Here is a 49,856-nt window from a genome sequence, read left to right as displayed (position 1 = left end):
TGGCAAGACGGTATCTACATAATCGCGCATGAACATCCAATTGCGATCCCACAAACCGGTCGTAGGGTCGCCATTTATGGCGACCTGATGCACCTCTTCTCCATTATGTGAATGCAGAAAGTGGGATTTTTCTTGCTTTCGGGCAACGACTGCGCATAATCGCAAACCGCAATAATAATGATTATCACTTCGTTTGCATTAGGGGATCCCATGCGCGCTATGCCTTTCAATCCCGGACTGAAACCGACGCTGTTGGCCGTAATGGTCAGCGCCGGTTGTTTGCCAGTGATGGCTGCTACCACCAATACCACAACCTCCACTGATGCGAAAAACGAGCAGCAGACGCTGACCGTGACCGCGACACCTCAAACCGATTTCAAACCAGGCGGCGACGATCTGGTACCGGCTTTCCTTGATGGTCAGGTTGCACACGGCGGCCGTCTCGGCATGCTGGGTGAGCAGAACGCCATGGACGTGCCGTTCAACGTCATCGGTTTTACCTCGAAAATGATTCAGGACCAGCAGGCGAAAACCATCGGTGACGTGGTGCGCAACGATGCTGGCGTGCAGAATCTGAAAGGCTACGGCAACTTTGCTGAGAGCTATCGCATTCGTGGCTTCAAGCTGGATGGCGATGCCATGACTTACGGCGGCCTGGCCGGTATCGTGCCGCGTCAGGTGATGGATGCCTCGCTGATTGATCGCGTGGAGATCTTCAAAGGGGCTAATGCCTTGCTGAACGGTTCGGCGGAGAGCGGCGTCGGTGGCATGATTAATCTCGAGCCGAAGCACGCTGATGATACGCCGCTGACGCGCATCGGCGTGGATTACACGTCTGGTTCGCAAGTGGGCGGCACCGCCGATATTGGTCGTCGTTTTGGCGACAATAACCAATTTGGCGTGCGTCTGAATGCGGTCAACCGTGAAGGCGGCACGGAGGTGGATGGCGAGAAGAAACGTACCACCGCTGCGTCACTCGGCCTGGATTATCGTGGCGATCGTCTGCGTACGTCGCTCGACGTTGGCTACCAGAAAAAGACCTTCCACGACGCGCGTAACGGTATCAACATCAGCGGCATCGACTTCATTCCTGATGTGCCGTCCAACTCGAAAAACTACAGCCAGAAGTGGGTGTTCAGCGATATCGAGTCGGAGTTTGGTCTGGCGAAAGCCGAATACGATCTGACCGAACAGTGGACCGCCTATGCGGGCCTCGGCGCGCAACACACGCATGAAGTGGGCAACTACGGCATTCCGAAGATCCTCGATAGCGCCGGTAACGCTACCATTGGTCGCTTCCGTACCAATCGCGTGCAGGACAACATGAGCGGCATGGTTGGCCTGCGTGGTGATTTCACCACCGGTCCGGTGACGCATAAAGTGAACTTCGGCTATTCGGCGATGACCGCGAATGCGAAAAACAGCTATCGCATGTCGTCGGGTAACGATGCCAACGTAAACATTTATCACCCGCAGGATGTGGCTGAACCGGACAGCGTGTTCGCCGGTGGCGCTAAGTTCAGCGATCCGCTGACCACTTACCGTTCACGTTCGCAGGGCTACCTGCTGAGCGATACGCTGGGCTTCTTCGATGACACCTTGCTGGCGACCGTCGGCGCGCGTCATCAAAAAGTGGTGGTGCGTAACTACGGTTATGACGGTGCGGAAGATAGCGCGACACGTTTCGACAGCAGCCGTTGGTTGCCGGCGTACGGTTTGCTGTATAAAGCCACGCAAAATATCTCGCTGTATGCCAACCATACCGAATCGCTGACGCCGGGCACCGCCGCGCCGTTTACCGCCACCAACTACGGTAGCGTGACCGGCATCGTGCATGCCAAACAGAACGAAGTGGGTGTCAAAGCCGATTTTGGTCGCGTCGGCGGATCGCTGGCGCTGTTTGAAATCAAACAGCCGGTTGGCGTGCTGAACAATTCGGTCTACCAGCTGAATGGCGAGCAGCGCAACCGTGGCGTGGAGCTGAACGTATTCGGTGAGCCGGTGCTGGGCCTGCGTCTCAACAGCAGCGCCACCTGGATCGATCCGAATATGACCAAAACCGGGGATAGCGATCAGGATGGCAAAAACGCCATCGGCGTACCGCGCTTCACTGCGGCGCTGGGTGCGGAGTATGACATCAAGCCGGTGGACGGTTTGACCGCCACAGCATTGCTGAACTACACCGGTTCGCAATATGCCGACCTGGCAAACAACATGAAGCTGGATGATTACACCACGCTGGATTTGGGTCTGCGTTACCGCATGAAGGTTAACCAGAACGATATGGTGTGGCGCGTGGGCGTGGATAACGTCACGAATGAGAAATATTGGGCCAACGTGGATGACAGCGGCACCTATTTGTCTCAGGGTGAACCACGCACGGTGAAGGTTTCACTGAGCTACGATTTCTAATCTGTTCTCCACGGGGCGCGCTTGCGCCCCGTTATTTCTCCGCCAGAAATTTTCCTGTAACTTAGGGCGCATTGCATTACACTCTGTGCGGCAATCCTGCGCGAAAACTCGCCTTTATTTTTGAGTCATCATGAGTTCACCTGCACCACCAGACGACCACGACGAACCTTATCGGCAGCCGCTCGACGATGCGCTCTTCGCCATTGTGGTACTTGCAGTCACTTCGGTTACGCTTATAATCTTCGTCCTGATGATTACGCTGTGGATGAGTTAAGGTCAGCACCGGGAAAAGGAAGCCTGCAAGGAGATGTCGATGGAATCCAGAGATGACAAACTGATCGCCATAATTGGCCTGCTCTCCGCCTGTTTAATTGGCGTGGTGTTTCTCTTCACCATGACCTGGCTCACCGACGTGCGTCACCCCGCGGATCCTTCACTCGATGTGCAAACCTGCCCGCAAAAACCCGCCATTACGCAACAGTCTTAGCTTTTTGTCTGCCAGTTCTGCCATTTAATTTGTTGACTGCGCAACTCCAGCGCCAGCGCCTCATGCAGGGTGCGATTGCCATTGGGATCGCCGAGGCCAAACAGCGCGCCCGGTGAGCGTCGATCGTCGGCCCACGCCGGATACTCCACCACCGGATAGAGCGAAATCCCTTCCAGCGCCACGCCGTGATCCAGCGCCAGACGCGCTTCTTCACTGATCTGCCGCAGCCAGGGCGCACGCGCATCACCTTCGGCGCCGGTTTCGGCCAGAATCATCGGGCGCTGATAACGTTGCCAGCACTGCATTAACAAACGGTGCAGCGGTAGCCGCGTCGGATGGTCGAACGGAATGGTTTCGCCTGAGAAAAACCAGTGATTGTCGGGATAGTAATTGAGACCCAGAATGTCGAGGAAATCCGCGCGGCCACCCAGTTCCGGCGCATCGCGTCCGCCAATCCAATCCCAGGCTTCAAACTGCGCCTGATGCTGCGCGTCGGCGTAGGGTTTGCTGTCAGGATTATCGGGATGCGTCGCCACCTGCACCAGCGGATCGGTCAGCACAAAGCGGGCATCGGGATAAACCTCGCGAATGGCGTGCATCGCCGCCAGCGAGGCGCGCACCAGCTGGCGCTTCAGCTCGCGACCGCGATCGCTGGCGTAGGGATCGAGCCAGGAAACGTCCGCGCCGGCCCACGACCAGAATGAGATCTGATTGATCGGCGTGAAAAAGGGCTTTTCGATACCTTCATCGTGCATCAGCTGCGCCATTGCGCGGGCGAAGCGTTCGAAGTGATCGACAAAGCTGGCTTTCCAGATATCTAAGTGATCGGGATAGCCAAAGTGCGCCAGCTCCCAGATAATCTGCATATCGTGACGCGCCGCGGCGTGCACCATCGGCAGAAAGGTGCGCCAGTCATATTCATTGGGCACGGCTTCAATCAGATGCCAGCGAGCGCCATCGCGCGCGGTGTGCAAACCTTCCTGCGCCAGTGCGGCATAATCTTTCTCCAGCAGCATGTCGTGGCCGCTGCTGATCACCATATCGAGCCGACGTCCGCCTGCACGACGGGCGGTTGAACAGGGAAAACTGCCCTGAAAGAAACTGCGGAACAGCTGAGGGTGATGGCGCAGGGATTGCTGAGTCATAATCCTCTCCTCTCGGTGAACGCCGGATGCAGAACGCCTGGCTAAGTCTAGACTAAATTGACGGTGCGCCATCGGGCAGAAAAGGAAGCCTCCGATTGCTTCTTAGCGCATTGATACCAACAATAATAGGTCCACAGCTTTCAGGGATTCACTATGAGTGAAGCAGCAACCTCTTTGCCGCCTGAGGAACATTCGGGCAACCGGCTGAAACCGAGTGTTGAGGCGCGTTGCGCGCGACATCCGGGCATGAGCGGCATTCATCCGCTTAACGATGGATTGGACGCTTTTGCTGCGCGCTATCAGATGATGAGCATGGCGCAGCACACCATTGATGTGCAGTACTACATTTGGCACAACGACATGTCCGGCCGCTTGCTGTTTAGCGCGCTGCTGGATGCCGCCGAGCGCGGGGTGAAAGTGCGATTGCTGCTGGATGACAACAACACGCCGGGTTTGGATGAGACGCTGGCGGAACTCGATCGCCACGCCAATATCGCTGTGCGCCTGTTTAATCCGTTCTCGTTCCGCACGCTGCGTGCGCTCGGTTATCTCACCGATTTTTCCCGCCTTAATCGGCGTATGCACAACAAGAGCCTGACGGTGGATGGCGCGGCGACGCTGGTGGGCGGCCGTAATATCGGTGACGAGTATTTTGGTACCGGCGATGAACCGCTGTTTACCGATCTCGATGTGCTGGCGATTGGTCCGGTGGTCGACGAAGTGACGCAGGATTTCGAGCGCTACTGGCGCAGTAAAGCGGTATCGCCGCTGCGCAAGGTGGTTGATGTGAGCGGCGATGCGCATCAGGCGGTGCGCTTGCCGCAAGAGTGGCAGCAGAGTGAAGCGGTGGAGCGCTATCTGGCGCGGCTGGAGCACTCGTCGTTTATCAGCCAGATGGAGCAGGGCGAGCTGGAGATGACGTGGGCGGAATCGCGCCTGCTGAGCGACGATCCGCGTAAAGGGCTCGGCAAAGCAAAACGCCGCAGTTTGCTGCCGCAGCGCATGCTGGAGGTCATCGGCACGCCGCAGCAGCAGTTCGATATTATCTCGGCCTATTTTGTCCCGACGCGATCTGGCGTGGCGCAGCTGCTGGCGTTGAAGCGGCGCGGGGTGAAGATTGCTATCCTTACCAATTCGCTGGCGGCCAATGACGTCACGGTGGTGCACGCCGGTTATGCGCGCTGGCGCAAAAAATTGCTGCGCCACGGCATCGCGCTGTATGAGTTGAAGCCGCAGGACAATCCACAAAGCGCGCCACACGATCGCGGTATCACCGGTAATTCGGGTTCCAGTTTGCATGCCAAAACCTTCACCGTGGATAATCGTAAAGTGTTTATCGGCTCGTTTAATTTCGATCCGCGTTCCGCGATGCTGAACACCGAAATGGGTTTGGTGATTGAGAGTGAAACCCTGGCGCAGCAAACGCATCAGCGCTTTATTGCCGGGATGCGCGATCGCGCCTGGACGCTGCGTCTGGATAAGTGGGGACGCGTCAATTGGGTGGAGTTTGCTAACGAGCAGGGCGAAGTGGTGCACAAACACGAACCGCAATGCACGCTGCTGCAGCGCTTGCTGGTACGACTGGTATGGCGCTTGCCGGTTGAGTGGTTGTTATAATTTCGGTCACCATAAATGGTGACCCTACAAAAATTTGGTACGGTTTTCGTAGGGTGCGCATTCATGCGCACCTGAAAAACCTGGCATTTATGGCTTAAGTCAGCGGCGTTAACCGATTATTTCTTTTGCTGCGGCTTACCGGAGAACAGGAAGCGCAGCAGCGGAATGCGCAGATGGATTTCATACAGCGTAAACGCCACGCCAAACACCATCAGTAAGCCAACGAAGAAGCCGAGCGTGTTATTGCCGATGTGCGGCGTGATGTAGATGCCGTACAAAATGGTCAGCGGATGGTGCACCAGATAGATAAACAGCGAGGCATTCACCAGATACATGATGCGCGGCGAATGGCTGTTCAGCAGCTTATGGCCGAAGCTAAAACAGACGTTTAGCATGCACAAACCCATCAGCGTCGAAATGATCATATCAATCTCATACAGCCAACCTTCACCGCTGCTGTAACGCTGATTCAGGCTGTAGGCGATAAATACCGCGATAGCGCCAAAGCACATCACCGGATTAAACCGCACAAACAGCGCTTTCAGTGCCTGGTGCTTCCAGCTCAGCGCGCCCAGCATAAAGAACGGCAGGAACATCAACATTTGCATCACGGCAATGCTGAACAGCCCGTCGGCAAACACGCCCGGCACGAAATAAAACAGCACGCGGCGGAATGCACACCAAATCAGGGCGTAAATCAGCAGCGCCAGCGTCAATTTACCCCAGCCAACTTGCTGATAATTGATGCCGCGCTGCTGCTTATTCAGCCAGCGAAACGCCCACATACCAAAGGTGGTGAGGATCACCAGTACCAATAAAAACCACAGATGGGATATCAGCTCCCACGCCAGCGTGTTGTACTTTTCGTACAGAGAAAAACTGTTCCAGTCGCCAATTTTATCGGTGAGATTTTTGGTGATGAAAAACTGCGGCAAGGTAATCAGTGGAACGGCGGTTAACATCGGGATGCCGACACGCTCCAGACGCACTTTCAACCAGCGCTGCGGCTGGTAGCGTAAGTAGAGCATGTAGGAAAAATAGCCTGAAATAACAAAGAACACCTGCATGCGGAAGGCGTGAATAAAGTCGTTCAGCACCGTCAACCACATTGAGGCGTCATGGCTGTTCACCGCCCATTTTTGCGTGGAGTAAATCAGGGAGACGTGAAAAGGCACGCCTAATAACATTAAATACGCTCGAATCGAATCGAGGAAATATTCACGTTCGGGTTTAGCTGAACTCATAATCTTCCAATAGTCAGTTTACTTGCCGGTTTCGCCCTGAAACCGGATTATGCCGAAGGAAAATTCTACCGGCTGTAAACAGGGTATACTATCAGGTGAATCTGTATGTGATTTTGCGGGGTTTAATTATCCTAAAAGCACACTTTCAGCTTACAAATCAGCGGAACAATCTATTACATACGCTGTCGGAAAACCGAATAATCCTTTAAGATAATCGGGTTTGATCTAAGCACACGAAAGGGGGGGATGTGCTGAATAATGTGAATAATAAAGTGGGACTGGTAAAGATGCGCTGGGTAGGCGCGGCAGTTCTGCTGGCTATGTATGCCAACAATAGTTGGGCGTTTAACATTGATGATGTTGCAAAACAAGCCAAGGCGTTGGCAGGGAAAAGTTTCGAAGCGCCAAAAAGCAATTTACCCTCTCAGTTTCGTGAAATGAAGTTTGCTGACTATCAGCAGATCCAGTTTAACCACGACAAAGCTTATTGGGGCAAACTGCGCACGCCGTTTAAGCTTGAGTTCTATCATCAGGGCATGTATTTCGATACGCCGGTGAAAATTAACGAAGTGACGGCGTCTTCAGTACGTGAAATTAAATATAACCCTGACTACTTCAATTTCGGCAACGTAAAACACGATGCTGATTCAGTCAAAAACCTCGGCTTTGCTGGGTTTAAGGTGTTGTATCCTTTAAATAAAAAGGGCAAAGACGACGAGATCACCAGTTTCCTCGGCGCCAGCTATTTCCGTGTGATTGGCGAAGGCCAGGTGTACGGTCTTTCTGCGCGCGGTCTGGCGATTGATACTGCCTTGCCGTCGGGCGAAGAGTTCCCGCGCTTTAAAGAGTTCTGGATTGAACGTCCAAAACCGCAGGACAAACAGCTGGTGATTTATGCGCTGCTGGATTCGCCTCGTGCGTCCGGTGCCTATCGCTTCATCATCAAACCGGGCAAAGAATCGACGGTTGATGTGCAATCCAAAGTTTACCTGCGTGACAACGTCGGCAAACTGGGCGTGGCGCCGCTGACCAGTATGTTCCTGTTTGGTGCAAACCAGCCTTCGCCAGTGACCAACTTCCGTTCAGAGCTGCACGATTCGAATGGTCTTTCGATTCATGCCGGTAACGGTGAGTGGATTTGGCGTCCGCTGAATAACCCGAAACATCTGGCGGTCAGCACCTTTACCGTTGAGAGCCCGAAAGGCTTTGGTCTGCTGCAGCGCACGCGTGATTTCAGCCGTTTCCAGGATCTCGACGATCGCTACGATCTGCGCCCAAGTGGCTGGGTTGAGCCGCAGGGTGATTGGGGTAAAGGTCGCGTTGAACTGGTCGAGATTCCGACTGCGGATGAAACCAACGACAACATCGTTGCGTTCTGGACGCCGGAAAAACTGCCAGAGCCGGGCAAAGAGATGAACTTCCAGTATCGTCTGCACTTCACCCGTGACGAGAATCAGCTGCACTCAGACGATATCGCCTGGGTGAAAGACACGCTGCGCTCTGCCGGTGATGTGAAGCAGTCGAATCTGGTGCGTCAGCCGGATGGTTCTATCGCCTTCACCGTGGATTTCGTTGGCAAAGCGATGAGCAAGCTGCCGGAAGATACGCAAGTGGCACCGCAGGTGAGCGTGGGTAATAACGCTGACGTGGTTGAGCAGAGTGTGCGCTACAACCCGGTGACCAAAGGCTGGCGTCTGGTGTTGCGTCTGCGTGTGAAAGATAACAAGCAGCCGACTGAGATGCGTGCGGCGCTGGTGAGCGGCGACAAGACATTGACGGAAACCTGGAGCTATCAGCTACCTGCCAATGAATAAATCGATATTTCTACCTCAATCTTACGTGGAGGCTCTGCCGCTTGATGCGGCAGGGCGCGCCCGTCTGAGCGATTCGCTACAGAATGCGCAGGCGTTCCACGCTATTCATACGTCGCTGGGGCAGGATAACGCCGCCAGCGAGCGCCCGGATGATGCACCGCTGAAATCGGTGTCATCCCGTGTGCAAATGGCCTGGCCGGACTCACTGGCGGATGGTCAGCAGCTCAGCAAGGATTATCTCGATCGCACCACGCTGAAGGCGATGCCGAAAGTGAAGCGTTCGCTGATGTTCCCGGAGATCTGGCGCACCAACCCGATTGCGCGCGCCTGGGATTCCCTGCGCGGCCAGAAATCTAATCCACGTTATGCCACCGTTGAAGAGCAGAAAAATGAGGACAAGTGGCGCCACGTTGGCTCCATGCGTCGTTACGTGCTGCTGATTCTGACGATTCTGCAGACCGTGGTGGCAACCTGGTACATGAAAACCATTCTGCCGTATCAGGGCTGGACGCTGATCGATCCGATCGAGATGTTCAATCAGAACTGGTTGCAGTCGGTTGAGCTGATCCTGCCGTACATTTTGCAGACCGGGATTCTGTTCCTGTTTGCCATCTTGTTCTGCTGGGTTTCGGCCGGTTTCTGGACCGCGTTGATGGGCTTCCTGCAACTGCTGATTGGTCGCGATAAGTACAGTATTTCGTATTCAACCACCGGTGATGAACCGCTGAATCCGGAACATCGTACTGCGTTGATCATGCCAATCTGTAATGAAGACGTTGAGCGTGTTTTTGCGGGCCTGCGTGCGACCTGGGAATCGGTCAAACGCACCGGCAATGCTGAACACTTCGACGTTTACATTCTGAGTGACAGCTACGATGCCGATATCGCCATCGCTGAGCAGAAAGCCTGGATGGAACTGGTGCGTGATGTCGGTGGCGCGGGCAAAATTTTCTATCGCCGCCGTCGCCGTCGTGTGAAGCGTAAAAGCGGTAACATCGATGACTTCTGTCGTCGTTGGGGCAGCAATTACAGCTACATGGTGGTGCTGGATGCCGACAGCGTGATGAGCGGTGAGTGTCTCACCGGCTTGGTGCGCATGATGGATGCCAACCCGAACGCCGGTATTATTCAGTCTTCGCCAAAAGCGTCAGGCATGGATACGCTGTATGCCCGTTGCCAGCAGTTCGCTACGCGTGTGTACGGTCCGCTGTTCACCGCCGGTCTGCACTTCTGGCAGTTGGGTGAATCACACTATTGGGGCCATAACGCCATTATTCGTGTGCAGCCCTTCATTGAGCACTGTGCGCTGGCGCCATTGCCGGGTGAAGGTTCCTTTGCCGGTTCAATTCTGTCGCATGACTTCGTCGAAGCCGCGCTGATGCGTCGTGCTGGTTGGGGCGTGTGGATCGCTTACGATCTGCCGGGCTCATATGAAGAGCTTCCGCCGAACCTGCTGGATGAACTGAAGCGTGACCGTCGCTGGTGTCACGGTAACCTGATGAACTTCCGTCTGTTCCTGGTAAAAGGGATGCATCCGGTTCACCGTGCGGTGTTCCTGACGGGCGTGATGTCTTATCTCTCTGCGCCGTTGTGGTTCATGTTCCTCGCGCTGTCGACTGCCTTGCAGGTGGTGCACACGCTGATGGAACCGACCTACTTCCTGCAACCGCGCCAGCTGTTCCCGGTGTGGCCGCAGTGGCGTCCCGATCTGGCGATTGCCTTGTTCTCAACCACGTTGGTGCTGCTGTTCCTGCCGAAGCTGTTGAGCGTGGTGCTAATTTGGTTCAAGGGAGCGAAACCTTATGGTGGCGCCATCCGCTTGTTCTTCTCGCTGATTCTGGAAATGCTGTTCTCAGTGTTGCTGGCGCCGGTGCGCATGTTGTTCCACACCGTATTTGTGGTCAGCGCGTTCCTTGGCTGGGAAGTGGTGTGGAACTCGCCGCAGCGTGATGATGATGCCACGCCGTGGAGCGAAGCTTTCCGTCGTCATGGTTCACAGATGCTGTTGGGTCTGGTGTGGGCGGGCGGTATGGGCTTCCTCGATCTGAACTTCCTGTGGTGGCTGTCGCCGATCGTCTTCTCGCTGATCCTGTCGCCGTTTGTGTCGGTGATGTCGAGCCGTGCAACGGTAGGGCAGAAGAGTAAGAACGCCAAACTGTTCCTGATTCCGGAAGAGTATGAGCCACCCAAAGAGCTGGTCGATACCGATCACTACCTGCAGATCAACCGTCAACGCGCGCTGAAAAATGGCTTTATGCATGCGCTGTTTAACCCGGCGTTTAACGCGCTGGCGACGGCGATGGCAACATCGCGTCATAAGCAGAGCGATTTGCTGGACCATGCGCGCGACCGTCGTGTCGATCAGGCACTGAGCGATGCGCCAGAGAAACTGAATCGCGAGCAGCGTTTGCAGCTGATTAGCGATCCGGTGGTGCTGGCGCGTGTGCACTCACGCCTGTGGGAAAGCGCGGACAAATATCATCAGTGGGTGGAAAGCTATCAGAAGCTGAAGCTCAATCCAGAGGCGCTGCCACAGCGCTGAAGATGAGAAAGTAAAAAGCGGCAGAGATGCCGCTTTTTAATGGGGTATGAGTCTGAAATCTAATCAGTATTGCGCTAGCAGGTCTTGTGGTAACAGGTTTAAATCTTGAGAAGACTGCGGCATGACGCTGACAACCACGCCATATTGGCTCAACATATTGCTGCTGTAATTTTCCAGGTCCGCTATGGCTGCCGAATCAAATTTGTCATATGAATTTGGTTCATTGTTGAAAAGCAATTCTGTGCTCTTCGCCAGAATATCGCTGGTTGTAATGTCTGTGTTAACCGAAGTAATCTCCTCGATTTCAGGCTGAACTTCGACCAGTTTCAAAACAAATTTGCTGCTCCAGCCGCTCTTGCCGTTTTCATTTGAAGACATGACCCGGAAGCCCCAGTTACCCGTTTGCGTCAGCTCAGTAGTAGTAAATGACCATCTTTCGTTGCTTCCGACCACAGTAGAGCCAATGATTTCCCATTCTCCATTTGGAGATAAGGCCTGGATTGTCACAACACTCCCTTCTGCTCCCAGCCCATTAAGCGTAGGTGTGCTGTCTGAGGTTTTGCCTTTGTGATCGATAATTTCTACAACACTTGAGATATCATCCAATGCATTTATGATCACAGGCACGCCTGGTGCAGCTGCGGTAATGGTGAAATCGAAGGCTGCTGTAGGCTCACTAATTGCACCACCTGCATCTTCACCACGCAGTGTGATCTGATGCTTACCGCTGCCAAAAATATTTGCGTCACTTTCCCAAGACCATTTGCCTTTATTAGTTAAAACGGTGGCTATTTTGGTATTTCCATCATAAATGTGCACGAATTTTATGCTCGAGTCAGCTGTACCGCTGAAACGCGGATTGTGATCGTCTGTGTTGCTATTATTGGCAAGAGCCTTTTTAATCTGACCAAAATTATCCAATACTTCAGTCAGAACAGGTTGTGCAGTTGCTAATCCTTCGATTTGCAGGGTGAAACTGTCGCTCCAGGCACTTGCACCATGGCCATTTGCGGCTTTAGCTCTAAAGCTCCAGTCACCATTTTCAGACAATTGTGAGGACGTTAATTGCCATTTACCTTCGCTATCCACGGTGGCTGAACCCAGTTCCACCCATTTCCCACCGGGAGCCTTGGTTTGAAGTGTTATGATGCTCCCCGGTACGCCGCTACCACGTAAGGTTGGCGTATCGTCATCAGTTTTGCCGCCACGTTTAATAATTTCAGGCAGGCCACCCGCATCATCAATGGCGTCAAAAATCACAGGTACTCCAGGTTTACCTGCGACAATAATCAGAAATGGTTCTGAGGCATCACTTAATTGCCCCTGGCTGTTTTCACCGCGCACCACAATGTTGTTATAGCCCGTGCCAAACACATTTGCGCCACCTTCCCATGACCACTGACCATCAATCACAGCCACTTTCGCCACTTCGACACCGTTACGGTAAAGGTGGATATATTGAGTATCGCTTAACGCAGTACCGCCAATTTTTGGGTTACGATCATCGGTAGTTTCACCATGAGCAAGTAAACGTTGAACCGGCCCGAAATTATCGTAAACATCGCTAATAACAGGCTTGGATACAGTCTGAGCGGTGACCAAAGTGGAGAGTACGCCGTTTTCGACTTGAGGATTAATTGAAGAGAAACTATTTCGGTTTATTTTGGTATTTGTGGTGCTTTTCATGTGTACGCTCCTGCGTGTTGAAATAACAGCACGAGAAATTACGCTGAGCAGCAATGACTGGACACGGGAAGTGTCCCAAAAATTAATAAACGTATTTTTATCAAATGTTTGCAGTGAGAATTTTAATGTAGATTAACACTTATGGTTGATGGGCTGTGAGCAAGGGGAATATTCACTTATGACCTCATAGCATGTTTTTTACCATATTTAAGTAGTTAATCTGCCCCTCACACGGTTAAACTAACGCCAGTTCATTGTGAGTAAATGTTGTGAATTATTTCCTGAAAATAACCGCGCTCAGCGCCGCCATTCTTCTGCTCACCGGTTGTGGCAGTATTATCAGCCGCACCTTTCCCGGACAAGGTCACGGCAACCAATATTATCCCGGCGTGCAGTGGGACGTTCGTGACGGACCGTGGCGTGTGCTAACCATTATCGATTTGCCGCTGTCGCTGGTGATGGACACGCTGTTGCTGCCCGTGGATGCCAGTCACGGCCCGTACGAATAAACGTTACTACAGATTGTCAGAAGGGCTGTTGTCGTCTTCCCACTCTTGTGCCGCCGCTTCGCCCTCTTCAAGGTCACGCGGGGGTTCCAGCTGGAATTCGCCTTCATCCCATTCGTGCAGCGTATTTTCTGACTGCCACTCCTGACGCAGTTCGACTTCATCAAAATCGCCGTCAAAAATGGCTTGTGCGGCTTCTCCGCTGGAGATCGGCAGGCATTCACCCTGACCATCCTCTTCAGCGAAAAATTCGGCCTGCCACATAATGTCGCCATCCTGCATCACGTACTTCTGCAGGGCGAACTGGCTAACGCTGGCATCTTCTTCAGCGATATCAGGTTGGCTGGCGAGGAACTCTTCGCGAGCGGCTTCAATGGCTTCTTCAAGGGTGCTAAACAGGCTCATCATCAACTCCATGTCTGTAAAAAAGGGATTTCACAGAAGGATAGACGAAAAATCGTGAAGTGCAGGGCGGAGAGGAAATATCGGTTGGGCGGTTGAGTGAAATTCAACCGCCCAACCGGTCAGGCTATTTTCTGTGGGAAGTGTAATACCGGACGTACTGATTCATGAATAATTGGAGCAGAGTAACGAATGCAACATTTAATACAGGGCTTAACCTTTTTGAAATTAATACGCGCGGTTGATAATGCCTGATTTAAATTATATAGAGTGCCAATAAAAACCATATCCTCCTTTACGGGTAGTCGTTTGCACTCTTTCCGATGCAGAAGATGATAACCTTCCTGATCGGTACTGATCGTCACGTAGTAGTAGATGCCTTTATTCATTTTGTAGTTGTCCTGAGATATATTTGCTGTGTGTAATCTTTTTATATTTTTAAAAGTGAACTAATAGAGCTAAGTGCTGCAATCGAAATTAACTGGATTCGATTTTACGAACCAGTTCCATAAAGTTATAAGCGAGGCGATTATTTTAACCAAATGGAATATAGGGTTTTTTAATCAGACAATGCCTTGTTTAGTAAGTTAATTTTACTGCATTAATTAGTGACGCCGAAGGGTTTAGCAATATTAAATAGGAAAAGACCTGGAAGTCGTAGAAATCAGATCCGAAACGCTAAACTTTGATGAATAAATATTAATGAGGGACAAATCCTTGAATCAAGCATCAGCGCAGAATTTGGCTGCTGCGGCGTAAGGAAAGGTTAATTTTACGTCAAAATTGCGCGCTAAAAAGGAATGATGTCTGATTAAATTCGGCGCTAAGCAAACTATCAGACTAAGTTCAGGCTGGCACGACTCACTAATAAATAACCGCATATCATCGTGCCAAAAGGCAAATTAGTGCATATAAACAGCGGGGCATACATGTGCCCCGCCCGATACTAATAAACCGATGGCTCGCCTTGCGGACGCGTTTTAAAGCGGCGATGCAGCCACATATATTGCTCGGGAGCCAGCAGCACCGTCTCTTCCACCACTTTATTCATCACCACAGCGGTCTCGAGTTCTGATTCCAGCGTAAATTTGTCACGGATATCTGGCATCATTTTGAGCTCATAGCCGCGCGCGTTTGGCAGACGTCGCGCCAGGAACGGCACCACGCTTGGGTTTGCCAGACGAATCAACATGTGGGTGCCGGTGGTTGTCGCCGCGTCCTGAACCGCGAAGAACGGCGCAAACACGCTGCTGCGCGGGCCATAATCATGATCCGGTGCATACCAGATAATGTCGTTGTTCTTCATGGCGCGAATCATGCCTTTCAGATCTTTGCGGTCCAGCATGCTTTTATTGGAGCGCATCCGGCCCCAGGTTTGCAGCCAGTCGATCAGTTTATTGTCGTTGGGACGATACACGCCGATGCCTGGATTGTGCATACCAAACACGCGCGCACCCAATTCCAGAGTCAGGAAGTGCATACCAATTAATAATATGCCGCGTTTCTCAGCCAGTGCGTTGGTAACGTGCTCCAGGCCGCTGGTGGAGACCCATTTACGAATACGCCAGTCTGGCCAGAACCATGCCATGCCGGTTTCAATCAGCCCCATGCCCACAGATTCAAAATTATGCTTCACCATCGCGTCACGCTCATTGGTCGGCATAGTGGGAAAGCACACTTCCAGATTACGCTGCGCCACTTCTACCCGACGCTTCATAAAACGCATCGCAATACGTCCAAGACCGCAGCCTAGCGCATGCAGTACCGGATAGGGCAGCAGTACCAGCAGGTAAAGAAAACCGATGCCAAGCCAGGTGAGCCAATAGCGCGGATGAAGCAGTTCACGGGTGAGTTGGGGAAGTTGAGTCATGGAAATGTCAGTATCCTGCGTCTTATGCCAGAGAGTCCGGTTTCTGTAATTTTTTGTCATTATGCCATTTTTTCATTCTGGCTGAAATCAAGCATAGACCGTGGACGGCTATCAGGCAGCAGGTATGCGCACGAAAACGCAATTGGGGCGCAGGAATACACCTCTAATTGCACTCAAGAGGCTTATCAAACCAAAATTTTTGTATCGGGCAGAATTCGGGTATCATACGCGCGCTAAATTTCTCTGATTGCTAACAGGACGAACACCATGCCAGTGTTACATAACCTTGTTTCCAATAAAGAGCTGAAGGAACGTATGTTGGCGGAAACCGAACCACGTACCACAGTCTCTTTTTATAAATACTTCCAGATTGCCGATCCTAAAGCCTTCCGTGATGCCCTCTACGTTGAGTTAACCAAACTCAAGGTGTTTGGTCGCGTCTATGTTGCGCACGAAGGCATCAACGCGCAAATCAGCGTGCCTGCCAGCCGCTACGAAAAAATGAAGGCCGCTTTGTATGCCTTTGATGCGGCACTGAACAACCTACGCATGAACATTGCGCTGGATGATGACGGTAAATCTTTTTGGGTGCTGCGCCTGAAAGTGCGTGAGCGCATTGTGGCGGATGGGATTGAAGACAACAGCTTTGATGCCAGCGATGTCGGCGCTTATCTGAAAGCCGCAGACGTTAACGCGATGCTCGACGATCCGGATGCGCTGTTTGTGGATATGCGTAACCACTACGAATATGAAGTGGGGCGCTTCGATAACGCCATGGAAGTGCCGGCCGATACCTTCCGCGATCAGCTGCCGATGGCTGTTGATATGTTGCAGAATCAGAAAGACAAAAAGATAGTCATGTACTGCACCGGCGGCATTCGTTGTGAAAAGGCCAGCGCCTGGATGAAGCACAACGGCTTCAATGATGTTTATCACATTGAAGGCGGGATTATCGAATACACGCGTCGGGCACGTGAACAGGGCTTACCGGTGCGTTTCAAGGGCAAAAATTTTGTCTTTGATGAACGCATGGGCGAGCGTATTTCCGACGATATTCTTTCCAGCTGTCATCAGTGCGGCACGCCTTGCGATAGCCACACCAACTGCATCAATGATGGATGTCATCTGTTGTTTATCCAGTGCCCAAGCTGCTCTGAAAAGTACAACAACTGCTGCAGCCCAATCTGCATGGAAGAGTCAACGTTGTCGCCAGAAGAGCAGCGCGCACGCCGTGCGGGCCGTGAAAATGGCAATAAAGTGTTTAACAAATCGCGTGGTTTGCTGAACATGACGATGGCGATTCCAGCGCCAGATAAAAAATAAGCGCAAAACAGCCTGAAGTCAGCGGACTTCAGGCTGTATTTCATTTACTTACGCACGCCTTCCACCGAAATAATCAGTTCAGCTTTCTGCGATGCCGGGCCAAGATCTTTGCTGATGTTGAACTCTTTCAGCACGATCTCACCGCTGGCTTCAAATCCTGCACGATAGCCGCCCCATGGATCTTTGCCTTCACCGATCAGTTTTGCATCCAGCGTGACGGGCTTGGTCACGCCATTCAGCGTTAAATCGCCAGTGATCTTGTAATCTTTATCCTCTTTCTTCACGGCGGTAGAAGTAAAGGTTGCCTGCGGGAACTTACCGGTGTTAAGGAAATCCGCGCTGCGCAGGTGTTTATCACGCTCAGCATGGTTGGTATCGAGGCTGTTGGTGTTGATGGTCACGTTGACTTTATCTGCCGCAGGATTGGCTTCATCAAAAGTGAAGCTGCCATCAAAGTCTTTAAAGGTGCCGTACAACCAGCTGTAACCCAGATGCTGAATGCGGAACTGCACAAACGCGTGCTGGCCTTCCTTATCAAATTTATAGTCAGCCGCACTCGCCGTCAGGCTGGCGCTCAATAATCCGGCCGCTGCTACTGCCAATAATGTCTTCTTTAGCATGTTACTTTTCCTTTTCAGAGGTTAACGGGATGCGGTAACCCAACATCCTTTTCAGTGTCACATCACGGTCGATAAAATGGTGTTTCAGGGCTGCCAGCGCGTGCAGTGCAGAGATCAGTACCAAACCCCACGCCAGCCAAAGATGAATGTCACCCGCGACATCCGCTTGTTGCGCGGCACCGCTGAACAGGGCGGGAACCTCAAACCAACCAAATACGGAGATCGGTTTGCCATCGGCGGTGGAGATGAGATAACCGGTGAACAGCAGCACTAACAGCAAGCCGTATAACAGCCAGTGCGCGGCGGTGGCGCTGCGTCGTACGGCGGGCGAATAGCTCGACAACGGTTTAGGAGGCGGCGAGATAAAACGCCAGCCGAGGCGCAGCAGCAGCGCAGCGAACAGCAGAATACCGATGCCTTTATGAATTTCAGGCGCGTCGTGATACCAGCCATCGTAATAGCCCAATCCCACCATCCACAAACCCAGCGCGAACATACCGTAAATAGCCAGCGCCATAAGCCAATGCAATAAAATGGAGACAGCGCCGAAATGCTGTGTGGAATTACGCCACATATAAAGGTCCAGAAATGAAATAAGTGGTAATGAGCATCTACATTTTGCAATGAAAGATCAATTAACCTTACTTTTCTATAAAGTTGAAAATCATCTTCGGAATAAATGAGGAATTAATTAAAACTCAGTCAGGATAATTGAAGGGAGAGCTTAAAAGGCGAGGCTTATTGCGGAGTATTGCACATTCACTACACCAAATGCGGCATAGCGCTGCGCTGAATGTTGATATAGGTAATTAACTGTCAGTTTGTGTCAATTTCGCCGGCACAGGATTAGCACCGGCATTTGTGGATTAGTTAAATCGCGCGAGCGAGAAAGGCTTAATATCGAAAGAGAACGGTTTGTTCTGCGCAAATTCACTGGCAAGTTCACCCAGCACGCTGGCGAATTTGAAACCGTGTCCGCTTAATCCGGTGATGATCAGACGATTAGGCTCGCCCGGCAGCGTATCGATAATGAAATCTTCATCTGGCGTATTGTCGTAGCTGCAGGCTTCGCCATGCAAACAGACGCCCACGCCCGGCAGGAATTTACGCAGGAAGTTAAAGGATTCGTTACCGTCCACCGCGATGCTGCCAAAGGGTTTGCGATCGGCCGGCGTTTGCATCAGTTGGCCGCCATCGTGACGTCCCACTTTCAGCGCGTTATTATCCGCCGGGAAGCCATAGAAGTGGCTGCCATCGCTCATCTCCACGGTAAAGCCAGGGAATTTGTTGTTCTCGCTGTAGCGACCATCTGCCTGATACCAGGCAAAAACTTTACGCACGGGCGCAACCGGCAGATCGGCGACCAACTGGCTGACCCAGGTTCCGGCGCTGACCAGCAGTTTACGCGCGCGGAAAATGCCATCGCTGGTGGTAACCTGCTGCAGATCGCCGTCGCGACCCATCTCTGTCACCGGGCAGTTAAACAGCTGCGCGCAGCCAGCCTGTTCCGCCAGCTGCACCCAGCTGCGCACCGCTTGCTCGCATTTGAGGAAGCCGGAGTTAGGTTCGAACACGCCGATGTAGCCATCCGGCACCGTGAATTGCGGCCAGCGCGCACGCACTTCATCGGCTTGCAGGATTTTCACATCCAGCTGCCACGCTTTCGCACTATCGATGACATTTTGAATAAAGGACGAGGTGATGGGCGCTAAATTAAGGATGCCGCTGCGATGCATGATGCGCTCGCCGCTCTGGCGTTCCAGCTCATCCCACAGTGTCTGTGCGCGCAACACCAGCGGTACGTAGCGTTCACCTTCACCATATGCATGGCGAATCAGGCGGGTTTCCCCATGATGTGTGCCCTGGCTGTGCGGGGGATGGGCGCTATCAATCATCAGCACCGATAAGCCAGCCTGCGTGGCGTAAAACCCGGCTGCTGCGCCTACTGAACCGCTTCCCACCACAATCAGATCATAAACCATAACGACATCACTCCAGCAAAACGGCGAAATTTTTCAACAGCATATCAAAAGAGAGCGCCCATGAAAAAGGCACCCTGTTGGGTGCCCTTTCACGCGATAGTAGAAATTAATGCTTTTGATTGTCGCGTAGGTACTGCTCGGTAGACTCTATTTTTGCAATGCCAGCTTCGAGTAGAGAGATGAACTGTCTGGCTACGTCGGTAGTCAGCCAGTAGGTCGGGCCCACGTCAGCTTCTTCTTCTTTCTGCCCCTGCGAGGAGAGCGAGTGCAGGCGAATCATCATGGCGTCATAACTGTCTACGGTGCTGATGTCCCATCCTACCAACGGATGAGTCTGGATGACGTCTTTATTTCTGTCCATTATAACCTCCGTATTACTCGTTAAACGAAGTGCTTCTTGAGGTTCAATGCGGCTGTATCGTGCACTAGCGAAACAATTATAACATGAAATAGCGGGTGCAATAGTTAAAAGGTATGACGAACCTAAACAGAGTAAAAATAAACGCGTTTAAGATTGCTCTTTCATCGAATAATAAAATGCCCGCAGCGTCAGGCATTTTATTGGAATTATTACTGGCAGTACTGACGAAGTTATCGGCTTTTATAAGGGAAAACTTTAGACCGAAAAAGGGGGCACTTTTATGAGTGAGGCTCAACCGGCAGCAGGCCGTGACGTTTCTGAATCTCTTCCGCCAGCCGGGTAAAATGCTGCTGTAACTGCTCGTCATGGTTCTGGTTTTGCGCTTCCAGCGTCAGGTTGTGAACCAGCAACTGATTGGCGCGATCGTCGAGACAGAAGGTCAAGGTGGCAAACGCATTTTCTAATACGGTTAAGCGGCGCTGTTGCTCAGCAATAAAAGCCAGCAATTCTCCGAAGGTCATCGCCTCTTCTGGTTTTTCAGTAGTCATGTAAAACACCTCCTGTAAGCATGACGAGGCAAGAATAGGGGATCGTTTAACATGAGTCTAGATGCAGGAAGTTTTTCTGGCGAGAGGGAAATAAAAACAAAAAAGCCGGATAGCGATACCCGGCAAAAACGGCACAGTGGCAGTTAATCGTTATTAAACCAGTCGTCAGCGCTTTCCCAGGTTTCTTGTAACAGTTCGCTGATGCGTTCGCGTGACTCTTTGCAGCCACCAAACACGCTGAGTTGATTGCCGCCGGCATAACGCACTTTGACGTGATGATCGTCGTCAGGGAAATCCTGCGTAATGCGACGAACCAGTTCGATGCTGAGTGCATCCAGTGCACCCGCAGGAAGGGGCGAAGTTTTTGCTACGGTAATTTCAACACGCATAGAAGCCTCCGGGATAATATACTGTTTATTTGTACAGTATAACTTTCCCGAAGGCAAGCAGCAGATAATTATTCTTTGATGCGCCAGTTCAGCGTTTCACCGGCAAGGAAAGGCACCAGCGTGTCATCTGCCAGCGCAATGCTCTCTTCAACCTGCCAGGATTCACGCACCAGCGTCAGCGTGCCCTCATTCAGCGGCAGACCGTAGAAGTTCGCGCCGTTCTCCGAGCAGAAGGCTTCGAAATGTTCCAGCGCATTCAGCTCCTCAAACACCGTGGCGTACGCCGGCAATGAAGTTGGCGCATTGAACACACCGGCGCAGCCACAGCTGGCTTCCTTGAGGTGACGCAGATGTGGCGCGGTATCGGTACCGAGGAATACGCGACGATTCCCGCTGGCAACCAGTTTGCGCAGCGCTTCCTGATGGATATTGCGCTTCAGAATCGGCAGGCAGTAGAGATGCGGACGTACGCCGCCCACCAGCATATGGTTACGGTTGAACATCAGGTGCTGTGGCGTAATGGTGGCGCCCAGTAGTTCGTTACCGGCTGCCAGATACTCCGCAGCTTCTTTCGTGGTGATGTGCTCCATCACCACTTTCAGCGCCGGGAACTGTTTACGCAGCGGTTCCAGCACGGTTTCAATAAAGCGCGCTTCGCGATCAAAAATATCGATGTGAGAATCGGTCACTTCGCCGTGCACCAGCATCGGCATGCCGATCTGCTGCATGCGATCCAGCACCTTAGCGATGGCGGCGATATTGGTCACGCCGTGGCTGGAGTTGGTGGTGGCGTGCGCAGGATAGAGCTTGGCGGCGGTAAACGTGCCGTCACGGAAGCCGCGCTCGATCTCATCGGGATCGAGTGAGTCGGTGAGATAGCAGGTCATCAGCGGAGTAAAAGCATGCTCAGCAGGTAACGCAGCCACGATGCGCTCGCGATAAGCCACGGCAGCGGCCACGCTGATAACCGGTGGAACCAGGTTTGGCATGACAATCGCGCGACCATTTACTGCGCTGGTATAAGGCAGTACGGCGTTGAGCATCGCGCCATCGCGCAGATGGATGTGCCAGTCGTCAGGGCGGCGGATGGTAATGTGCTGAGGTTGGGCTGTCATTCAAAAAGGCTCCGGCTGAGAAGAAAACGAGAGGCACGTTTAGGCCGGGGAGTAATCATAAGGATGTGGGCAACCGTTTGCACGGGATTTTATTGTGACAAACAAAAACCGCACCCGAAAGTGCGGTTGCGCGGATTAATCAGTAAACGGAATCACCAATTGTCCCGGTTTCACTTCAATTCCTTTAGCGAGTTTCTTCGCCAGCGCTTCGCCTTTGCTGCGGTCTGCACTCAGCACATAAGCAGGTCTCTCATTGAAGTAGCGCTTCAGCGACTCATTGAGATACGGCGTGAGGGTTTTCATGATCGATGCCATTTTCTCCGGCTGCACCTGCGCATTGACAATCTCCATGTCATGCAGATAAATCGCACCTTCCTGCGCGTTATAAACCGGCTGCGCTTTCATCTTCAGCAGCATTTCGGCCTGCTGCGGACCAAACAGCGAGCTGACATTGATATTGGCTTTACCCGAGAGCGTGATTTTACCGGGTTCTTCACGGCCAATCTGGCTGTTGAGATCGCTCAGCACAATGTGCGCATTCACCAGCCCGGAAACGCCGATGTCTTTTTCGAAGTTATTGCGCTTTTGCAGCGCCTGATTCACTTCCTGTTCGCTGATGGTGTATTGCGTCAATTGGTTACAGCCGCTGAGTAGCACGGCAAAAAGCAGGGCGAAAAGCCCGGTAAACGCCTTTTTCATATTGTCCTCATCCTGATCGAAACGGCAAAACAGCGATAGCCTGCCTGAATCAGCGGCATGTGTCACCAGGAGAGAGATGAGAAGCGCCGCAGCGCCTCTCAGGGATGAGGATTATGCGGCGATAGAAGAGAGCAGATTAACCTGGGTTTGTTTCGCCATGTTGTCGCGATAATCGGCAACGCGACTTGGCCATTCGATGCCGTTGACCAGCGTTAAGGAGCGCAGCAGCGGGAACAGATGAATATCATCTTCCGACAGTTCGCCATTAACCGCGTTAGGTTTGACGATCAGCTTGTCGAGCTGACGCAAATCATCGCTGATGTTTTTGATCAAGCCCGGCGCGTGTTTACGCAACTCGCTGAAATCGCCCACGCTGGCCTGCTTCTTCTCGCTGAAGTAGCTGCGCGCTTCCGGCGTGGCGAATTCGGCGAAGGACGCATCGGCGATGCGCGGCAGCAGCAGCTTATTCACGTAGCCATTCACATGGCGCAGCCAGTCGCTGATCGCAGGATTACTTTTGCCATTGAGCAGCGGCTCGTGATCGTATTTATCAACCAGCCGCACAATATCCATACTTTCTGGTACGGCGCTGCCATCGGCCTTTTGCAGAATCGGCGCCATTTTCTGGCCGATCAGTTTTTTCGGCGTTTGCTCGTCGTCATTCAGCATAACGATGAGTTCTAACGGCAGATTTTTTAAGCCGAAAATCATGCGTGCTTTGACGCAGAAAGGGCAGTGATCGTAGATGTAGAGTTTCATCCCGTTTCTCCTGTGGTTCTAAGGGTGACGGAGGTCACCCTTTTTTCGGACGTGCGGGAAGTATGGAAGAGATCTGTGGCAGGGGCAAACTAGCTGCTGAAAATCGCTGGCGCCACCGAACGCGGCTGGAACTGCCACCAAAGCGCCAAAAGGGTGATCATGCCAACGCTGCTCAGCAGCATCCACGGCAGTTCCGGCAGCGCCCATTGCTGGCCCATATCGAACATCCAGCCGCCGCCGGAGTAACCGATCAAACCGCCAATCGCGAGGCCAAGACGGCTGAAGCCCATGTAACTGCCGCGCGCACGCGAACTGGCCAGCGAAGCGCTGAGCGTTTCACGTGCCGGTTCCGCAATGATTGAGCCCAGATAAAAGATAGCGATCAGCATAAACAGCGACGGCAGCGAATCGGTCATGCCAACCGGCAGCAGGCTGAAGGTCATCAGGAACAAACCGGCCATCAAACGCGTTTCGAGGCGGAAGCGTTTTTCGCTCCAGCGCGCCAGCGGATAGAGCAGGCTTAATGACAGCAGCGCTTCAATGGCGTACATCCACTTCACTGCGGCTGGCGCACCGGCCACCTGATTCACCATCACTGGCAGCATTAACATCACCTGCACGGCGAGAATGTAGTAGCCGGTCAAGGTCAGCACGTACAGGCGAAAACGCTTGTCCTGCCAGACGCGTTGCATCCCTTCACGCATCGCAATGCGTTCGGTCGAGATGCGCCACGCCGGTAACCAAATGGCGTTAAAAAGTGCAGCAGTGACAAACACCGCCGCGCCAACCCAACACACCAGACGGAAATCCCACGCCAGCAGCCAGCTACCAATCAGCGCACCCAGCACCGCACCGGCGCTGTCCTGCATCATCAGGAGGGAGAAGAAGCGGCCGCGATCGCGTGCGCGCACCAGTTTCATCACCAGCGCGCTGCGGGGCGGATCAAACAGCGTGCCGCCAAGACCGGAAAGCAAACAGGCAAACCACAGCAGCCAGGGTTCATGCGCCAGCGCCATGCAGGCAAAACCCGCCGCGCGCATCAGCATGCCGGTGACGATCAGCGGACGCGCACCAAAACGGTCGGCAATCGCACCGCCGAAGATGCCGAATCCCTGCTGAACGAACTGGCGCAAGCCAAGCGCAATACCGACCATCAACGCGGCCCAGCCCAGCTGTTCGACAAAATGGATGGAAATGAGGGGAAATACCACGAAAAATCCCATCACAACCAGCATGTTATCCACTAAAAGAAATGTTTTACCGAGGCGTCGTGCCCGCGCAACCCGAGACATGCTAATTCCTGAGCAAGTGAGAGGAGATAAGAGACCAATTGGTCTATTTTCCGCCTGCTCAGAGGCGAAAAACAGCTTTCTCAGGATGATATTTTTTCATCGAATCCGCAGAAATATTAATCCTAAATCAGGATGAATCCTGAGGAACGCGTTCAAGGGTTTTACCGCAAGCGGGGTGACGGTTATAGTGAGAAGTATCGCCGCTGGCGTACATCTTTCTTAAGTTATGGATTTCAGGAGTCATGATGTTTGGCTATCGTTCTGCTGGCCCACGCGTGCGCCTCACTACCGATCGCTTAGTGGTGCGTTTAGTACATGAACGCGATGCCTGGCGATTAGCGGATTATTACGCTGAAAATCGTGCGTTTCTTAAGCCGTGGGAACCGGTGCGCGACGAGAGCCATTGTTATCCTTCGGGCTGGCAAGCGCGCCTCGGACTGATCGCCGACATGCATAAACAGGGCTCAGCCTACTATTTTGTGCTGATGGACCCGGAAGAGACCGAAGTGCGTGGTGTGGCGAACTACAGCAACGTGCTGCGCGGATCGTTTCACGCCTGCTATCTCGGCTATTCGCTGGGCGAGAAGTGGCAAGGTCAGGGACTGATGTTTGAAGCGCTCAATACCACCATCCGCTATATGCAACGCCAGCAACGCATTCACCGCATTATGGCTAATTACATGCCGCACAATCAGCGCAGTGGCGATTTGCTGACGCGCCTTGGATTTGAAAAAGAGGGCTACGCCAAAGATTACTTGTTGATCGATGGGCGCTGGCAGGATCATGTACTCACCGCGTTGACCTGCCGGGAGTGGACCCCGGATCGCCGTGGACAATAAAAAAGGATGACCTCAATGAAAATGGCCTTATCCGCGCAGGCATTGCGCGTGATTGGATGCCTGCTGGAGAAGCAGGTCACCACGCCGGATCAATATCCGCTCTCCCTTAATGGCGTTGTCACCGCCTGTAATCAGAAATCCAACCGCGAACCGGTGCTGAATCTCAGCGAGATGGAGGTGCAAGCGCAGCTTGATGAGCTGGTGAAAAAGCATCTGGTGACCGCCAATAATGGCTTCGGTCAGCGCGTCAGCAAGTATGAACAGCGCTTCTGCAATTCCGCTTTCGGCAATCTGCAGTTGAATAGCGCTGAAGTGGCGGTGCTGACGCTGCTGTTCCTGCGCGGTGCACAGACGCCGGGCGAACTGCGCACCCGCAGTGGTCGTCTGCATGAATTCAGCGATATGAATGAAGTCGAGCAGACGCTTAACGGTTTAAGCACGCGCGAGGATGGCCCAATGGTGGTGCGGCTGGCGCGCGAACCGGGCAAACGTGAAAGCCGCTATATGCATCTGTTTGGTGGCGAAGTAGTGGAAGACGCGGCCAGCGCAGAAACCGTCAGTGACAACGGCGATTTAACCGCGCGTGTCGCGCAACTTGAAGAAACGGTTGCTGAGTTGCAGTCGCAACTGCAACAGCTGCTGCAAAAGGAGCACTGATATGACGCTGCGTATTGGCATTGTAGGATTGGGCGGTATCGCGCAGAAAGCGTGGCTGCCGGTGTTATCGCAAGCCAGCGGCTGGCAATTGGCTGGCGCGTTTTCGCCCAACCAGGCAAAGGCGCAACCGATCTGCGATAGCTATCGCATACCTTATTTTGGTCAACTGGATGCGCTGGCCGCCGCCAGCGATGCGGTGTTTGTTCACAGCAGCACCGCCAGCCATTACGAAGTGGTTAAAGCGCTGTTGCTGGCGGGCAAAGATGTGTGCGTCGATAAACCGTTAGCCGAAACGCTGCAACAGGCCGAAGCGCTGGTGGCGCTGGCGGACAAGCAGAAGCGCAAGCTGATGGTGGCATTTAACCGCCGCTTTGCGCCGCGTTATCAGCAGCTGAAAAGTGACATGCCACGCGCTGCCTCGCTGCGCATTGAGAAACATCGCGCGGATAGCGTGGGTCCACAGGATCTGCGCTTTACCCTGCTGGATGATTATCTGCACGTGGTGGACACCGCGCTGTGGCTGGCGGGCGGCAGCCTGACGCGCGAGTTGGGACATATCGAGACCAATGACGATGGCGCGATGCTGTACGCCGAACACCATTTCTCCGCCGGATCGCTGCAAATCACCACCAGCATGCATCGTCGCGCCGGGACGCAACGCGAAGTCGTCAGCGCCATCTGCGACGGTGAATACATCGAAATTAACGAGATGCGCGACTGGCAGCAGGAAAACCGCGGCGGCATCGTGCGTGATGTGCCGCCCGCGTGGCAAAGCCATCTTACTCAGCGCGGTTTCAGCGGCGCTGCGCACCATTTCATTCAGTGCGTTGAAAATCAGACGATGCCTGAAACCAGTGGCGAACAGGCGCTGGCGGCGCAGCGTCTGGTGGAAAAATTGTGGCGCGATGCCGAACGTGAATAATTCCTTGTAACACTCAATGCTGGTCATTTCCCGCCGTGGCAGTAGACTATCGCCGGACATCACGGGATGTCCGCGCTAAGTCGCTCATTTCTCCGACACTTTTCAGGATGCGCCACTCAATATGAATTTGTTGAAATCGCTGGCTGCGGTCAGTTCGATGACCTTGTTTTCCCGCGTACTGGGCTTTGCCCGCGATGCCATTGTGGCGCGCGTTTTCGGCGCAGGAATGGCAACCGATGCCTTCTTTGTTGCCTTCAAACTGCCGAACCTGCTGCGCCGTATCTTCGCTGAAGGCGCGTTTTCTCAGGCGTTCGTGCCGATCCTGGCGGAATATAAAAGCAAGCAGGGCGAAGATGCCACGCGTGTGTTTGTCGCTTACGTCTCCGGCTTACTGACGCTGGTGCTGGCGGTGGTGACCGTGTTAGGGATGATCGCCGCGCCCTGGGTGATTGTGGTAACGGCGCCAGGCTTTGCCGATACCGCCGATAAATTCGCCTTAACCAGCGCGCTGCTGCGCGTCACCTTTCCCTATATTCTGCTGATCTCGCTCGCCTCGCTGGCGGGCGCGATCCTCAATACCTGGAACCGTTTTTCCGTGCCGGCGTTTGCGCCGACGCTGCTGAACGTCAGCATGATTGGTTTTGCCGTCTTCGCTGCGCCGCATTTCAATCCGCCGGTGATGGCGCTGGCGTGGGCTGTGGTGGTGGGTGGCGTGTTGCAGCTGTTCTATCAGCTGCCGCATCTGAAGAAGATTGGCATGCTGGTTTTGCCGCGTCTGAATCTGCGCGATGCGGGCGTGTGGCGCGTAATGCGTCAAATGGGTCCGGCGATCCTTGGCGTGTCGGTTAGCCAGATTTCACTGATCATCAACACCATTTTCGCCTCCTTTCTGGTTTCCGGTTCGGTTTCGTGGATGTACTACGCCGATCGCCTGATGGAGTTTCCTTCCGGCGTGCTGGGCGTGGCGCTGGGCACCATTTTGCTGCCCTCGCTGGCGAAGAGTTTTGCCAGCGGCAATCAGGAAGAGTATTCACGGTTGATGGATTGGGGCCTGCGTCTCTGCTTCCTGCTGGCGCTGCCGAGCGCGGTGGCGCTGGGCATTTTGTCCGGGCCGCTGACGGTCGCGCTGTTCCAGTACGGAAAATTCACCGCTTTTGATGCTCTGATGACGCAGCGCGCGTTGATTGCCTATTCAGTGGGTTTGATGGGGCTGATTGTGGTGAAAGTGCTGGCACCTGGCTTCTATTCTCGTCAGGACATCAAAACTCCGGTGAAAATTGCCATCGTGACGCTGATTGTGACGCAGCTGATGAACCTGGCATTTATCGGCCCGCTCAAGCATGCCGGTTTGTCGCTGTCGATCGGTCTGGCCGCTTGCCTGAATGCTGCGCTGCTTTACTGGCAACTGCGTAAGCAGGATATCTTCCAGCCGCAACCAGGCTGGTTCAGTTTCCTGATCCGTTTGCTGATTGCAGTAGTGGTGATGGCCGCAGCACTGTTGGGTATTCTGCAGGTGATGCCGGCGTGGGAAGAGGGGCAGATGTGGTGGCGCTTGATTCGTCTGGCGGCGGTCTGCGCCATTGGCGGCGGCTCATACTTTGTGATGCTTGGTCTGCTCGGCTTCCGCCCGCGCGACTTCGCGCGCCGCACGCTGGTGTAAAATCATGCCCCTACGCAGACGGAAGTTTGTTTTGGTCCGGCGGTCCTCGCGCCGCTTCGCGGTACCTTCACTTCGTACGTCAGCCTGACGGATCGGCTCAGACGGGACTTCCTTGTCCCGGCTGAGCCTTTCGCCCGCGTCCTGCGGGCAAATCCTGGCTTCCTTTCTCCGTTCAGCGCTGCGGATGCCTGCCCAAAACACACTCCCGTCTGCTGCTTATCACTGGTGCGCTGTGCTTAAAAGCACAACAAAAAGGCCGCCATCCCAAAAGATAGCAGCCTCTTCAAACCCACTTTTTTCTACCCTTTACGACTCAGCGTCGCCTGACCTTTGCCTAAACCGTCCGGGCCATAAAACGCCTGGGTTTGATGCGGTCGCAATACTGCCAGTGCTTCGTTGGTAAAGCCGATCTGATGCTGCAACAAAATCCCGTTATGCGTATTGGCATCGCGCAAGCGGCGCGTGTGCTGCTGAATACGCATCCAGCGGCTTTCGCGATCGCTGTGATCACCATAGGGCGCCTGCGTGCCGAGGGTTTTCTCGGTGGTGCGGCGCATCTCGTCCAGATAATTCAACGTCGTCAGCAGCGCGCTTTTATCTTCAGAAATACGCTGCAGCATGTTGCCATTAACCTGGCCGGCAGAAAGTTGCTGTTGTTCTTCATCCATTACCACGGCAAGGGATGTCAGCACGTCCTGCATTTTGTCTAAGGTGATCAGCAAATTGTCCATTGGGATTAGTTACCCTCTAAATACGCCTTGGTATCGGCGATCAGCGCGTCGGCGATCTTACCGGTATCCATTTTCAATTCGCCATTACGAATGGCCGTCTTCAGCTGCTCAACGCGCGCTGTATTGATGTCTTTGCTGCCAGGCTGCATCAGTTGCGCCTGCGCGGTACTCAACTTCACTTCCGCACCGCTTTCGCTGGTGGTGCTGGCTGCTGGCGTCGCGCTCTGACGCACTTTGCCGCTGTTATCGTTGTTGTCGCGTGTTTGAACAGTGCTAACCGGATTCGTAGGCTGCGTTCTGTCGATGCTCATGGTAAGGCTCCTGTAAGGTCAGTTGGGGGTCAGCCAACTGAGTCAGCATAGGGTAATGTCTTTGTTGATATCTCTATCGGCAGAACAACAGGGTTCTTTAACGCTTTATAGCGATATCAGAATATTCCCATCCGCGTCGACGCGACCACTGACAACCTGACCATTTCCCATCCTCACGCGCACCATTTGTGCCGCGCTGGCGTTGTTCAGCGCACGTCCTTCGCTGCTGGCATTAAACCCGTTTCCACTGGCGACTACCATCACATTTTGACCGGCTTTCACGCGCCACGGCTGACGCACCATGGTGGCGGTAACCGGCTGTCCTGGCGGAATATCGCGCAGCGCGACCGCATCGATGACGCCGCTGCTATCCATCAATGCGCGTGCTGGCAGTTCATCGAGGCGTCCGGTTTCCAGACGCACGTCCGTCGGGCTGAGATTGCTGCCGCGCGCCACCTGACGGCTCGCCACCAGATATTGCCCGGTGACCTGTACCTGAACCTGCAGGAAACGACGATTTTGATCGCAGTTAGCGGCGATGCTGATGTTGCCCCACTGACGGCTATTGCCCGGCAGCTGCAGTTCAGGGGTTTCGCAGTCTGGCCACTGCGCCTGTGGCGTACGCACCACCACCGTCATGCCCGCGGCATGTTGTGGGTCGCGCGCTTTAAAAAATTGAGTCAACTGCGCGGTAAGGTCCGCGGCAGAGCTGGGTAGCGCCAGTGCCAGCAAAAGTGTGGCTAGCAAGGTGGAATATCTGCGCATAACGCCTCCTGACGAGAAGATGGCACTGAGTCTACGCCTCGCGCAAAAAAATCAATGTCAAAAATAGCCGTCATTTTTGCTGCTATTCAGACGATCACCCTTGCATTTGTCCACTTAAGCTGTCAGCTCGAAATTCTCATTCGCGGAGGAAGCATGCTCGACAAACTCGATGCCGCGCTGCGATTTGGTACTGAAGCGTTAAACCTACGTGCTCAGCGTCAGGAAATCCTGGCGTCAAACATTGCCAACGCCGATACCCCGGGCTACCAGGCTCGGGATATCGACTTTGCCAGCCAACTGAGCAAGGTGATGCAAAACGGTCGCGCCGAAGGCAGCAGTCTGGCGCTGAATGTGACGTCCTCACGCCACATTGAAGCGCAAACCAACTCTCAGCCGTCACTGGATCTGCTGTACCGCATTCCCGATCAACCCGCCGCGGATGGCAACACCGTGGATATGGATCGCGAACGTACGCAGTTTGCTGATAACAGCCTGAAATACCAAACCGATCTCACCCTCATCAGTAGCCAGATCAAAGGCATGATGAGCGTTCTGCAGGGGCAATAAGCATGGCATTGCTGAATATCTTTGATATCGCCGGTTCTGCGATGACAGCGCAATCACAGCGCCTCAACGTCAGCGCCAGTAACCTGGCCAACGCCGACAGCGTAACCGGCCCAGATGGCCAGCCTTACGTGGCGAAGCAGGTGATTTTCCAGACCGACGCCGCACAAGGTGCAGCGACCGGCGGCGTGAAGGTCGCTGGCGTGGTGAACGATCCTACTCCAGCAAAACTGGTGTACGACCCAGGCAATCCGCTGGCGGATCAGAAGGGCTACGTCAAGATGCCAAACGTTGATGTTGTGTCCGAAACCGTCAACACCATGTCCGCGTCGCGCAGCTACCAGGCCAACGTTGAAGTGCTGAACACGGTGAAGTCAATGATGATGAAAACCCTCACCATGGGTCAATAACGGAGAGACATGATGGGCATTGCAGTAGGCGTAAATGATTCACTCGACCCAACAGTGCTGAGCTCCTCCAGCAGCTCAGGCACGGGTAACAGCGCGCAAGATTTGCAGAATCAGTTCCTGACCATGCTTGTTACACAGCTGAAGAACCAGGATCCCACCAATCCAATGGATAACAGCCAGCTGACCACGCAGTTGGCACAGATCAACACCCTAAGCGGTATTGAAAAACTGAATACCACGCTGGGATCGATCTCCGGTCAGATTAGCTCTAGCCAGTCGTTGCAGAGCGCGACCTTGATTGGTCACGGCGTGATGGTGAACGGCAGCCAGGTTCTGGTCGGCAGCGGCACTACTACGCCATTTGGTGTGGAACTGACCACCGCGTCAACCGCCACCACCGCCACCATCAAAGATGCCAGCGGCGCTACCGTTCGCACCATCGATTTGGGGGCGTTAACGGCAGGCGTGCACACCTTCTCATGGGATGGCACCTTGACCGATGGCAGCACCGCACCGGATGGCAAATATACCGTTTCACTGGCCGCCAGCAATGGCAGCACCCAATTGGTGGCACAACCGCTTAACTATGCCTACGTCAATGGCGTCAGCACAGTGGATGACACCGCAAAACTGGATCTCGGCACCATGGGCTCCGCAACCCTCGATGAAATTCGTCAGATTCTCTGATTAACCTTTTAGCAGGAGAAATACTATGTCTTTTTCACAAGCGGTGAGTGGTCTGAGTGCTGCCTCCAGTAACCTCGACGTCATCGGTAACAACATCGCCAACTCCGCCACAGCCGGTTTTAAATCCAGCACCATTTCGTTTGCCGACATGTTTGCCGGTTCAAACGTCGGTATGGGTACTAAAGTTGCTGCGGTGATTCAGAACTTTAACGACGGTACGACCACTACGACCAGTCGTGGCCTGGATGTGGCACTGAGCGGCAACGGCTTCTTCCGTATGACCGACACCAGCGGCGCGGTCTACTACTCACGTAACGGCCAGTTCACACTGGATGCCAACCGTAACCTGGTTAACACGCAAGGCTTATCCGTAACCGGCTATCCCGCTACCGGTACGCCGCCAACCATTCAGACCGGTGCTAACCCGGTTGCGCTGAGTGTACCGACTACCCAGATGTCAGCCCGCGCGACCAGCACGGCGACTCAGGTTGCGAACCTCAACTCCACCAGCACCGCGCTGGATGACACCAAGTTCGATGCGTCGGCGGTTGATACCTATAACGCCAAAAGCACCGTGACCGTTTATGACTCACAGGGTAACGACCACGCGCTGGATTTGTACTACGTCAAAACCGCGGATAACAGCTGGTCAGTGCACGCGATTGATTCCACTACCGGTAAAAGTGCCGGTAATTTTGATGTTGGCTTCGACGCCAGCGGCAACATGACCAGCCTGGGTGGCGTCAATGGCGCAACGACCGTTGGTCTCTCGATTGATGGCAGCAATGGCGCCGCAGCGGGCCAGGCTATCACGCTGAACATGAGCGGCAGCCTGCAGCAGAACACCGGTGCGACCACCTTTGGTAACCCAACGCAGGATGGCTATGCGCCAGGCGATCTGACCAGCTACGCCATCAACGATGACGGCACCATCACCGGTACTTACTCCAACCAGAAAACCCAGCTGCTGGGCCAGGTTGTGCTTGCCAGCTTCTCAAACCCGGAAGGCCTGAAGTCTGAAGGCGACAACGTCTGGTCTGCGACCAGCTCTTCGGGTCAGGCAGCGATCGGTTTGGCTAACACCGGCACCTACGGTTCTCTGACCGCTGGCGCGCTGGAAGCGTCTAACGTCGATATGAGCCAGGAACTGGTCAACATGATCGTGGCACAGCGCAACTATCAGGCTAACGCCCAGACCATCAAAACTCAGGACCAGATTCTTAACACCCTGGTTAACTTACGTTAATTCGCTAACGGGATTGCTTTATGGATCACGCAATATATACCGCCATGGGCGCGGCCAGTCAGACGTTGGATCAGCAGTCGGTGACGGCCAGCAACCTCGCCAACGCCTCAACGCCGGGCTTTCGTGCTCAGCTCAACGCGTTGCGCGCGGTGCCGGTCAGCGGCTGGTCGTTGCCGACGCGTACGCTGGTTGCCGCTTCCACGCCGGGCGCCGATATGTCACCGGGCTCAATGGATAACACCGGCCGCCCGCTGGATGTGGCCGTACAGCAAGATGGCTGGCTGGCGGTGCGGACCGCTGACGGCTCGGAAGCGTATACCCGCAACGGCAACATGCAGATCAGCTCGACCGGTATTTTGACCATTCAGGGCAATCCCGTGATGGGCGATGGCGGTCCGATCGCCATACCGCAAGGTTCCGAACTGACGGTGGCCGCCGACGGTACCATCACCTCGCGTAATGCCGGTGATGCACCCAACGCCACGGTGCAGATCGGCAGGCTGAAACTGGTACGCGCCACCGGCACTGAGCTACAGCGTGGTGATGACGGCATGTTCCGTCCTACCCAGCAAGCGCAGGCGACGCGCGGTGCTGCGCTGGCGAATGATGCCACCGTCTCCGTGATGCCCGGCGTGCTGGAAGGCAGTAACGTCAAGCCGGTTGAAACCATGGTCGATATGATCGCCAACGCCCGACGTTTTGAGATGCAGATGAAAGTGATCTCCAACGTCGATGAAAACGAACAAAAAGCTAACAGCTTGCTCAACATGAGCAGCTAAGGCGTAAGGAAAACACCATGATTCGTTCTTTATGGATCGCCAAAACCGGTCTTGACGCTCAGCAAACCAACATGGACGTCATCTCCAACAACCTCGCGAACGTGAGCACCAACGGCTTTAAACGTTCGCGCGCGGTATTTGAAGATTTGATGTACCAAACCCTGCGTCAGCCGGGCACCCAGTCGTCGGAGCAAACCACGCTGCCGTCTGGCCTACAGATCGGTACCGGTGTGCGTCCTGTCACCACCGAACGTCTGCATCAGCAGGGTAACCTGTCGCAGACCAGCAACTCGAAAGACGTGGCGATCAACGGCCAGGGTTATTTCGAAGTGCAGATGCCAGACGGCACCTCGGCGTATACCCGTGATGGTTCATTCCAGGTTGACCAGAACGGTCAGCTGGTGACCAACGCCGGTTATCCGGTTCAGCCAGGCATCACCATTCCGGCCAACGCCACCAGCATCACTATCTCGCGCGATGGCGTGGTGAGCGTGACGCAGCAGGGCCAGACCAACCCGGCGCAGGTCGGTCAGCTGACGCTGAGCACCTTCATGAACGATGCGGGCCTGAATAGCCAGGGTGAAAACCTCTATCAGGAGACGCAGGCATCCGGTGCGGCGACGCAGAGCACGCCAGGCCAGAACGGCGCGGGTCTGCTGTATCAGGGTTATGTCGAAACCTCGAACGTCAACGTGGCGGAAGAGCTGGTCACCATGATTCAGACGCAGCGCGCCTACGAGATCAACAGTAAAGCGATCAGCACCTCCGATCAGATGCTGGCGAAGTTAACCCAGCTGTAATGCTGGTGTCGTTGGGCCAGCTTCGCTGGCCTGATTAAGCAACATGAATAAGGTTAGAACTCCGTGGCGAAGCAAGTGATTCTCAAGCCTGGTCATTGGTTGGTAGCCACGCTGCTACTCACTCTTAACGGTTGTGCGCTGGTTCCGCGCACGCCACTGGTGCAAGGGGCGACAACGGCAGAGCCGACGCCATCCGCACCGCCGGTGGTGAACGGTTCCATTTTTCAGGGCGTCGCACCGCTGAACTACGGCTATCAGCCGCTGTTTGAGGATCGCCGTCCACGCAACATTGGCGACACATTGACGATCACCTTGCAGGAAAACGTCAGCGCCAGCAAAAGTTCTTCGGCCAACGCCAGCCGCGATGGCAGCAACAGTTTTGGTGTGACAGGGGTACCAACCGGCCTGAGCGGTCTGGTGGGTGCCGGTGGCGAAAAAGCCACGCTGGATGCCAGTGGCAAAAACGACTTCGCCGGCAAAGGTGGCGCGACGGCCAATAACACCTTTACGGGCACCATCACCGTCACCGTCAATCAGGTGTTGTCGAACGGCAACCTGCGCGTGGTGGGTGAGAAACAGATCGAAATTAACCAGGGCACCGAATTCATCCGGTTCTCGGGCGTGGTTAACCCGCGCACCATCAGCGCCAGCAATGCGGTGCTGTCGACCGCGGTGGCCGATGCACGTATTGAGTACGTCGGAAATGGTTATATCAATGAAGCGCAGACGATGGGCTGGTTCCAGCGTTTCTTCCTGAACGTCTCGCCGATGTAAGAGGTATTAAGAATGAATATGACGACTCTGCTCCGCCTGAGCCTCTGCTTGCTGCTCGGTTTCAGCGTGCTGGCGCATGCTGATCGCATCCGCGATCTGACCTCCGTACAGGGCGTGCGCGACAACCAGCTGATCGGTTACGGCTTGGTGGTGGGCCTTGATGGCACCGGTGACCAGACCACACAAACGCCGTTCACCACGCAAACCGTGAGCAACATGCTCTCCCAGCTGGGTATTACGTTGCCAGCCGGTACCAACATGCAGCTGAAAAACGTGGCGGCGGTGATGGTTACCGCCAAGCTGCCGACCTTTGCGCGTCAGGGCCAAACCGTCGACGTGGTGGTCTCCTCGCTGGGTAACGCCAAAAGTCTGCGCGGCGGTACGCTGCTGATGACGCCGATGAAAGGCGTCGATAACCAGGTTTATGCGCTGGCGCAGGGTAACATTCTGGTCGGCGGCGCAGGCGCTTCGGCCGGTGGCAGCAGCGTGCAGGTTAACCAGCTGAACGGTGGCCGCATTACCGGCGGTGCCACGGTAGAGCGTGAACTGCAGAGCAACTTTGGTAGCCAGAACACCATTAACCTGCAGCTGAATAATGAAGACTTCAGCATGGCGCAGCGCATTGCCGACGCCATCAACAGCCGTGGCATTGGTTCGGCGCAGCCGCTGGATGCCCGTACCGTGCAGATCCGCGTGTCGCCGAATAACAGTTCTCAGGTGCGTCTGCTGGCCGAAATTCAGAACCTCGATGTTTCGGTGCCGCTGGAAGATGCCAAAGTGATTATCAACTCACGTACCGGTTCGGTGGTGATGAACCGCGAAGTGACGCTGAACACCTGTGCGGTGGCGCAGGGCAATCTGTCGGTTACCGTCAATCAGCAGCAGAACGTCAGTCAGCCGGATACACCGTTGGCGGGTGGTCAGACTGTGACCACCAACAACACCCAGATCGATCTACGTCAGAGTGGCGGCGCGCTGCAACGGGTTAACTCCAGCGCCAACCTCAATAACGTGGTGCGTGCGCTGAATGCGCTGGGTGCGTCACCGATTGAGCTGATGTCGATTTTGCAATCGATGGAAAGCGCAGGCTGCTTGCGCGCCAAACTGGAAATTATCTGATGAACGATACGCAATCGCTGGTCAATGCGGCGTACGACAGCCGCTCGCTGAACGACCTGAAACGCGAAGCCGCCGCCGACCCGAAAGGGAAGGCGATGCAGGTGGCCAAGCAGGTAGAAGGGATGTTCGTGCAGATGATGATGAAAAGCATGCGTGCAGCGCTGCCGCAGGATGGCCTGCTGAGCAACGATCAGACGCGGCTTTTCACCTCGATGTACGATCAGCAGATTGCGCAGGACATCGGCAAACGCGGTCTCGGCATGGCCGATATCATCGTTAAGCAGATGCAGCCCGCTCAGGAGCCGGACGAAACCGCCGGTACGGTGCCGATGAAGCTGGATAACAGCTTCATCTATAGCAACCTGCCGTCGAATCAGCTGGAGCAGATGGTGCGTAAAGCGGTGCCGCGTTTGCCGGTCTCGCCCAGCAGTTTGCCGAGCGACAGCAATGACTTTATCGCGCAGCTGGCGCAGCCGGCGCAGGTCGCCAGCCAGCAGAGCGGCATCCCGCATCACCTGATTCTGGCGCAGGCCGCGCTGGAATCCGGTTGGGGCCAGCGACAGATTCTGACGCGCGACGGCAAGCCGAGTTACAACGTGTTTGGCATCAAGGCAAGCGGCGACTGGAAGGGCGAAACCACCGATATCATGACCACCGAATACGAAGGCGGCGAAGCGAAGAAAGTGCGCGCCAGTTTTCGTGTTTACGGTTCCTATATGGAAGCGCTCAGCGATTACGTCAAACTGCTTTCCAACAATCCTCGTTATGCCGCCGTTGCCAACGCACCGAGCGCCGAGCAGGGCGCGCGTGCCTTGCAGGCCGCCGGTTACGCTACCGATCCAAAGTATGCGCAGAAACTGGTGGGAATGATCCAGCAATTCAAAAACATGGGCGAAAAAGTGGTGAAGGCGTACAGCAACGACATCACCGATTTGTTCTGATTTTTGCTCTCAAGTTTCACTTAAGCACGCCGATAACAATCACATGCCGCGGGCGTTCTCGTCCGCGCAATCGCACTGATGACTGCCAGCCCGGTTAACGGGAAATTAAGGAACCGAGATGTCCAGCATAATTAACTCAGCGATGAGTGGACTGAGCGCCGCACAGGCTGCATTAAGCACCACCAGTAACAACATCAGCAATTACACGGTAGCGGGCTATTCGCGTCAGACTATTCTGTTAAGCCAGGCCAACAGCACGCTCTCCGGCAGCAGCTACTACGGAAATGGTGTCAACGTGACCGGTGTGCAACGTGAATACGATCAGTTCATTACCGCGCAATTGCGTGGCGCGAGCGCCAATTACAGTGCGGTGAACACCCAATATTCGCAGATCTCCAATATCGACGATCTGCTCTCTACCTCGACCACCAGCCTGTCGACGTCGATCCAGAACTTCTTCACCAACGTGCAGAGCGTGGTGAGTAACGCAGATGATCCGTCAGCACGTCAGTCGATGCTGAGTTATGCGCAAGGCCTGGTGAACCAGTTCCAGACCACCGCGCAGTATCTCAACAACATGCAGAGCAGCGTCAATACTGATATTGGCTCCAGCGTTGATCAGATTAATACCTATACCAAACAAATCGCTGATCTCAACACGCAGATTGCCAAGCTGACCACCGGCGGTGGCACGGCGCCAAACGACTTACTCGATCAGCGCGATCAGCTAGTCAACAACCTGAATAATGTGGTTGGCGTCAGCGTGTCGCAGCAGGATGGCAGCTATGTAGTTTCTATGGGCAGCCTGACGCTGGTTAACGGCAAAAACACCACGCAATTGGTGGCGATGCCTTCCAGCAGTGACCCATCGCGCACCACGGTTGGTTATGTTGATAAGTTGGCGGGTAACGTTGAAATCCCGGAAAAAACCCTGACCACCGGTTCGCTCGGCGGTTTGCTGGCGTTCCGTACGCAGGATTTGGATACCGCGCAGAATCAGCTCGGTCAGCTGGCTGCCGCGTTCACCACCAGTTTCAACGCAGTGCAAACCCAGGGTTACGACAGCAACGGTAATCAGGGAACCGATTTCTTCACCATCGGCAGCCCAACAGTTGTCAGCAATAGTAAGAACACCGGCAGCGCTACAGTCAGCGCGGCCTGGTCAGACAGCAGCGCCTTAAAAGCTTCGAACTACACCGTAAGCTATGACGGCAGCAACTGGTCTGTGACGCGTATGTCGGACAACGTGAAAATCACTCCGACGCAAGGCACGGATGGCAGCGGCAATACTACCTTGAGCTTCGATGGTCTTGATCTGACGGTCAGCGGCAGCGCGAGTGCTAAAGATAGCTTCCTGGTGAAACCGGTACAGAACGTGGTCGCCGGCATGACAGTAGCGATTACCGATGAGTCGCAGATTGCAGCGGCATCGTCTGCGACCAGCGGTGAGAGTGATAACACCAACGCGCAAAAAATGCTGAACCTGCAGGACGCCAACCTGGTGAACGGCAATGCCACCATTGCGCAGGCTTACGCCAGTATCGTCAGCACCATCGGTAACAAAACCAGCTCGCTGGAAACGGCAAGCACCACTCAGGAAAACGTGGTTAATCAGCTGACCGATCGTCAGCAATCCGTTTCCGGCGTTAACCTCGATGAAGAGTACGCCAACCTGACTAAGTATCAGCAATTTTACATGGCTAATGCGCAAGTGCTGCAAACGGCCAGCACCATTTTCAATGCGCTGATGGACATCCGCGGCTAAGCAGAGAGGATAAAAGCCCATGCGTTTAAGTACTAATATGATTTTTAACCAGCAGGTGCGCGGGATTACCGATTCGCAGTCTTCCTGGTTGAAAGTGGGAGAGCAGCTTTCTAGCGGCCGCCGCGTCAGTAATCCCTCTGATGATCCGATTGCCGCCGCGCGTTCTGTGGTGTTGTCACAGTCACAGGCGCAAAGTAGCCAATATGCCACGGCACGCAGTTACGCCGATCAGAGCCTGTCGATGGAAGAGAATGCCCTCTCCAGCGTCACCAGCAGTATTCAGGATGCGCAGACGCTGATCGTTTATGGCTCAACCGGTACGCTGAGTGATGATGACCGTGGTTCAATTGCCACTCAGTTAGAAGGCATCCGCGCGCAGTTACTCAACCAGGCGAACAGCCAGGATGGCAACGGTCGCTACATTTTTGCTGGTTATAAAACTGATACCGCACCGTTTACCGATTCCGGTACTGGCGTGACGTACACCGGCGGCACTGATGCTATTTCGCAGAAAGTGGACTCCAGCCGCACCATGACGGTGGGCGATACCGGCGACTCGGTATTTATGTCGATCACCGGCAACGCGAAAGCCGAGCCCGATAACAGCGCCAGCGAAACCAACCTGTTTAACATGCTGGATAGCGCAATCGCAGCGCTGAAAGTTCCGCAGGATGACGCTGATGCCGCGACGAAACAGACTTTCCAGGATGCACTGGACAAGACTAACCGTGGTTTGAGCAACTCTCTGAACAACGTGTTAACCGTGCGCTCTGCTGTGGGTACAAAGTTAGCTGAACTGGATACGCTGGATGCGCAGGGTGACGATCGTGACACCATCATGGCGTCGCAGATGAGTGATTTGGTTGAGGTCGATTACACCTCAGCGATCTCCAGTTACACCATGCAACAGACGGCACTGCAGGCGTCGTATAAGACCTTCACCGATATGTCGCAGATGTCACTGTTCCAGCTTAATTCGTAACTGACCTGAACCTTTGAGCGTACTTTAACCGGGTGCGCTTAGTTTCTCCCACCGCCTTTCGGGGCTGTGGGATTTTTTTTGCCCGTTATTCAGGTCGCCATGAATGGCGTAAGGTTGTCAGCGTAAATCGGTCGCCATAAATGGCGACCCTACAGTGGTTTGGTGTCATGCCGCGCATCGTAGGGGCGCCATTTATGGCGACCGCAGGCAATAAAAAACCCCGGACTGGCCGGGGTTTGATGTTTACTGACTTGCTAGAGCTTACGCGCTTTCCGGACGGGTTGCCGGGGCGGTTGCCTGATGCGTCGCGCTGTGACCACCGGCTGAGCCGCGGCCCTCGAAGCCAAAGGCTGGACGGACCCAGTCGCTGTTGCGAACCGGTTCAGGTTCCCACGCCGGTGCCGGTGCTTTGGTCATCGGTGCGGTAGCGTGATGCTTGAAGCGCGTCTCAACCGTGGCCACTGCAGTATCACGTGCCGCAACCGGCGCATGAGGTTCAGTGACTGGCGTGACTTCGGCTTCAGCCGTGACTGGCGCAGCCAGCACATCTTCAACCTGCGCTTCAACTGCTGGCGAAACATCCGCCGGCGCCTGCTCAACAACAGCAGCCACTTCACTTACTTCAGGCTTGGCTTCTTCAACCACGGCAGCCGGTTCCGCTTCAGCCGCGGTTTCCTGTGCAACCTGTTCGTCAGCAGCAGAGATCACTGATGGCTCTTCATTTACGGGCGCGGCAATCGGCGTGACGTCATCAGTATTCACCACTGGTACATCGGTATGTGCCTGCGGTTCAACCTGATGCACGGCTTCCTCAGCGGCAACCTGTTCAACGGCCGGTTCAACAGCTGCAACGGCAGCGGGTTGAGCCTCGGCATCGGTGGTTTGCTGGTAGCCGTAATCCGACACTTCATGCATCGCATCTTGTGTGCTGTACTCTTCCTGCGCTTGCGCAACCGGGTAAGAAATCCACACTTTGCCTGACGCCATTTCTGGTGAGGCAGCAGCAGATTCCAGCGGCATTGCAGACTGCGTTGGGTAACGCTCGTCACGATAACGACGACGACGTTGACCACTCACGCGCAGGTGACGCGGTGAACGACGTGAACGGCGCGGCATGTTGGCGCTATCACGGTTATCGCTATCATCTTGCTCGTCATTGCTGGCTTCAGGATGTTCGTTGTACTGAGCGCGCGGCGCAGTTTCAACGGCAGCTTCATGCACCACTGGCGCTGCGGCAGCAATTTCAGTGGTATCGCCCACACGCACGCGCTGTGACAGCTGACGCTGCTTACGACGCGGCATGACCTGAACGCGTTCTTCTTCCTGCTCAACGTTTTCGTCAACGACAGGTGCCTGAACAACCGGTTCAGCGGCTTTCTGATCCTGCTGCTGAGTGCGCTTCTCTTCCTGACGACGACGCTGGCGATCGGCACGCTGTTCGCGGCGCTGTTGCTGCTGCTCATCACGTTGCTCAAGCGCTTCATCGCTCAGGACTGGACGCGCTTCACGCGGCTCGTTCTGACGCTTGTTGCGACGGTTGTCCTGATTATCACGCGGTTCGCGGGCTTCACGCGGCTCACGTGCTTCACGCGGCTCGCGCGGTTCACGGCCTTCGCGCACCTGACCGTTCTCACCATTACGCGGAGTACGTTCACGACGGTTGTTGCGACGGTTGTTATTGTTACGACGTTCGCCACGCTGCTGGGTATTTTCAGATTCAGCGGCAGCAACGGCTGGGGTTTCTTGCTGGGTTTCAGCAGGAGCCGCAGCAGGCGCATCACCGGCAAACAGTTTCTTCAATCCATTCAGCAGGCGAGCCACGAAACCAGTTTGAGTTACCGCAGGCGCAGCAACTGCTGGTTTGGTTTTCACTTCTGCTGCTGCTGGCTGAGGCTCTTTCACCACTTCAACCGGCGCAGGCGGCGCATCAGGCATCGCGAAGGCGGCCAGTGCTGGCTGCTCCGGACGACGACGCTCAGCGTGCTCTTCTTCAGAAGGCAGCGCCATTTCCGCTTCGTGCAGTTTCGGTAAGTGATAGCTCAGCGTTTGCGTCTCTTCGCCGGTGCGAACACGCAGTACCGAGTAGTGTGGCGTTTCCATCTGATCGTTTGGCACGATGATGGCACGCACGCCGCCCTGGCGTTTTTCGATGGCGCTAACGGCATCACGCTTTTCGTTCAGCAGGTAAGAGGCGACCTGAACCGGAACAATGGCATGCACTTCTTTGGTGTTGTCTTTAAGCGCTTCTTCTTCAATCAGACGCAGAATAGACAGCGACAGCGATTCGTTATCACGAATGGTGCCGGTTCCGCTGCAGCGTGGGCAGACGTGATGACTGGATTCACCCAGTGATGGGCTCAGACGCTGACGCGACATCTCCAGCAAACCGAAGCGTGAAATGTGGCTGATCTGAATACGCGCACGATCCTGACGCACCGCTTCACGCAGACGGTTTTCCACCGCGCGCTGGTGGCGCACTGGCGTCATGTCGATGAAGTCGATAACGATCAGGCCGCCGAGATCGCGTAGACGCAGCTGGCGAGCGATCTCATCGGCCGCTTCCAGGTTGGTGTTGTACGCGGTTTCTTCGATATCACCGCCGCGAGTCGCGCGTGCGGAGTTGATATCAATTGCCGTCAGGGCTTCGGTGCTATCGATAACAATCGATCCGCCTGATGGCAGACGCACTTCACGCTGGAAGGCGGATTCAATCTGCGATTCGATTTGGTAGTGGCTGAACAGCGGGATTTCACCGGTGTAGAGTTTGATTTTGCTGCTGAAGTCCGGACGACCAAGTGCAGCAATGTGCTGACGGGCCAGTTCCAGTACTTTTGGATTATCGATAAGGATTTCACCGATATCCTGACGCAGATAGTCGCGGAAGGCGCGCACGATCACGTTGCTTTCCTGATGGATCAGGAAAGGCGCCGGGCGGCTGTCTGCGGCTTTCTTAATGGCTTCCCAATGCTTCATACGGAAGCTGAGATCCCACTGCAGTGATTCGGCAGATTTGCCTACGCCCGCAGTGCGGACGATTAATCCCATGCCGTCTGGAAGTTCCAGTGCGGAAAGTGCTTCTTTTAATTCGGTACGATCGTCGCCCTCAATGCGGCGTGAAATACCACCGGCACGTGGGTTGTTCGGCATCAATACCAGATAGCTACCGGCCAGAGAAATAAAGGTGGTCAGTGCTGCACCTTTATTACCGCGTTCCTCTTTATCAATTTGAACGATAACTTCCTGACCTTCACGCAGCACATCTTTGATATTCGGACGACCATGTGCGTTGTAATTGGCGGGGAAGTATTCGCGGGAAATTTCTTTCAGAGGGAGGAAACCGTGACGTTCTGCACCGTAATCGACAAATGCAGCTTCAAGGCTGGGTTCAACGCGGGTGATTTTACCTTTGTATATGTTGGCTTTTTTCTGTTCGTGTCCAGGACTTTCAATATCCAGATCGTACAGACGTTGTCCATCAACCAGGGCAACGCGCAACTCCTCCTGCTGAGTTGCGTTAATTAACATTCTTTTCATCGTGACTTACTCGTTATTCTCACATGAGTGATCTAGCTGCGGGCATCGTTACCCTGGACGAGAATCAACCGATGGCCCCGTGTCTTAATGCACTGACGTCAACCTCACGGTTGTCGGCGGCTAAAGGGGCGCAAATCTTGTCGGTGGCCTGTTTTTCATAAGGAAATCCAGCGCCTGAAGGTGGAAATGTTACAGAGTATTCAAAAATCCACACATCCTAGTCTGTCGTCCAGGCCGCAACCCGCAGCCCGCTAAGTGCCTGATTTAACATTACGTCTTACGCCATTGCTGCGTGTCCGTTCAATCCGGCAAAATGACTTATTTCGCTCTTTTTCCTGCCTGAATCTTTCCAGGGCAGAAACCCCTGCATTATTCCATTGCTAACCAACATTAAGCAAGGCGACTTTTGCCAAGCTGAGAAGTTTATTCATCCATAACCTGTTCATTTGCAGGGCTAATCATCGCATCGCTGAAAATGTCGCCATTTTCACCGTTTCATCACGCGACAAAGAGAGAGTTAAGCACAGAAAAAGGGGTGGCGCTATCCAGGTACACTAATTAGAATCGCCGCCATGAAAACAGAGAATCCCGGCGTACAGTATGTCGCCATCACGGCTGAAAATGCCGGACAACGAATTGATAACTTTTTGCGCACCCAGCTCAAGGGCGTGCCGAAAAGCATGATTTATCGCATTTTGCGTAAAGGCGAAGTGCGGGTGAATAAAAAGCGCGTCAAACCGGAATATAAGCTGGAGGATGGTGACGAGCTGCGTATTCCGCCGGTGCGGGTTGCCGAGCGCGAAGAGAATACGGTTTCACCGAAGCTGGATAAAGTCGCGGCGCTCACCAACGCCATTCTGTATGAAGATGATTACCTGATGGTGCTGAATAAGCCGTCGGGCACCGCGGTGCACGGTGGCAGCGGATTAAGTTTTGGCGTGATTGAAGGGCTGCGTGCGTTGCGTCCGGAAGCGCGTTTCCTTGAGTTAGTCCATCGTCTCGATCGTGATACTTCCGGCATCCTGCTGGTGGCGAAGAAGCGTTCTGCTTTGCGCTCGCTGCATGAGCAACTGCGCGAGAAGGGCATGCAGAAGGATTACCTGGCGCTGGTGCGCGGTGACTGGCCGTCGCATCTGAAAGTGGTGCAGGCTCCGCTGCTGAAGAACATTTTGCAGAGCGGCGAACGCGTGGTGCGCGTGAGTGCGGAGGGCAAACCTTCCGAGACGCGCTTTAAAGTAGAAGAGCGTTTTGGTTTCGCGACTCTGGTGAAAGCCAGCCCGGTAACGGGCCGTACCCATCAGATTCGTGTGCATACGCTGCACGGCGGCCATCCGATCGCTTTTGACGATCGTTACGGCGACCGCGACTTTGATGCGCAATTGGGTTCGACAGGCTTATCGCGTCTGTTCCTGCATGCGGCAGCGTTGACTTTCACCCATCCCAACACCGGAGAAGTGCTGCGGATGGAAGCGCCACTGGATGGCGCACTGAAACATTGCCTCGCACAACTGCGTCAGAAAAAAGCCTGATGACACGGGCATCAACACAAGGCGTTGATGCCCACCGCTCTTAACATCTCATCCAGCGCGATCAGCGGTAAGCCAATCAAGGTATTGGGATCGCGACCTTCCAGCCTGTCAAATAAACAAATCCCCAATCCTTCGCTTTTGAAACTGCCGGCGCACTGCAGCGGTTGTTCCTTTTCGACGTAGCCGCGAATCTCTTCGTTACTCAATTGGCGGAAATGCACGGTAAAGGGCTCGCAAATGACCGATTGTTTGCCGCTCTGCGGTTGCACAAGCGCCAGGCCGGTATAAAAGGTGATGGCGTTGCCGCTGGCGGCCGCGAGTTGCTGGCAGGCCTTCTCCACGGTATGCGGTTTACCGGTTATCTCGCCATTCAGCACACAAACCTGATCGGAACCGATAATCCAGCTGTCCGGGTAACGTGCGGCCAGCGCCTGCGCTTTGGTTAATGCCAGCCGCTGCACCAGCTCGGAGGCCGATTCATGCGGCAGCGGGGATTCGTCGCAATCGGGGGCGGCGGTTATAAAAGGCAGGCCCAGTTTGCTTAGCAGCGCCTGACGAAAAGGGGAGGTAGAGGCTAAAACCAAAGGTGTCGTCATTTTTTTTCAGAATAGATAGCGTAAAGATGACAGTCATTTTAAACTATGCGCCGCACTGGATGCGACTAACGGGTGAAAGATGCCGTAAACCGGCCTTTTTCTTTGACTCTATGACGTTACAAAGTTAATATGCGCGCCCTATGCAAAAGGTAAAATTACCCCTGACGCTCGATCCGGTCCGCGCCGCGCAAAAACGCCTTGATTATCATGGTGTTTATGCACCTGAATTGGTGGCGCGCTTGGCCGAAACGGTCGTGAGTGTGGACAGTGAAGTTGAATGCGATATGTCGTTTGCGGTTGATAACCAGCGCCTCGCCGTTCTGCAAGGAACAGCAGAAGTGCAGGTGACTCTGTCATGTCAACGCTGCAACCAGTCGTTTCCACGTCATGTTCACGTAAGCTATTGCTTCAGTCCTGTCTCTTCTGATGAACAGGCCGAGGCACTACCGGAAGCCTACGAGCCAGTTGATGTCAATGATTTTGGTGAGATCGACTTGCTGGCAGTGATCGAAGATGAGCTCATCCTCGCGCTGCCCGTGGTTCCGGTGCATGATTCTGAACACTGTGAAGTGTCCGACGCGGACATGGTATTTGGTCAATTGCCTCCAGAGGCAGAAAAACCAAATCCCTTTGCCGTATTAGCCAGTTTAAAGCGTAAGTAATAGGAGTAAGGTCCATGGCCGTACAACAGAATAAACCAACCCGTTCTAAGCGTGGTATGCGTCGTTCACACGATGCTCTGACCACTGCTGCTCTGTCAGTAGATAAAGTTTCTGGCGAAACTCATCTGCGTCACCATATCACTGCGGATGGTTACTACCGCGGTCGCAAGGTTATCACCAAGTAATCCTCGCGATTACACAAGGCGATACCTTGACACGTTTGACCCTGGCAGTTGATGCCATGGGCGGGGACTTCGGTCCTTGCGTGACAGTGCCTGCAGCCTTGCAGGCACTGGCCTCTCATTCGGAGCTGGTTCTTCTTCTGGTCGGCGATCCCGACATCATCTCGTCATTTCTTGCCAAAGCGGATTCCTCGTTACAGAGGCGTGTGCAGGTTATTCCTGCCGAATCGGTTATTGCAAGTGATGCCAAACCTTCTCAGGCGATTCGTAACAGCCGCGGCAGTTCCATGCGAGTGGCGTTAGAGTTGGTGAAAGAGGGGAAAGCACAAGCCTGTGTCAGTGCGGGAAATACCGGCGCACTGATGGGCCTGGCGAAAATGTTATTAAAACCGCTGGATGGCATTGAACGTCCGGCGTTGATGACGGTGTTGCCGCATCAGCAGCATGGCAAAACGGTGGTGCTGGATCTCGGCGCTAACGTTGAATCCGACAGCGCCATGCTGGTGCAGTTTGCGATCATGGGCGCAGTGATGGCCGAAGAAGTGCTGGAGATCGCCCAGCCGCGTGTTGCGCTGCTGAATATTGGTCAGGAAGAGACCAAAGGATTGGAAACAATCCGCGCCGCATCTGCGGTGCTGCGAGCGTCACCGCAAATCAACTATATTGGATATCTTGAGGGGAACGATCTCCTCACCGGCAAGACGGATGTGCTGGTTTGTGATGGCTTCGTTGGTAACGTCACGTTGAAGACCATGGAAGGCGTGGTAAGAATGTTCCTCTCTCTGATTAAATCGTCAGAGGAAGGAAAAAAACGGGCCTGGTGGCTAACATTGCTGGGGCGCTGGATTCAAAAGCGTCTGGCAAAGCGTTTCGGCCATCTCAACCCCGACCAGTACAATGGCGCTTGTCTGTTAGGATTGCGCGGGACAGTGATCAAAAGCCACGGTGCGGCGAATCAACGTGCATTTGCCGTGGCGATAGAGCAGGCAGAGCAGACGGTGCGAAAGCAAGTCCCAGAGAGGATTGCGGCGCGCCTTGACACTGTATTAGCCAGGAGTGACAAAGCGTAGATGTTTACCAAAATTATCGGTACGGGCAGCTATTTGCCTGAGCAGATTCGCTCCAATGCGGATCTGGAAAAAATGGTCGAGACGACGGACGAGTGGATTGTCACCCGTACCGGCATCCGTGAGCGTCGTATTGCCGCTCCGGAAGAAACCGTTGCTACTATGGGCTTCACCGCAGCACAGCGCGCGCTGGAAATGGCGGGTGTGAATGCGAGCGACGTTGGCCTGATCATTGTGGCGACCACCTCTTCCAGCCATGCCTTCCCAAGTTCAGCGTGCATGATCCAGCAAATGCTGGAGATCAACGATTGCGCTGCCTTCGATTTGGCCGCTGCCTGTGCAGGCTTCACCTATGCACTGAGCGTTGCCGATCAATACATCAAAAATGGTGTGGTAAAACATGCGCTGGTGATCGGTGCAGACGTGCTGGCACGTACGCTCGATCCTAACGATCGCGGCACCATCATTCTGTTTGGTGATGGCGCAGGCGCGGTGGTGCTGAGCCAGAGCGAAGAGCCAGGTATCCTTTCTACCCATCTGCACGCCGACGGCCGTTACAGCAAACTGCTGACGCTGCCGTATCAGGATCGTGCCCATCAGGATGAGCCTGCTTATCTGACGATGGCGGGCAATGAAGTCTTCAAAGTGGCCGTGACTGAACTGGCGCACATTGTTGATGAAACCCTGCAAGCCAACAATCTTGATCGTGAAATGCTCGACTGGCTGGTGCCGCATCAGGCGAACCTGCGCATTATTAGCGCAACCGCCAAAAAGCTCGGCATGGGCATGGAGAAAGTTGTGGTCACGCTGGATCGTCACGGTAATACTTCTGCCGCGTCAGTACCAAGTGCACTGGACGAAGCGGTGCGCGATGGCCGTATCAAGCCGGGACAACTGATTCTGCTGGAAGCCTTTGGTGGCGGTTTCACCTGGGGTTCTGCGCTGGTTCGCTTTTGATTGACAGGAACGAAAGATGACGCAATGTGCTTATGTTTTCCCAGGTCAGGGATCGCAGACCGTCGGCATGTTAGCCGAGCTGGCCGCTGAAAACCCGCAGGTTGAAGCCACTTTCCGTGAAGCTTCAGATGCGCTGGGTTATGACTTATGGCAGCTGGTCCAGCAGGGACCGGCTGAAGAATTGAATAAAACCTGGCAGACGCAGCCTGCGCTGCTGGCGGCTTCTGTTGCTATCTATCGCGTATTGCAGAGCAAAAATGCGGTGCAGCCAACCATGATGGCCGGCCACAGCCTCGGTGAATACTCGGCGCTGGTTTGTGCCGGTGTGCTGAATTTCGCTGACGCCATTAAACTGGTTGAGCTGCGCGGCAAACTGATGCAGGAAGCGGTACCGGAAGGTACTGGCGCCATGCAGGCGATTATCGGCCTGGATGATGCATCAATCCGTAAAGCCTGCGAAGAGAGTGCGCAAGGTCAGGTGGTTTCACCGGTTAACTTCAACTCGCCAGGCCAGGTGGTTATCGCGGGCAACAAAGAAGCGGTTGAGCGTGCGGGTGCAGCCTG

At 54.3% G+C, this 49,856-nt stretch carries 49 protein-coding genes (1 of these 49 only partly in view); 28 read left to right on the top strand and 21 right to left on the bottom strand.

From position 1 onward, the window contains the following. Window positions 1–210 precede the first annotated feature (210 nt). Both HX773_RS02815 and HX773_RS02810 read left to right on the top strand, forming a co-directional pair. Window positions 211–2,412: a TonB-dependent siderophore receptor gene (locus tag HX773_RS02815; protein ID WP_176970336.1), complete on the top strand. Its 2,202-nt coding sequence runs from the start codon at window positions 211–213 to the stop codon at window positions 2,410–2,412. A gap of 313 nt (window positions 2,413–2,725) precedes the next feature. Next, the gene (locus tag HX773_RS02810) at window positions 2,726–2,899 is read left to right on the top strand and encodes a hypothetical protein (RefSeq protein WP_176970335.1); all 174 of its coding nucleotides are present in this window, start codon (window positions 2,726–2,728) and stop codon (window positions 2,897–2,899) included. Here the strand turns inward: HX773_RS02810 and HX773_RS02805 are convergent. Continuing rightward, entirely contained in the window at window positions 2,896–4,044 is a 1,149-nt protein-coding gene (locus tag HX773_RS02805) for a beta-glucosidase (protein ID WP_176970334.1), read from the bottom strand. The genes HX773_RS02810 and HX773_RS02805 overlap by 4 nt on opposite strands. A 153-nt stretch (window positions 4,045–4,197) precedes the next feature. Between HX773_RS02805 and HX773_RS02800 the strand changes: the two genes are divergently transcribed. Continuing rightward, a complete protein-coding gene (locus tag HX773_RS02800) occupies window positions 4,198–5,661 on the top strand; it encodes a phosphatidylserine/phosphatidylglycerophosphate/cardiolipin synthase family protein (protein WP_304623159.1) in 1,464 nt (487 codons plus the stop codon). Window positions 5,662–5,777: 116 nt separating this feature from the next. On the opposite strand, the gene mdoC is transcribed toward HX773_RS02800, so the two are convergent. After that, window positions 5,778–6,905 carry a glucans biosynthesis protein MdoC gene (gene mdoC / locus HX773_RS02795; RefSeq protein ID WP_176970333.1) on the bottom strand — a complete coding sequence of 376 codons (1,128 nt, stop codon included), beginning with the start codon at window positions 6,903–6,905 and terminating at the stop codon, window positions 5,778–5,780. A gap of 278 nt (window positions 6,906–7,183) precedes the next feature. Between mdoC and HX773_RS02790 the strand changes: the two genes are divergently transcribed. Further along, a complete protein-coding gene (locus tag HX773_RS02790; protein ID WP_176970342.1) occupies window positions 7,184–8,719 on the top strand; it encodes a glucan biosynthesis protein G in 1,536 nt (511 codons plus the stop codon). Then, window positions 8,712–11,261, top strand: a complete 2,550-nt coding sequence (gene mdoH / locus HX773_RS02785) for a glucans biosynthesis glucosyltransferase MdoH (RefSeq protein WP_176970332.1) — start codon at window positions 8,712–8,714, stop codon at window positions 11,259–11,261. Before HX773_RS02790 ends, mdoH begins: the two co-directional genes overlap by 8 nt. A 63-nt stretch (window positions 11,262–11,324) precedes the next feature. Here the strand turns inward: mdoH and HX773_RS02780 are convergent, their stop codons facing one another. Then, window positions 11,325–12,947, bottom strand: a complete 1,623-nt coding sequence (locus HX773_RS02780) for an Ig-like domain-containing protein (RefSeq protein WP_176970331.1) — start codon at window positions 12,945–12,947, stop codon at window positions 11,325–11,327. 269 nt (window positions 12,948–13,216) lie between these two features. On the opposite strand from HX773_RS02780, the gene HX773_RS02775 reads away from it, so the two are divergent. Then, window positions 13,217–13,456 carry a YceK/YidQ family lipoprotein gene (locus HX773_RS02775; RefSeq protein WP_110865906.1) on the top strand — a complete coding sequence of 80 codons (240 nt, stop codon included), beginning with the start codon at window positions 13,217–13,219 and terminating at the stop codon, window positions 13,454–13,456. A 6-nt stretch (window positions 13,457–13,462) separates the two neighbouring features. Here the strand turns inward: HX773_RS02775 and HX773_RS02770 are convergent, their stop codons facing one another. The 3 genes from HX773_RS02770 to HX773_RS02765 form a co-directional block, all read right to left on the bottom strand. Next, window positions 13,463–13,858: a MysB family protein gene (locus tag HX773_RS02770; RefSeq protein WP_176970330.1), complete on the bottom strand. Its 396-nt coding sequence runs from the start codon at window positions 13,856–13,858 to the stop codon at window positions 13,463–13,465. Window positions 13,859–13,977: 119 nt separating this feature from the next. Beyond that, a complete protein-coding gene (locus tag HX773_RS26110) occupies window positions 13,978–14,244 on the bottom strand; it encodes a hypothetical protein (protein ID WP_008103132.1) in 267 nt (88 codons plus the stop codon). A gap of 557 nt (window positions 14,245–14,801) precedes the next feature. Further along, entirely contained in the window at window positions 14,802–15,725 is a 924-nt protein-coding gene (locus HX773_RS02765; RefSeq protein ID WP_176970329.1) for a Kdo(2)-lipid IV(A) acyltransferase, read from the bottom strand. Between the two features lie 267 nt (window positions 15,726–15,992). On the opposite strand from HX773_RS02765, the gene HX773_RS02760 reads away from it, so the two are divergent. Next, a complete protein-coding gene (locus HX773_RS02760) occupies window positions 15,993–17,048 on the top strand; it encodes a rhodanese-related sulfurtransferase (RefSeq protein WP_176970328.1) in 1,056 nt (351 codons plus the stop codon). A gap of 44 nt (window positions 17,049–17,092) precedes the next feature. Here the strand turns inward: HX773_RS02760 and HX773_RS02755 are convergent, their stop codons facing one another. The 10 genes from HX773_RS02755 to mdtH form a co-directional block, all read right to left on the bottom strand. Continuing rightward, window positions 17,093–17,668, bottom strand: coding sequence for a YceI family protein (locus tag HX773_RS02755; protein ID WP_176970327.1), 576 nt, complete (start codon window positions 17,666–17,668; stop codon window positions 17,093–17,095). 1 nt (window position 17,669) lies between these two features. Beyond that, complete coding sequence (locus HX773_RS02750) at window positions 17,670–18,242, bottom strand: cytochrome b (protein WP_176970326.1); 573 nt, start codon at window positions 18,240–18,242, stop codon at window positions 17,670–17,672. 292 nt (window positions 18,243–18,534) lie between these two features. After that, window positions 18,535–19,650: an N-methyl-L-tryptophan oxidase gene (gene solA / locus HX773_RS02745; protein WP_176970325.1), complete on the bottom strand. Its 1,116-nt coding sequence runs from the start codon at window positions 19,648–19,650 to the stop codon at window positions 18,535–18,537. 106 nt (window positions 19,651–19,756) lie between these two features. After that, entirely contained in the window at window positions 19,757–20,011 is a 255-nt protein-coding gene (gene bssS, locus HX773_RS02740) for a biofilm formation regulator BssS (RefSeq protein ID WP_008103119.1), read from the bottom strand. 278 nt (window positions 20,012–20,289) lie between these two features. Then, complete coding sequence (locus HX773_RS02735) at window positions 20,290–20,559, bottom strand: hypothetical protein (protein ID WP_101760862.1); 270 nt, start codon at window positions 20,557–20,559, stop codon at window positions 20,290–20,292. A 143-nt stretch (window positions 20,560–20,702) separates the two neighbouring features. After that, window positions 20,703–20,948 (bottom strand): DNA damage-inducible protein I, encoded by a 246-nt coding sequence (gene dinI / locus HX773_RS02730; protein WP_007893661.1) that lies wholly within the window; start codon window positions 20,946–20,948, stop codon window positions 20,703–20,705. 68 nt (window positions 20,949–21,016) lie between these two features. Beyond that, window positions 21,017–22,063 (bottom strand): dihydroorotase, encoded by a 1,047-nt coding sequence (pyrC, locus tag HX773_RS02725; protein ID WP_176970324.1) that lies wholly within the window; start codon window positions 22,061–22,063, stop codon window positions 21,017–21,019. 135 nt (window positions 22,064–22,198) lie between these two features. Continuing rightward, window positions 22,199–22,762, bottom strand: a complete 564-nt coding sequence (locus HX773_RS02720; RefSeq protein ID WP_176970323.1) for a lipoprotein — start codon at window positions 22,760–22,762, stop codon at window positions 22,199–22,201. Window positions 22,763–22,873: 111 nt separating this feature from the next. Further along, the gene (gene grxB, locus HX773_RS02715) at window positions 22,874–23,521 is read right to left on the bottom strand and encodes a glutaredoxin 2 (protein ID WP_008103110.1); all 648 of its coding nucleotides are present in this window, start codon (window positions 23,519–23,521) and stop codon (window positions 22,874–22,876) included. A gap of 89 nt (window positions 23,522–23,610) precedes the next feature. Beyond that, a complete protein-coding gene (gene mdtH / locus HX773_RS02710) occupies window positions 23,611–24,813 on the bottom strand; it encodes a multidrug efflux MFS transporter MdtH (RefSeq protein ID WP_176970322.1) in 1,203 nt (400 codons plus the stop codon). Window positions 24,814–25,058: 245 nt separating this feature from the next. On the opposite strand from mdtH, the gene rimJ reads away from it, so the two are divergent. The 4 genes from rimJ (at window position 25,059) to murJ (ending at window position 28,891) form a co-directional block, all read left to right on the top strand. Beyond that, a complete protein-coding gene (gene rimJ, locus HX773_RS02705; RefSeq protein ID WP_176970321.1) occupies window positions 25,059–25,652 on the top strand; it encodes a ribosomal protein S5-alanine N-acetyltransferase in 594 nt (197 codons plus the stop codon). Window positions 25,653–25,667: 15 nt separating this feature from the next. Next, entirely contained in the window at window positions 25,668–26,309 is a 642-nt protein-coding gene (locus tag HX773_RS02700) for a DUF480 domain-containing protein (RefSeq protein ID WP_176970320.1), read from the top strand. Between the two features lies 1 nt (window position 26,310). Then, window positions 26,311–27,231 (top strand): Gfo/Idh/MocA family protein, encoded by a 921-nt coding sequence (locus tag HX773_RS02695; protein WP_176970319.1) that lies wholly within the window; start codon window positions 26,311–26,313, stop codon window positions 27,229–27,231. A 121-nt stretch (window positions 27,232–27,352) separates the two neighbouring features. Beyond that, window positions 27,353–28,891, top strand: a complete 1,539-nt coding sequence (gene murJ, locus HX773_RS02690) for a murein biosynthesis integral membrane protein MurJ (RefSeq protein WP_176970318.1) — start codon at window positions 27,353–27,355, stop codon at window positions 28,889–28,891. Between the two features lie 299 nt (window positions 28,892–29,190). Here murJ and flgN read toward each other — a convergent pair whose 3' ends face one another. The 3 genes from flgN to flgA all read right to left on the bottom strand — a co-directional run bounded on the left by flgN (window position 29,191) and on the right by flgA (window position 30,698). Next, window positions 29,191–29,622: a flagellar export chaperone FlgN gene (gene flgN / locus HX773_RS02685; RefSeq protein WP_176970317.1), complete on the bottom strand. Its 432-nt coding sequence runs from the start codon at window positions 29,620–29,622 to the stop codon at window positions 29,191–29,193. Between the two features lie 5 nt (window positions 29,623–29,627). Continuing rightward, window positions 29,628–29,933 (bottom strand): flagellar biosynthesis anti-sigma factor FlgM, encoded by a 306-nt coding sequence (gene flgM / locus HX773_RS02680; RefSeq protein WP_007885819.1) that lies wholly within the window; start codon window positions 29,931–29,933, stop codon window positions 29,628–29,630. Between the two features lie 105 nt (window positions 29,934–30,038). After that, window positions 30,039–30,698 carry a flagellar basal body P-ring formation chaperone FlgA gene (gene flgA, locus HX773_RS02675; RefSeq protein WP_176970316.1) on the bottom strand — a complete coding sequence of 220 codons (660 nt, stop codon included), beginning with the start codon at window positions 30,696–30,698 and terminating at the stop codon, window positions 30,039–30,041. Window positions 30,699–30,851: 153 nt separating this feature from the next. Between flgA and flgB the strand changes: the two genes are divergently transcribed. From flgB to flgL, 11 genes are all read left to right on the top strand, one after another. Continuing rightward, window positions 30,852–31,265, top strand: a complete 414-nt coding sequence (gene flgB / locus HX773_RS02670) for a flagellar basal body rod protein FlgB (RefSeq protein ID WP_008103091.1) — start codon at window positions 30,852–30,854, stop codon at window positions 31,263–31,265. A 2-nt stretch (window positions 31,266–31,267) separates the two neighbouring features. Continuing rightward, window positions 31,268–31,672 carry a flagellar basal body rod protein FlgC gene (gene flgC / locus HX773_RS02665; protein WP_008103089.1) on the top strand — a complete coding sequence of 135 codons (405 nt, stop codon included), beginning with the start codon at window positions 31,268–31,270 and terminating at the stop codon, window positions 31,670–31,672. Window positions 31,673–31,684: 12 nt separating this feature from the next. Further along, a complete protein-coding gene (gene flgD, locus HX773_RS02660; RefSeq protein ID WP_176970341.1) occupies window positions 31,685–32,359 on the top strand; it encodes a flagellar hook assembly protein FlgD in 675 nt (224 codons plus the stop codon). A gap of 25 nt (window positions 32,360–32,384) precedes the next feature. Continuing rightward, window positions 32,385–33,605: a flagellar hook protein FlgE gene (flgE, locus tag HX773_RS02655; RefSeq protein WP_176970315.1), complete on the top strand. Its 1,221-nt coding sequence runs from the start codon at window positions 32,385–32,387 to the stop codon at window positions 33,603–33,605. A gap of 20 nt (window positions 33,606–33,625) precedes the next feature. Further along, window positions 33,626–34,384, top strand: a complete 759-nt coding sequence (locus HX773_RS02650) for a flagellar basal body rod protein FlgF (protein WP_176970314.1) — start codon at window positions 33,626–33,628, stop codon at window positions 34,382–34,384. 17 nt (window positions 34,385–34,401) lie between these two features. Beyond that, window positions 34,402–35,184: a flagellar basal-body rod protein FlgG gene (gene flgG, locus HX773_RS02645; RefSeq protein WP_007885801.1), complete on the top strand. Its 783-nt coding sequence runs from the start codon at window positions 34,402–34,404 to the stop codon at window positions 35,182–35,184. 63 nt (window positions 35,185–35,247) lie between these two features. Then, the gene (locus tag HX773_RS02640) at window positions 35,248–35,958 is read left to right on the top strand and encodes a flagellar basal body L-ring protein FlgH (RefSeq protein WP_176970313.1); all 711 of its coding nucleotides are present in this window, start codon (window positions 35,248–35,250) and stop codon (window positions 35,956–35,958) included. A gap of 12 nt (window positions 35,959–35,970) precedes the next feature. Further along, window positions 35,971–37,077, top strand: coding sequence for a flagellar basal body P-ring protein FlgI (locus tag HX773_RS02635; protein WP_304623158.1), 1,107 nt, complete (start codon window positions 35,971–35,973; stop codon window positions 37,075–37,077). After that, window positions 37,077–38,018 (top strand): flagellar assembly peptidoglycan hydrolase FlgJ, encoded by a 942-nt coding sequence (gene flgJ / locus HX773_RS02630; protein WP_176970311.1) that lies wholly within the window; start codon window positions 37,077–37,079, stop codon window positions 38,016–38,018. The genes HX773_RS02635 and flgJ overlap by 1 nt, the downstream gene beginning before the upstream one ends. Window positions 38,019–38,136: 118 nt before the next feature. Next, window positions 38,137–39,783, top strand: coding sequence for a flagellar hook-associated protein FlgK (gene flgK / locus HX773_RS02625; RefSeq protein WP_176970310.1), 1,647 nt, complete (start codon window positions 38,137–38,139; stop codon window positions 39,781–39,783). Window positions 39,784–39,802: 19 nt separating this feature from the next. After that, entirely contained in the window at window positions 39,803–40,765 is a 963-nt protein-coding gene (flgL, locus tag HX773_RS02620) for a flagellar hook-associated protein FlgL (RefSeq protein ID WP_176970309.1), read from the top strand. Between the two features lie 261 nt (window positions 40,766–41,026). On the opposite strand, the gene rne is transcribed toward flgL, so the two are convergent. After that, window positions 41,027–44,299, bottom strand: coding sequence for a ribonuclease E (gene rne / locus HX773_RS02615; RefSeq protein WP_176970308.1), 3,273 nt, complete (start codon window positions 44,297–44,299; stop codon window positions 41,027–41,029). A gap of 572 nt (window positions 44,300–44,871) precedes the next feature. On the opposite strand from rne, the gene rluC reads away from it, so the two are divergent. After that, window positions 44,872–45,828 carry a 23S rRNA pseudouridine(955/2504/2580) synthase RluC gene (gene rluC / locus HX773_RS02610; RefSeq protein ID WP_176970307.1) on the top strand — a complete coding sequence of 319 codons (957 nt, stop codon included), beginning with the start codon at window positions 44,872–44,874 and terminating at the stop codon, window positions 45,826–45,828. Window positions 45,829–45,839: 11 nt separating this feature from the next. Here the strand turns inward: rluC and HX773_RS02605 are convergent, their stop codons facing one another. Then, a complete protein-coding gene (locus tag HX773_RS02605; RefSeq protein WP_176970306.1) occupies window positions 45,840–46,424 on the bottom strand; it encodes a nucleoside triphosphate pyrophosphatase in 585 nt (194 codons plus the stop codon). A 140-nt stretch (window positions 46,425–46,564) separates the two neighbouring features. On the opposite strand from HX773_RS02605, the gene yceD reads away from it, so the two are divergent. The 5 genes in view from yceD to fabD are tightly spaced (at most 26 nt apart) and all read left to right on the top strand, a layout consistent with a single transcriptional unit that may run on beyond the window. Beyond that, window positions 46,565–47,086: a 23S rRNA accumulation protein YceD gene (gene yceD / locus HX773_RS02600; protein ID WP_007885785.1), complete on the top strand. Its 522-nt coding sequence runs from the start codon at window positions 46,565–46,567 to the stop codon at window positions 47,084–47,086. A gap of 14 nt (window positions 47,087–47,100) precedes the next feature. Beyond that, complete coding sequence (gene rpmF, locus HX773_RS02595) at window positions 47,101–47,271, top strand: 50S ribosomal protein L32 (protein WP_007885783.1); 171 nt, start codon at window positions 47,101–47,103, stop codon at window positions 47,269–47,271. A gap of 26 nt (window positions 47,272–47,297) precedes the next feature. After that, entirely contained in the window at window positions 47,298–48,338 is a 1,041-nt protein-coding gene (gene plsX, locus HX773_RS02590) for a phosphate acyltransferase PlsX (protein WP_008103068.1), read from the top strand. Next, window positions 48,339–49,292, top strand: coding sequence for a beta-ketoacyl-ACP synthase III (locus HX773_RS02585; protein WP_176970305.1), 954 nt, complete (start codon window positions 48,339–48,341; stop codon window positions 49,290–49,292). A 16-nt stretch (window positions 49,293–49,308) separates the two neighbouring features. Beyond that, window positions 49,309–49,856 carry the 5' portion of an ACP S-malonyltransferase gene (fabD, locus tag HX773_RS02580; RefSeq protein WP_176970304.1) on the top strand. The gene runs 385 nt beyond the window's last position, so 548 of the gene's 933 nt are visible here — the first part of the coding sequence; it begins with the start codon at window positions 49,309–49,311; the stop codon falls past the right edge of the window.

This window comes from Pantoea sp. B9002, from assembly GCF_013385945.1.
In the GTDB taxonomy this organism is placed as follows: domain Bacteria; phylum Pseudomonadota; class Gammaproteobacteria; order Enterobacterales; family Enterobacteriaceae; genus Pantoea.
This window is presented reverse-complemented; position numbering and strand designations above follow the sequence as displayed.

Bases quoted from the DNA above. Each gene is read 5' to 3' on its own strand.
- HX773_RS26110 (WP_008103132.1), bottom strand. From the start codon at position 14,244: ATGAATAAAGGCATCTACTACTACGTGACGATCAGTACCGATCAGGAA.
- flgL (WP_176970309.1), top strand. From the start codon at position 39,803: ATGCGTTTAAGTACTAATATGATTTTTAACCAGCAGGTGCGCGGGATT.
- HX773_RS02765 (WP_176970329.1), bottom strand. From the start codon at position 15,725: ATGACTCAACTTCCCCAACTCACCCGTGAACTGCTTCATCCGCGCTAT.
- solA (WP_176970325.1), bottom strand. From the start codon at position 19,650: ATGGTTTATGATCTGATTGTGGTGGGAAGCGGTTCAGTAGGCGCAGCA.
- HX773_RS02770 (WP_176970330.1), bottom strand. From the start codon at position 13,858: ATGAGCCTGTTTAGCACCCTTGAAGAAGCCATTGAAGCCGCTCGCGAA.
- rpmF (WP_007885783.1), top strand. From the start codon at position 47,101: ATGGCCGTACAACAGAATAAACCAACCCGTTCTAAGCGTGGTATGCGT.
- bssS (WP_008103119.1), bottom strand. From the start codon at position 20,011: ATGGACAGAAATAAAGACGTCATCCAGACTCATCCGTTGGTAGGATGG.
- HX773_RS02585 (WP_176970305.1), top strand. From the start codon at position 48,339: ATGTTTACCAAAATTATCGGTACGGGCAGCTATTTGCCTGAGCAGATT.
- pyrC (WP_176970324.1), bottom strand. From the start codon at position 22,063: ATGACAGCCCAACCTCAGCACATTACCATCCGCCGCCCTGACGACTGG.
- flgC (WP_008103089.1), top strand. From the start codon at position 31,268: ATGGCATTGCTGAATATCTTTGATATCGCCGGTTCTGCGATGACAGCG.
- grxB (WP_008103110.1), bottom strand. From the start codon at position 23,521: ATGAAACTCTACATCTACGATCACTGCCCTTTCTGCGTCAAAGCACGC.
- flgJ (WP_176970311.1), top strand. From the start codon at position 37,077: ATGAACGATACGCAATCGCTGGTCAATGCGGCGTACGACAGCCGCTCG.
- mdoC (WP_176970333.1), bottom strand. From the start codon at position 6,905: ATGAGTTCAGCTAAACCCGAACGTGAATATTTCCTCGATTCGATTCGA.
- HX773_RS02700 (WP_176970320.1), top strand. From the start codon at position 25,668: ATGAAAATGGCCTTATCCGCGCAGGCATTGCGCGTGATTGGATGCCTG.
- HX773_RS02750 (WP_176970326.1), bottom strand. From the start codon at position 18,242: ATGTGGCGTAATTCCACACAGCATTTCGGCGCTGTCTCCATTTTATTG.
- flgA (WP_176970316.1), bottom strand. From the start codon at position 30,698: ATGCGCAGATATTCCACCTTGCTAGCCACACTTTTGCTGGCACTGGCG.
- flgG (WP_007885801.1), top strand. From the start codon at position 34,402: ATGATTCGTTCTTTATGGATCGCCAAAACCGGTCTTGACGCTCAGCAA.
- dinI (WP_007893661.1), bottom strand. From the start codon at position 20,948: ATGCGTGTTGAAATTACCGTAGCAAAAACTTCGCCCCTTCCTGCGGGT.
- HX773_RS02635 (WP_304623158.1), top strand. From the start codon at position 35,971: ATGAATATGACGACTCTGCTCCGCCTGAGCCTCTGCTTGCTGCTCGGT.
- mdtH (WP_176970322.1), bottom strand. From the start codon at position 24,813: ATGTCTCGGGTTGCGCGGGCACGACGCCTCGGTAAAACATTTCTTTTA.
- flgM (WP_007885819.1), bottom strand. From the start codon at position 29,933: ATGAGCATCGACAGAACGCAGCCTACGAATCCGGTTAGCACTGTTCAA.
- HX773_RS02605 (WP_176970306.1), bottom strand. From the start codon at position 46,424: ATGACGACACCTTTGGTTTTAGCCTCTACCTCCCCTTTTCGTCAGGCG.
- yceD (WP_007885785.1), top strand. From the start codon at position 46,565: ATGCAAAAGGTAAAATTACCCCTGACGCTCGATCCGGTCCGCGCCGCG.
- HX773_RS02695 (WP_176970319.1), top strand. From the start codon at position 26,311: ATGACGCTGCGTATTGGCATTGTAGGATTGGGCGGTATCGCGCAGAAA.
- HX773_RS02800 (WP_304623159.1), top strand. From the start codon at position 4,198: ATGAGTGAAGCAGCAACCTCTTTGCCGCCTGAGGAACATTCGGGCAAC.
- mdoH (WP_176970332.1), top strand. From the start codon at position 8,712: ATGAATAAATCGATATTTCTACCTCAATCTTACGTGGAGGCTCTGCCG.
- HX773_RS02650 (WP_176970314.1), top strand. From the start codon at position 33,626: ATGGATCACGCAATATATACCGCCATGGGCGCGGCCAGTCAGACGTTG.
- flgE (WP_176970315.1), top strand. From the start codon at position 32,385: ATGTCTTTTTCACAAGCGGTGAGTGGTCTGAGTGCTGCCTCCAGTAAC.
- HX773_RS02805 (WP_176970334.1), bottom strand. From the start codon at position 4,044: ATGACTCAGCAATCCCTGCGCCATCACCCTCAGCTGTTCCGCAGTTTC.
- rimJ (WP_176970321.1), top strand. From the start codon at position 25,059: ATGTTTGGCTATCGTTCTGCTGGCCCACGCGTGCGCCTCACTACCGAT.
- HX773_RS02720 (WP_176970323.1), bottom strand. From the start codon at position 22,762: ATGAAAAAGGCGTTTACCGGGCTTTTCGCCCTGCTTTTTGCCGTGCTA.
- flgD (WP_176970341.1), top strand. From the start codon at position 31,685: ATGGGCATTGCAGTAGGCGTAAATGATTCACTCGACCCAACAGTGCTG.
- HX773_RS02780 (WP_176970331.1), bottom strand. From the start codon at position 12,947: ATGAAAAGCACCACAAATACCAAAATAAACCGAAATAGTTTCTCTTCA.
- HX773_RS02755 (WP_176970327.1), bottom strand. From the start codon at position 17,668: ATGCTAAAGAAGACATTATTGGCAGTAGCAGCGGCCGGATTATTGAGC.
- HX773_RS02810 (WP_176970335.1), top strand. From the start codon at position 2,726: ATGGAATCCAGAGATGACAAACTGATCGCCATAATTGGCCTGCTCTCC.
- flgK (WP_176970310.1), top strand. From the start codon at position 38,137: ATGTCCAGCATAATTAACTCAGCGATGAGTGGACTGAGCGCCGCACAG.
- flgB (WP_008103091.1), top strand. From the start codon at position 30,852: ATGCTCGACAAACTCGATGCCGCGCTGCGATTTGGTACTGAAGCGTTA.
- rluC (WP_176970307.1), top strand. From the start codon at position 44,872: ATGAAAACAGAGAATCCCGGCGTACAGTATGTCGCCATCACGGCTGAA.
- murJ (WP_176970318.1), top strand. From the start codon at position 27,353: ATGAATTTGTTGAAATCGCTGGCTGCGGTCAGTTCGATGACCTTGTTT.
- flgN (WP_176970317.1), bottom strand. From the start codon at position 29,622: ATGGACAATTTGCTGATCACCTTAGACAAAATGCAGGACGTGCTGACA.
- HX773_RS02815 (WP_176970336.1), top strand. From the start codon at position 211: ATGCGCGCTATGCCTTTCAATCCCGGACTGAAACCGACGCTGTTGGCC.
- rne (WP_176970308.1), bottom strand. From the start codon at position 44,299: ATGAAAAGAATGTTAATTAACGCAACTCAGCAGGAGGAGTTGCGCGTT.
- HX773_RS02760 (WP_176970328.1), top strand. From the start codon at position 15,993: ATGCCAGTGTTACATAACCTTGTTTCCAATAAAGAGCTGAAGGAACGT.
- HX773_RS02735 (WP_101760862.1), bottom strand. From the start codon at position 20,559: ATGACTACTGAAAAACCAGAAGAGGCGATGACCTTCGGAGAATTGCTG.